The sequence below is a fragment of the Deltaproteobacteria bacterium genome, assembly GCA_029210625.1.
Classification (GTDB): Bacteria; Myxococcota; Myxococcia; order SLRQ01; family SLRQ01; genus JARGFU01.
Genome location: JARGFU010000001.1, coordinates 119,233 through 175,396, shown reverse-complemented (window position 1 = coordinate 175,396; position 56,164 = coordinate 119,233). Strand labels below are relative to the sequence as shown.

Below are 56,164 nucleotides of genomic sequence, written 5' to 3'. Positions count from 1 at the left end.
GCCTACACCTACGGCTACTTCGTCGCGGCGCCGCTCGGGGAGCCCGAGGCTGTTCGGGAGTCCGGATCTCGTTCTAGGCTCGGAGGGTGAGAACCGCCCGGCTCCCCCTGCTGCTCCTGGCCCTGTCCGCCTGCAATCGGGACTTCGCCCTCCCCGGGGGTGGAGAGCCGGCCTGCGGCAACACGACCCTCGATCCGGGGGAGGGCTGCGAGGACGGCAACCTCTCGATCAACGACGCCTGCCCCAGCGGTCCGCAGGGGACCTGCCAGGAGGCCTTCTGCGGGGACGGCTTCGCCTGGGTCGACGGCTTCGGCGCCGCCGAGGAGTGCGACGACGGCAACGATCTTCCGGGTGACGGCTGCTTCCAGTGTCAGGTCGAGCCCGACTGGGTCTGTGGCTACCAGGAGCCGATGAGCGGCTGCTGGTGCCGGGCCGGCTACCAGGACCACGATCGGGACGGCAGCTGCCTGCCCGGCTGCGACAACATCGCCCTGCCGCCCCTCGAGCCCCACGAGGTCTGCGACGACTCGAGCGGGCAGGTGGCGCGGGCCTGCGCTCTCGACGCCGAGGTTGAGCCCCTCGACGGGCTCTGCGAGCTGGTGGCCTGCGACCCTGCCTGCGGAGTTCACCAGGACTGCGACGGGTCGCAGTGCGTCTGCCGGCCGAGCTGGACCGGTACGGACTGCGGCACCTGCCGGGTGATGGTCGATCCGGCGGCGACCTGCACCGGCTGCGACGGCGAGTCCTGGGCCGGCGCGCTGCCCTCGATCGACGCCGGGATCGCGCTCGCGGCGAAGCGGGCCGCGGGCTACGGGCAGCACTGCGAGGTCTGGGTGCGGGCCGGGCACTACTGGGTCTACGACGACCACCCGACCGACACGATCGCGCTCCGGCCCTGGGTGGCCCTCTACGGTGGCTTCGCCGGCACCGAGCAGACCCGCGCCGAGCGTGACTGGCGGACGAACCGCACCATCCTCGACGGCCACGCCGGCCCCGACTCGGCCGAGCAGGTCTGGCACGTGGTCACCGCCACGAGCAACTCGACCCTCGATGGCTTCGTGGTGACCGGTGGGCGGGCCGAGGGCCGCTTCGGAGACTACGAGATCGTCGACGACGACGGCGGTGGCTTCCTCGCCGTCGGCGCACAGAACGTGCGGGTGGCCAACACCGCCTTCGTCAGCAACTCCGCCCGCACGGAAGGGGGCGGCGCCCGGATCCACGAGTCGTCGGTGGTCTTCGAGGACTGCTCCTTCGTCGCCAACGAGACCTGGAACGACGTCCAGTGGAACCGCTGCGCAGCGCTCATGTCGAACTGGAGCGCGACCGAGCTGCGCCGGACGGTCGTCGCCGGGAACGAGGCCGCGGAGCAGACGCTCTGTTTCGCCAACGCGGCCTCCCACGACTCGAACCTCGTGGCGAACAACCTCCCGACGGCCTACGGCGGGATCCTCTGGAACCGGGGCAACCTCTCCCGCGTCTACGGGAGCGTCCTGGCCGATCACGAGCCGGGCTCCGATCTCTGGTGCAACACCGCCGCCGGTGTGATCGAGGTCGAGGCCTCCCTCTTCGAGGGGTTCGGCTGTGGGGGCCAGGGGACCTGCGCGCTCGGGGCCGGGGTCGTCGACGCCGCGCCCGGCTTCGTCACCGTGCCGGGGACCGCCAGCGGCGCCTGGGACGAGGTCAGCTGGGATCCCCAGGTCGTCGAGACCACCCTCACCGACGCCGACGCCGGCTGGACCGCCGGCGAGCACGCCGGGCGCTTCGTGCAGGCGGACACGGCGACGGTGCACCAGTTCCCGATCCTGGCGAACTCCGCCACGACCCTCACCGTGCTGGGCGACCTGCGGCCCTTCGTGCTGGCGGGCGCGAGCTACCAGCTCTTCGACTACCGCCTCGACGCCACCTCCGCGGCCCTCGACATCGGCATGGACCTCACGGCCTACGGGGTGAGCACCGACCTGCTCGGCGCCGCCCGCAACGTCTGCCAGAGCGGCACGGCCCCCGACTGCTGGGACGCCGGCGCCTATGAGCGGCCGTAGGCGGGCCGAGGCCGCCCTGGTGGGCGTGGCCGGGGCCTGGGGGCTGACCTTCCCGCTGATCCGGGAGGCGCTCGCCGACGTGGCGCCCCTGCACTTCCTGCCCCTGCGCTTCACGACGGCGGTGCTGGCCTTCCTGCCGGTGCTCCTCTTCTTCCGGGTCTCGCCCCGCTCCCTGACCCGCGAGGCGCCCGCGGGGCTGCTCCTCGGCGGGGTGGCCTTCCTCTCCTATGTGACCCAGACGATCGGCCTGCGCACGGTGCCGGCCGGCCGCGCCGCCTTCATCACCGGGCTCGCGGTGGTGATCGTGCCGCTGATCGGCCCCCTCTTCCGGACCGGCCGCCCCGGGCCGCGGGCCTTCCTCTCGGCCGGGATCGCCACCGCCGGGCTCTACCTCCTCTCCGAGCCCGAGCGCGGGGGGCTGACCTCCGGCGACGTCTGGGTGCTGGGCTGCGCCCTCTCCTACGCCGTCTACACCCAGCTCCTCCAGCGGATGACCACCCACGCCGACGGCAGCGACTCGGGGCGCGACGCGGCCTCGCTGGCCTTCTTCCAGGTGGTGGGGCTGGCGGCCTGCTCCCTCATCACCCTGCCCCTGGCGCCGGCCGGCTGGCCGGCCATCACCCCTGCGGTGGTGAAGGCGGTCCTCTTCTGCGCGGTGGCGGCGACGGTGCTGACCTTCTTCCTGCAGGCCCGCTACCAGCGCCACACCACCGCGCCGCGCGCCTCGCTGATCTTCGCCAGCGAGCCGGTCTTCGCGGCCCTCTTCGCCTACTGGCTGCTGGGTGAGACCGTCGGCCCCACCGGCCTCGCCGGGGCGGGGCTGGTGCTCCTGGCCATCGCGCTGCCGCAGTCGCCTAGCGGTCCGGCCGGGGACTCCAGGGACGCCCTGCCCCCCACTCCGGAGGTTCCGCGTCCGGGCTCGGTGGCAAGGGACTCGTGAGGAAGCGCAGCTCGCCGCCGGCCGCGAGCTGAGCGTGCGTCAGCCAGGGGTCGGTGAGGGGCTCGTCGTTCCAGGTGACCGAGTGCACCGCCACCCCGCGCTCGCCCTTCTTCTCGAAGGGCTCGGAGACGATCGTCAGATCGCCGCCGGGCAGGTGCACGAGCGCCCGCTCGAAGAGGGGCGTGCCGATCAGGTAGAGGTCGCTGCCCGCCAGGGGGTAGAGGCCGAGCGCCGAGAAGACGTACCAGGCCGAGAGGGTCCCGGCGTCGTCGTTGCCGGCCAGCCCGTCGGGGGTGTCGTCGTAGTGGCGCCGCCGCACCCAGTCGATCCAGCGGGCGCCCCGGCCCGGCTCACCCATCAGGGCGTAGAGCCAGGGGTAGTGCAGGTCGGGCTCGTTGCCGTGCCAGTAGTAGGGGTCGGGCTCGAAGAAGGGCTCGGTCCCCAGGACGATGGGCTCGGTGCCCTCCGAGAGGACGAAGAGCTCGTCGAGGCGCTCGAGGAGCGCCGCGCGGTCGCCGATCATCTCCACCAGCGCCACCGGATCGTAGGGCGCGGAGAAGAGGTACTGCCAGGCGTTGCCCTCGACGAAGGCGTCGTTCCAGGGGGTGGGATCGAAGTCGGCCTCGGTGAGGCTGCCGTCGAGGTTCTTGCCCCGCAGGAAGCCCGAGGCCGGATCGTAGTGGGCGGTGTAGATCAGCGAGCGCGCGTCGAGGGCGGCGGCGAGGGAGGCGTCGCCGCGCTCCTCGGCCAGCCGGGCCACGGCGAAGTCGGCCCAGCCGTACTCGACGGCCTTCGAGACGCCGCCGCCGATCTCGTCGGCCGGGCAGAAGCCCACCTCGGCGCAGCGGGCGTGGGTGGTGTGGTTGGGCCGGGGGCTACCGAGGTCCGCCTCGGCCTCGAGCACCGTCCAGACCCGGTGGGCGTCGAGGGGCAGGTCCTTGAGCACGCTCTCGGCCAGCACGATCGAGGCCGGGGCGCCGATCATGGTGCCGTGCTCGTTCATCGCCAGGGGCCAGCGGGGCAGGTAGCCCAGCCGATCGTTCATCTCCAGCAGGCTCTCCCCGAAGGCCGCCGCGTCCTCGGGCCAGAGGAGGGCGTAGAGGGGGTGCGCCGTGCGGTAGGTGTCCCAGAGGGAGAGGTCCGAGTAGAAGGGCGCGAAGTCACGGACCACCCGATCGACGCCGAGCGAGCGGCCGTCGCCGTCGTCGTAGCGGGTCGGCATGATCAGCGAGCGGTAGAGGGCCGAGTAGAAGGTGCGCTGGTCGGCCTCGCTGCCCCCCCAGATCTCGATGGTCCGCAGCCGGTCACTCCAGCGCTCCTTCGCGCCGAAGCGGACGGTGTCGAAGTCCTGCCGGGCGCCCGAGTCGAGGTTGGCGGCGGCGCCAGCGGCGTCGACCACCGAGACCGTCGCCTTCACCCGCACCTCGGTGGTGCCGGTGGGGTAGGCCGCGTGGGCGCCGATCCGGATGCCGCTGACGGTGGTGCCCGGCTGCAGGTCGGCGTCGTCGAAGACCCCGAGGCCGGCGGGGGGCGGGTCGAGCTCGAGGGCGAAGTGGAGGTCGTAGGCGCCGCCGGTGCCGGTGAAGCGGCCGGTGGAGAGGATGCGGCCGGTGATGCGCCCGGTGGCCGGATCCACGCTGAGCTCTCCGCCGAGGCTGCCGTCCCGCCCGATGCCGTGGCCGGCGTCGATGACGAGGGTGGGCTCGGCCACCGTGGCGGGGAAGGTGTAGCGGTGGAAGGCGACCCGCTCGGTGGCGGTGAGCTCGGCCCGGATGCCGGAGGGGGTGAGGGTCACCGTGTAGTAGCCGGGCTCGGCGTGCTCGCTCTCGGCGTCGAAGAAGGAGCCGTAGCCGTTCTCCCGGCGCTTGGCGGCGCTCATCCCGTCGGTGGCCATCACCAGGATGAGCCCCTGGTCCTCGACGCCGGTGCCGTGGACGTGGGTCTGGGAGAAGCCGTCGATGAAGTCGTCGAAGGCCCAGTAGCCGGCGCAGTGAGCCCAGCCCGCGCGGCCGAGGAGGGGGCCGTTGGTGTCGGGCCCGGGCCGGATCATCCCGAAGGGGAGGGCGGCGCCGGGGAAGGCCTGCCCCTGGGCGAAGCCGCCGCCGCCGGTGCCGATGCGGGGGTCGGCGGACTCGAAGGCGAGGACGGGGTCGCCGAGGGGATCGCGCTTGCATCCCTGGGAGAGGCCGAGCGCGAGGGCGAGCGCGAGCGCGAGCGAGGGGCGAGCCGGATCGAGGAGGACGCTCACCGGGGGTCGTTGACCATGCCGTAGGTCAGGAAGGCGTCGACCAGCCAGCCGATGCCCAGCACGCCGCCGGTGAGGAGCCAGATGATCCCGGAGATCCACCGGCCCGTGTAGAAGCGGTGGATTCCCAGGGGGCCGAGGAAGAACCACAGCAGGTAGCCGACGAGCATCGATTTCGGTGCAGCGCTCATGGCGCGCACCCTAGCAAAGTGCTCCCCGGGTGCGCAGCCGGAGACACGGGAGGTTCAAGCTCCGGCCCGGTTTTGTCAGGATGGCGGGCGACGAGCCCGGGGGACCTCGCCCTCCGGGTCCCATCCCCGAAAGGTCGATCCATGAAGCGCCTGCCCCGCCTCGCCCTCGCCTCTCTCGCCCTCGTCGCCCTCGCGGCCTGCGGGGCGCTCAAGTACCACGGGTCCGGCACCTACCACGCCAGCAAGATCTTCTCCTGCGACGGCGGCGGTGAGGTGTTCATCACGTTGATGGGCGAGAGCGGCTCGCTGACGGTGGATGTCTACGAGGACGGCGGCGCTCGCCCGCACCTCTTCGGGCAGACCTTCGCGCCGAGCGCGGTGGAGCGCACCGAGAGCTACGAGTTCCCGGCCCAGGCCGGCGACGAGGGGAGCGACTGGGAGGTCTTCGTCGAGACCAACCACGACTGGAAGGGCAAGTTCGAGGTCACCTTCGAGTGCCTCTAGCGCTGTAGGTAGATCTCGCCGCCCTCGTCCTCGAAGGCGCGGGCCCGCTCGGTGAGCCCCTCGCTGCGGGCCTCCTCGACGGCCTTCCCCTGGGCCCTCGCCAGCTCGCGCAGGTCCTGGGTGATCTCCATCGAGCAGAACTTCGGCCCGCACATCGAGCAGAAGTGGGCGCTCTTCGCGCCCTCCGCCGGGAGGGTCTCGTCGTGGAAGGCCTTCGCGGTCTCGGGGTCGAGGGCCAGCTTGAACTGATCCTCCCACCGGAACTCGAAGCGGGCCTTGCTCATGGCGTCGTCCCAGGCGCGGGCGCCGGGGAAGCCCTTGGCCAGGTCGGCGGCGTGGGCGGCGACCTTGTAGGCGATCACCCCCTCCTTCACGTCGTCGCGGTCGGGCAGCCCCAGGTGCTCCTTGGGCGTCACGTAGCAGAGCATCGCCGTGCCGTACCAGCCGATCATCGCGGCGCCGATGGCCGAGGAGAGGTGGTCGTAGCCCGGGGAGACGTCGGTGATGAGTGGCCCGAGGGTGTAGAAGGGCGCCTCGCCGCAGACCTCGAGCTGGCGGTCGACGTTCTCCTTCACCAGGTGCATCGGCACGTGGCCGGGGCCCTCGATGATGGTCTGCACGTCGTGCTTCCAGGCGAGCTTGGTCAGCTCGCCCAGGGTGTCGAGCTCGGCGAACTGCGCCTCGTCGTTGGCGTCGGCGAGCGAGCCGGGCCGCAGGCCGTCGCCCAGCGAGAAGGCCACGTCGTACTGCGCCAGCAGCTCGCAGATCTCCTCGAAGCGCTCGTAGAGGAAGCTCTCCTTGTGGTGGGCCAGGCACCACTTGGCCATGATCGAGCCGCCCCGGGAGACGATCCCGGTGACCCGCTTGGTGGTCAGCGGGATGTGCCGCAGGCGCAGGCCCGCGTGGACGGTGAAGTAGTCCACGCCCTGCTCGCACTGCTCGACCAGGGTGTCCATGAAGAGCTCGAAGGTGAGGTCCTCGGCGACGCCGCCGACCTTCTCGAGGGCCTGGTAGAGGGGCACGGTCCCGATGGGCACCGGGGCGTTGCGCAGGATCCACTCGCGGGTGGTGTGGATGTCCCGGCCGGTGGAGAGGTCCATCACCGTGTCGGCGCCCCAGCGGATCGACCAGACCATCTTCTCGACCTCCTCCTCGATGGAGGAGGTGATGGCCGAGTTGCCGAGGTTGGCGTTGATCTTGGTGAGGAAGCGCCGGCCGATGACCATCGGCTCGCTCTCGGGGTGGTTGATGTTCGCCGGCAGGATGGCCCGGCCGCGGGCGAGCTCGTCGCGGACCAGCTCGGGGGTGATCTCCTGGGAGAGGTCGATGCCGAAGGCCTCGCCAGCGAGGCGCGCCTCGCGCTCGGCGTCCGGCAGGACCGAGAGGCCGGCCTTCAGCTGCTGGCGCAGGAGGTTCTCGCGGATCGCCGCGAACTCCATCTCGGGGGTGACGATCCCGCGCCGGGCGTAGGCCAGCTGGGTGACGGGCTTGCCGGTGGAGCGCCGCACCTGCTGGCGGCGCTGCTTCATCTCGGGGGGGCGGGGGGCGTCGTCCGCGTCGCCCTTGCGGCCGTCGTCGACGGGCTTCACCGCGCGGCCGGCGATCAGCTCGGTGTCACCCCGCGCCTCGATCCAGGCCTCCCGCAGCGCCGGCAGGCCGACGTGGACGTCGATGGTGGCGGCCGGGTCGGTGTAGGGGCCGGAGGTGTCGTAGAGGAAGACCGGCGGGTTGGGGACCAGCGTCGTGTCCTCGCCCCTTCCCTCGCGGGTGGGGGAGAGCTCGACCTTGCGGAAGGGCACGCGGACGCCCGCCTGCTCGCCCTCGACATAGACCTTGCTCGAGCCCGGGATGGGGCCGGTGGTCACGCGCTCGGGGGTCGCCTGGAGGGCGCCATTGGCACCCTTGCTGCTGCCCTTCGTTCCGTTGCTGCTCATGCGAGCTCCTCTTTGCTGCGGTCGCTGGAGCGAAGGGGGGACCCTACTCCCGTGGGGGCATCGTGCCCAGCCCGTAGACGGTGCCGCGCTGTGCTATCCTCGGGGCTACCGATGTCCAGATCACTCTTCCTCGCCATCGGCCACCGGGTCGCCGCCGCCCTCTTCGGGCTCCTCTTCGGCATGACCATGGCCGAGGTCTGGAGCGCGCCCGGGCCGCACTGCTGTCCCCGCCAGGGCCACCCCGCGATCGTCACGCCGGTGGTCGCCACGCCCGCCGGTCCGCTGGTGCCGATCGAGGTGGTGGAGGCCCCGGCCCCCGAGGCCGAGGTCGTCCCCTTCGAGGTGGGCCGGGTGATCGACCTCGAGGGCGGCGTGCGGGCCGAGATCTTCGAGATCGCCTCCGAGACCGACGAGCTGCAGGTCGAGCTGGTGGCCGCCGAGCTCTCCCGGGCCCCCGAGTGGCTGACCCCGGGGCGGCGGATTCACCTCGTGCCGGCCTCGGGGCAGGGGGTGCTCCACTACAACCTGCGCCTGGAGACCGGCCCGGAGGGGCTGCCGGCGGCGCCGGGGGTGCGGGTCTGGGCGACCCTCGCCTGGCACGACCTCTTCCGGATCGTCGTCATGAGCCAGATGGAGGGCATCGCCGCGATCCCCTCCCCCGACCCCGAGCCCGCGCCCGGCCTGATCCCGCCCGGCGTGCAGTGGACCGTGGCCGGGCAGGGCGAGTAGGTCAGGCGCCCTCTCCGCCCTCGCCCCCGAGCCGGAGCACCTCGGCGATCCCCGCCGGCGCCGCGCCCGGGCCCAGCGGCAGGGCGTCGAGGAGGCGGGCAGCCACCTCGGCGACGCTCTCCCCGCCCAGGATGGCCAGGGGTGAGAGATTGCGGGAGAGCTCGGCGCTCAGCTGCCGGGCGCCGAGGTTCTCGAGGGTGGCGATGAGCTGGGGGCTCATGGCCTCCATCTGCTCCCGGAAGGCGGCGGTGCGGGACTCGAGGAGGCTGGCCTCCAGGGCACCCTCGCGCTCGGCGGCCTGCAAGCGGGCGGCGCTCATCCGCTCGAGGGCCTCGGCCTCGCGCTCGGCGGCGGCCCGGCTGCGCAGCCCCTCGAGGGCGGCAGCGCTCTCGGCCCTCGCCCGCGCGACCTCGGCGCGGGCGGCCTCCAGCTCGAGGGCGGCGGCGGCGGTCTCCCGCTGCGCGGCCTGGATCTCCCGGCTCACCGCCTCCCGCAGCTTCTCGTCGCCGAGGCGCAGCTCCTCCTTCTTGCGGGCGATCTGGGAGACGATCGTCTCGCGCTGGGCGTCGGCCAGCAGCTCGCGCACCGCCTGATCGAGGATCTCCACCTCCAGGACCTCGACGTCGTAGACCCACATCCCGTTCTCCTCGAAGACCCTCCCCTCCCGCCGCTCCTTCTCGCCCCGCTTTCCCAGGATGGCGCTGCGCAGGATCTCGGCGCCGTGCTCGTGGAAGCTCTCGATGCTGGCGTTGCGGGAGGCGGCGCGGATCAGGGAGCCGAGGTGCTCGCAGAGCAGGCCCACGTAGTTCTTCACGTTGAACCAGCGCTCGGGCTCACCGGTGAAGCTGACCCGGTAGGAGAGGGTGAGGCGCAGCTTCACGTGGTCGGCGGTGGTGACCCGCACGACGTCCGAGACCCGGTTGCCCTCGATCTGCAGGAAGCAGGTGGAGAGGAGCGCCTCGTCCTGCTTGGGGCGGCCGGTGGAGAGGGTGAGGACCTCGAGCTCCTCGTCGTAGGCGAGGATGCGGGTCTGGGGTCCGCTCACCACCTCGCGGCGATCCTTGGTGGTCACCATCACCGCCGTGCTCGGGGGGATGGTGATCGAGGGGGCGTGGGGGTCGCCGCCCCGCGCGAGGCCGTAGAGCCGCGCCTTCTCCTCGGAGAGGTGGCGCACGACCCGCTCCTCCTGGGTGGGGTCGGGCAGGTAGCTCACCGGCCCCTCGACGCAGCGGATCTTCCCGGTGGCACGATCGCGCAGGTAGACCCCCTCCTTCTCGGCCAGCGCGATGCGGCTCACCTCCTCGACCACCTCGAGGCTCTCGCTGGGGAAGAAGTAGCCCTCGCGGTCGCGCAGGAAGAGATCCTGGCCCGCCCGGTACTCGCCCGGCGGCACGGCCTCTCCCTCCGCCGCGACGAAGGGGCGGGTGACCCGCAGGTGCAGGCCCCGGTCCTTCTGCAGCCGCCAGGCCCGGCGCAGGTAGCGGCCCTGGAGGGGCACCACCTCCAGCCCGGTCTCGGGGATGTAGAAGGCCACGTCGGCGCCGCGAACGATGTGCTCGCTGCCGATGGGCTCGCTGCCCTCGCCCTGCTCGTAGACCCGCACCACCAGGTACTCGTCCTCGCGCAGCTCGTGGCCGTCGACGACCTTCGCGCGCTGCCCGGGCCAGAGGGGGAACTCGGCGGGCCCCGGCACGATGACCTTCCGGCCGACGAGGAGCTCGGCGGACGAGTTGGCGCCCTTCACCGGCGCGGCGTCGGACTGCTTCGGCGGGTTCTCCAGGACGATGTACTGGGAGGAGCTCGCCGCGACGAACTCGTGCACGCCCCGGGCAGCGTCGTCACCTCGCACCGGGACGAAGCGACCCTCCTCGAAGACGACCAGCCGCTCGGTGTTCGAGAGGCTGATCTTGGTCGGCCCCACGTAGAGGACGATGTCGCCCTTGGTGAGGTCCTGTACGTAGGCGTACTCGTGGGGGGCCACGAGGATGTCCCGCTCCCGGATCTCGCGCTCGGCCATGGCCGCTGCCTCCTGCTGGTTGGTTGGCGTGCTCACGCCTGCCAGCAAGAGCAACCGGCGTGCCGTCGCGCCAAGCCCCTGCAATCCGGTGGTGGGCAGCCGGCGCCTGTCTCGTCGTGGGCCAGATCGACCCCTCCCTCTTCGAGGCAGTGCCTCGAAACGAGAGAGCCGGAGGATGTGCTCGATCGTGGGCCTGCGAGGCACCTCTCCGTACATGTAAGGAGGGCTGTGATGAGGCTCACATTTCCTCCCCCTTTTCTCCAAGTACGGTCCTGCCCCCCGAGATCGAGCCGCAAGAGCCCCAAAGGAGGCCATCTGGCGATCGGCGCTTTTTCAGGGGGGGCCGGGGCGGGGCCGGGCGAGGCGCGGGAGCGCCGCCGGCGGCGCAGGGATCGGTGGTGCGATCGGGGTCCGGGAGGCTAGGAAGGAGTCCTCGAGAAGCCGGGGGGAACCGGACTTCGTGGCCTACCTGGGAGGACCTGACTTGAATCGCGCACCGCTTCGTCTCGTCTCGCTCACCGCTTCTCTCCTGCTCTCGCTCTCGCTGCTCACCGGCGGCTGCGGTGACGACGAGCTGGTCGGCTTCGAGGCTCCGCCGGAGCCGCCGCTGCTCCCCGACATCGTCTCGCGCCCCGATATTCATGACTTCGGCGTGCTGCGCGTGGGCGAGGGTGGCTCGGTGCAGATCCGGGTCGGCAACCGCGGCGAGGGGCTCCTCGAGGTGAGCAGCGTCACCGTCACCGGTGACGGCGCGGCGGCCTACCTGGTCACCGACGATCCGGTCTCGGCCCACGCCTTCGCGCAGAACGAGCTGGCCGACCTCACCCTCGAGTTCCGGCCCGCCGAGGCGCGCCGCTACCTGGCGGTGCTGGAGATCGCCAGCAACGATCCCGACGAGAACCCCCTGAAGATCCCCCTCGACGGCACCGGCGTGGTCATCGATGACCCCATCGCGGTCTGCAACGTGATCCCGGGGACGGTCCACGTGGGTGAGGGGGCCTCCTTCACCGGCGAGGGCTCCCACGATCCGAACGGCACGGCGATCGTCGGCTACAGCTGGCAGCTCACCGCCCGCCCCCAGGACTCGACCCTGCTGCTGCCGGGCTGCGCCTCCACCATGGAGTGCGGGCCCTTCGTCCCCGACGCGGTGGGCCTCTACGAGGCGACCCTCACGGTCACCTCGGCCTCGGGCCTGACCGGCAGCTGCACCGCCACCCTCGAGGCGATCCCGCCCCCCGAGGGGCCGGTGGCGGTCTGCTCGGTCACGCCGGACACGGTGGCGCCCCCCTTCGCCTCGGCGACCTGGATCGGAAACGCCTCCCACGATCCGGACGGCCGCCCGCTGACCTACAGCTGGCGGATCCAGAGCGCGCCCGCCGGCTCGGCGGTGAACCTCTCTGCCAACTGCGCGGGCGCCCCGGACTGCCCCGGCTTCACCCCGGATCAGGCCGGCCCCTACGTCGGTGAGCTGACCGTCACCAACGACGCGGGGCTCTCCGACACCTGCACCGCCACCCTCCTGGCCGAGCCCGCCGAGGCCCTCTGGGTGGCCATGCACTGGACCTTCCCCGGCGACGACATGGACCTGCACCTGATCGCCCCGGGGGGCACGCCCCGCAGCGAGGGCGACTGCTACTTCGCCAACTGCGAGATCAGCGACGGCCCCGGACCCGACTGGGGCACCCAGAACCTGATCGACGACGATCCCGCCCTCGAGCTCGACGACATCGACGGCACCGGCCCCGAGAACATCAACATCGCCTCCCCGGCGCCGGGCCAGTACAAGGTCATGGTCCACGACTACCCGGGCAGCCTCTACCCCGGCGCGAACAACGTGACGGTGGAGGTGCGCCTCGACGGCCGCCTCGTCTACACCGACACCCGGACCATCTCGAACGAGGACAGCGAGACCGACTTCTGCCTCATCGACTGGCCTTCGGGCGTGGTCACCCGGCTCTAGCTCGTCCGGAAACTGAGGGTCTCGGTCGGCCCTCTGCTAGGTTCGCACCCATGGGGGCTCCCGAGATCATCCCGGCCACCGCGGCCGACCGGGGACGCCTGGGAGGTCTGCTCTCGGACGCCTTCGCCGAGGACCCCCTGGTCCTCTGGACCTGCCGGAAGGACGCGAAGCGGGACGAGGGTCGCCTGGCCCTCTACACCGCCGGCTTCGACGAGTACCTGATCCGGGGGATCGCGCAGACGACTCCCGAGAAGACGGTCTGCGCCCTCTGGGCGCCGCCGGGCGCGGCCCACCTGGGTCTGCGCGGGGTGCTCTCCTATCTGCCGGTGGTCAGCAGGTACGGCGGACCCCTGCGGGTGCCCTACCTCACGGCGGTGCAGCTGCGCCTGGAGCGCCACCACCCCCGTGAGCCCCACTACTACCTCTACGTGCTCGGGGTCGCCCCGGAAGCGCAGGGGCAGGGGCTGGGCAGCGCGATGCTCGAGCACATGCACGCCCGGATCGACGCCGAGGGGATGCCCGCCTACCTCGAGACCTCGACACCCAGGAACCTGCCGCTCTACGAGCGGCACGGCTACCGGGTGCGAGAGGAGGTCGTGCTGGGCCGGGGGGCTCCCCCCACCTGGCTGATGTGGCGGGAGCCGCGGCCCTCTGCGGGCGCCTAGGCGCCGTTGCCCTCGGAGAAGTTCTTGAGGTTCTGGTGGACCTCGTACTTCGCGCCGTCCTCCCGGGTGTTCACCGAGCGGTTCTCGTTGCCGGCGATGCCGTCGCCGGCGGCGGCGAAGAGGGCGCGGACGTTGTCGCCGAAGAGGCTGACGACGCCGATGCTGGCGATGCCGATCAGGGAGACGATGATGATGTACTCGGTCATGCCCTGGCCCGACTCGTCGCGGAGGCTCTTGCGGATCTTCGTGAACATGGGGTGCTCCTTGGTTGGGGTTCGTCAGGGAAGCGCGCCCCCCCGGCGAAAGGTTCACCCCGATCGCATCGGTCGAACGACCGATGCGTGGGCGGACACCCCCTAGTCGCCCGCCGCGAGCGAGGCGAGGAAGGCCCGGTAGTGCCGGGCCGTCTCCTCGGGCCGCTCCATCATCGGGGAGTGGCCGCACTTCTCCATGATCACCACGGTCTCGTTCGGCAGGCCGTCGGCGAAGACCTGCACCGCCGAGGGGTCGGTGATGCGGTCGCCGTCGCCCCAGAGGACGAGGGTGGGGGCGCTGATCTTCGGGAGGTCGGGCTGGAGGTCCACGTAGCTCGCCAGGTAGTCCTCCAGCAGGCGCGCGTTCAGCGCATCCCGGGCTCGCCGCTGCTCGAAGAAGTAGCGCTTCGCCGGGCCGGGCATCATCGGGGGGTCGACGAAGGTCAGGGCCATCAGGCGGTCGACGTCCTCGAGCTCCTGCATCTCGAAGGGGTTCTTCCCCTCCTCGCCCAGGCGCATGGCCTCGCTCTTCACCGGCGAGCGGACGCCGGCGGCGTCGAAGAGGGCCAGGCTCATCACCTGCTCGGGGTGCTCGAGGGCGAAGAGGCCGATGGTGTGGCCGCCCATCGAGTTGCCCACCAGGTGGGCGCGCTCCACGCCCACGGCCGCGAGGAAGCTCGCCAGGGCGGCGGCGTGGGTGCGGATGTCGTAGGGGCGGCCCGGGAGCTCGGGGCTCTCGCCGAAGGGCGGCAGGTCCAGGGCGTAGAGGTGGTGATCCTCGGCGAGGTAGCGGGCGAAGGCGTACCAGTTGCTCTTGTCGCCCGAGAAGCCGTGGACCATCACCACCACCGGTCCCTCGGCGTCGCCGCCCTCGACGTAGGCGATCGGCTGTCCGTCGATCTCGAGGCGCTTCGCCGCGAGCTCGGCCTTCTTCATCTGCCGGGCGAAGTGCCCCTCGACCATGTTGCGGCCGAGGTTGGCGCAGCCCGAGCTGACGAGGAGAGCGAGGAGGAGGGGGCGAAGGAGCAGGGAGACCGGGCGCATGGGCAACCTCAGGCGGCGGAGCTCTCCGCACCGGAGAGGGGCAGGCCCAGCTCCTTCCAGACCGCCACCATGGCGCGCTCGAGGCTGCCCATCATCTGCTCGTCGTGGTTCGGCGAGGGGGTGAAGCGAAGGCGCTCGGTGCCCTTGGGCACCGTCGGGTAGTTGATCGGCTGGACGTAGTGGCCGCGCTCCTCGAGGAGGTCGCTGGCCCGGCGGCAGAGCACCGGATCGCCCACCTTCACCGGGACGATGTGGCTCTGGTTCACCATCACCGGCAGGCCGGCGGAGAGGAGGCGGTCGGAGAGGGCCCGGGCCCGCTCCTGGTGCTTCTCCCGGATCTCCGGGTGCGCCTTCACCCAGGCCACGCTGGCCCGGCAGGCCGCGGCCACCGGCGGGGGCAGGGCGGTGGAGAAGATGAAGCCCGGCCCGAAGGAGCGGACGAAGTCGACCATCTTGCGGCTGCCCGCGACGTAGCCGCCGATGACGCCGAAGCCCTTGGCCATGGTGCCCTGGATGACGTCCACCCGGTCCATCAGGCCCTCGCGCTCGCAGACGCCGCCGCCCCGCTCACCGTAGAGGCCCACCGCGTGGACCTCGTCGATGTAGGAGAGGGCGCCGTGCCGCTCGCAGACCTCGAGGATGTCGGCGATGGGGGCGATGTCGCCGTCCATCGAGTAGACCGACTCGAAGGCGACGATCTTCGGCGTGCCCTCGGGCAGGGCCTTCAAGATCAGCTCCAGGTGGTCGACGTCGTTGTGGCGGAAGACGACCTTGTCGCAGCGGCCCGCCCGGATGCCCTCGATCATCGAGTTGTGGTTCCAGGCGTCCGAGACGATCACCGCTCCGGGGAGCTTGGCGCCGAGGGTGCACAGGGCGGTGAGGTTCGCCACCCAGCCCGAGGTCAGGACCAGGGCGGCCTCCTTCTGATGGAGGTCGGCGAGCTCCTGCTCGAGCAGCACGATCTCGTGGTGGGTGCCCCCGATGTTGCGGGTGCCACCGGCGCCGGCGCCGTAGCGCTCGGTCGCGTCCACCATCGCCGCGAGGACCTCCGGGTGTTGGGCCATGCCCAGGTAGTCGTTGCTGCACCAGACGACGATCTCGTCCACCGAGTCGCCGTGGTGGGCCTTCGCCCGGGGGAACTCCCCGGCCATCCGCTCCAGATCCGCGAAGATCCGGTAGTTGCCCTCGTCCTGGAGCTGCTCGATCTGCTCGCCGAAGAACTTCTCGTAGTCCACCGATGTACCCGCATGTTGTCCGGACCCTCGCGGGGCCGGGGTTGAGATCGTGCGCTGCTGCTCCCGGGCAGCTCGAAGTTACGACTTTTCCGCAATCCTGCCGCACCTTGTCAATGCGCCACGTCGAGGCGGCGGCCGGCCGGGGGTTGAGGCGTGGGGACCCCGCCTTCGGGGGGAGGAGGCCCCGGACCCCCCGGCCCGACCGGGAGGGCCAAGGTCCTGGAATCACGGCCTCGCATGCGAGCAAGGGGAGTGGATCCAACCTTGCAAGCACCTCCGGGGTGGGAACCCAGGAGGCAGAGATGACGACGAAGACTGGCGATCGGTGGCAGCAGGACGTGAGAGCGAACCCCTCCCTCTCTCCGCGCTTCCTCCTGCCCCTCGTCATCTCTCTCCTGGTCCCCTCCTTCCTGCTGACCCCCGGCTGCGGCGGCGGCGAGGTGACGATCGAGAGCGGAGGGCAGCGCCTCTCCAGCGCCGGTGACATCGCGGGGGGCGGCGCCTCCTCCGACGGGGGCGGCGAGCCCGGCGGCGGCAACGACCTCCCGGGGGGCGGGGATCCCGGCGGCGGCGACGACCTCTGTGAGCCCGAGCCGGGCGGTGAGCACTGCAGCAACGGGCTCGACGAGGACTGCGACGGCGCGATCGACTGCGAGGATCCCGACTGCAACGGCGCCGCGGCCTGCGCGGTCTGCCAGGACCTCGGCGCCGAGTACTGCGCCAACGGCAGCGACGACGACTGCGATGGCCTTCTGGACTGTGACGACCCCGACTGCGCCGCGGATCCGAGCTGCGCCGTCTGCGAGGACAAGCTGACCTGCGAGGCGAACGACAGCAAGGGCAACTGCAACGGCCACCTGGGCGACGACTTCCAGGCCTGCCTGGCCGCCGGCAACTCGGGGGGCTGCTCCCAGGCCTGGCTCGAGGCCTGGTGCTCGCGCCGGGTCGATCCCTCGCCCACCCGCTGGGAGACCATGATCCGCGACTGGGTCACCAGCCGCTGCGAGGGGCAGGTGCTCACCCGCCTGCACCAGGACCGCTACACCGAGTACTACTGCGTCGACAGCTCCGGCTGTGAGACCCACGGCTGCACCACCCCCCTGGTCGTCGTCTTCGGGCGCGGCGAGCGGGTGAGCTTCCTCCCCGACGACGGGGAGAGCCGCTTCGACCTGGCGGCGCCCGGCCGGACGCCCGTGCTGCGCACCGACTGGCCCTCGGCGGTCACCCCCTGGCTGGCCCTCGATCGGGATGGCGACGGGGCGATCACCTCCGGGCAGGAGCTCTTCGGCTCGGCGGTGCTGATCGACGGCCGGCCGGCGGCGAACGGCTTCGAGGCCCTCGCGGCCCTCGACGCCAACGGCGACGGGCAGATCGACCGGCGGGATCCGGCCTTCTACCGCCTGCTGCTCTGGGCCGACGCCAACGGCGATCGCCGGAGCCAGCCCGCCGAGCTGCGCAGCCTGCGCTCGGCCGGGCTGCTCTCCCTGGCCCTGAGCCACCAGAGCCAGCCGCGCTGCGACGAGCGGGGCAACTGCGAGGTCGAGCGCGCCAGCCTGCGCTTCCGCGACCTGGCGGGCGTCGAACGCGAGGGCGCGGTGGTGGACGTGCGGCTGAAGGAGCACCGGGTCCTCTTCGAGGAGGCCCTGGCCATGGCGCCCCTCTGCCGCTAGGGGGGGTCCCCGAGGGGGGGGCCGGGATCGGAGCGTCCACGTCCTGATCGATCCAGGCGATCGATCAGAGTATGGACGGCTCCGGTCTCGTATTTTCAGGCACTTGGGATGGCACGAGGGTTGCTCTCTGACGCGCCGAGTCGAAACCCTCGGTCCAGGAGCTCCCCATGCGCCTCGCTCTCTCGTCTCTCGCCCTCGCCCTCTTCCTCACCGCCTGCGGCTCGGCCGGCACCTTCGAGTCCGGCGCCTCGGTCGGCCGCGCCGCCATCCTCGATGGCGACGAGGAGGCCTACATCGCCTCGCTCTCCGAGTACGAGCGCAAGGGCACGGTCTGGCTGGTCAACTCCGCGCTCACCACCGTGCAGGTCCTCGACGTGGACTGCGGCCTGCAGAGCGACGCCGCCAAGCACATCATCCGCGAGAAGCTCCGGCGCAACGGCGTCTTCGACACCCTCGAGCAGATCGCCGACGTGAACAACGTGGGCGTCTACAACCTCTCCCGCCTGACCGACTGCGCCTACGACAAGGGCTGGATCCAGCCCGACACGACCACCCTCTACGAGAGCTACGCCGCCCTGCCGACCTACCTGCAGGAGGCGGTCGACGGCCTCATCGTCCTCGCCGAGGAGTCCAGGGTCTGCGACCCCTCCTCGGGCTGGGGCTGCTACTCCGCGGACTTCCGCTTCTACTGGGCCGAGGTCACCGGGCACGGCACCGTGGTCACCGAGGCCAGCGTGCAGGTGGGCCGGGTCATCGATCCCGAGGGCGGCATCACCGAGACGGTGACCTACACCCTCGACTCCGACCTCGAGGTCGTCGACGCCTGGTGGGACGCTGGCTGATTCCTAGCCGGAGACCCTCAGCACGAGCGCGCCGCGCGTTGGCTTCTCCTTGAGGGCCAGCAGCGCGGCGTTCGCGTCTTCGAGGGCGTAGACCTCGGTCTTGGGCTGGATGCCCGCGGCGGCGGCCACCGAGAGGAAGTCCCGCACGTCGGCGCGGGTGACGTTGGCCACGGTCTTGAGCTCCTTCTCCAGCCAGAGGTGGCGGGGGTAGTCGAGCTCGAGGAGGGCCGCCTTGTCCGCGGCCTCCTTGCGGATGGCGTTCACCACCAGCCGGCCGCCGGGCTGCAGGTGGGCGAGGGCCGCCACCACCGGCGTCCAGGCGGGGGTGGTGTCGATGATGGCCCGCAGCTTCACCGGCGGGGCCTCCTGGGTGTCGCCCGACCAGGTCGCGCCCAGGGAGCGGGCGAAGTCGCGCACCACCGGATCCCGGGCGAAGACGTAGATCTCGGTGGAGGGGTAGAGGTAGCGGGCGAGCTTGAGGACGAGGTGACCGGAGGCGCCGAAGCCCGTCAGCCCCAGCCGGTCTCCGTCGGCGAGATCGCAGAGGGCCAGCGAGCGGTGGCCGATCGCGCCGGCGCAGAGGAGGGGCGCGGCGGCCTCGTCGGAGAGCTGGGAGGGCAGGGCGTGGGTGAAGTCGGCGGGGACGACCAGCTTCTCGGCGTAGCCGCCGGGGGCGTCGCGCCCGGTGGCCTGGAAGGTGGCGCAGAGGTTCTCCTCGCCGCGCCGGCAGTGCTCGCAGGCGCCGCAGGCCGAGTGGATCCAGGCGACCCCGAGGCGCTCCCCCTCGGCGACGCCCCGCACCCCCGCTCCGAGGGCATCGACGGTGCCGACCACCTGGTGGCCGAGGGTCGCCGGGAAGCGGGGGAGCTTCAGGCGCCCCTCGATCTCGTCGAGCTCGGTGTGGCAGACCCCGCAGACCCGGACCCGGAGCCGGACCTCACCGGGGCCCGGCTCGGGCTCGGGCAGCTCCACGAGCCTCAGGGGCTCGCGGTCCTGGCGCAGATCGACCACGCCCTCGAGCACCATCGCCTTCATCGTGCGACCACCTCCTTCTCCTCACCCCCTACGGTAGTCTCTGGGGCGTGAGCGTCGAGAAGATCATCTCCGGCGGGCAGACGGGCGCCGACCGGGGTGGCCTGGACGCCGCCCTCTTCCTCGGTCTCTCCCACGGCGGCGCCTGCCCCGCCGGCCGCCGCGCCGAGGACGGGCGGATCCCCGAGCGGTACCACCTCGAGGAGACCCCGGAGCGCGACTACGCGGTCCGCACCGAGAGGAACGTGCTGGCCGCCGACGCCACCGTGCTCTTCACCTACGGGGAGCCCACCGGCGGCTCGGCCCTGACCGCCTCGCTGACCCGCCGTCACGGCCGGCCGCTCCTCCACGTCGACCTCTCCCGGAACGACGAGCGCTGGGCCGGGCGCTTCATCGACTTCTGCGCCGAGCACGGGGTGCGGGTGCTGAACGTCGCCGGCAGCCGGGAGAGCGGCGCTCCCGGGCTGCAGCGGCGGGTGCAGTTCTTCCTGGTGGCCGCCCTCGGCGGACGCCTGGGCGCATCGGGCTAGAATGGGACCATGCGAAACCTCGTCGTTCCCGCTCTCCTGCTCACGATCTTCTCCCTGCCCGCCTGCGGCGGCTCGCTGCCCTCGGGTTGGGAGGAGGCCACCCGCATCGACGGCCTGGTCCAGGCCGAGTGCGCCGGTGATCCCTACCAGGGCACCCACGACGAGCGCCTGGAGGCGGCGGTGGGCGGCGGCGGCATCCAGGTCGAGTACAAGGAGGCCCACTTCCGCTGCGAGCAGGAGGTGGAGGCCTTCGAGCGGCGCGCGGGTCAGAGTATCGACCTGCTGGTCCAGCCCCGGGATCTGACCCCGAAGGCCGTCGCCGGCTGCGACTGCCTCTACGACATCAGCTTCAGCCTGGTGGACGTCGCGGGGGAGACCACCCTCACCCTCTACCGGCGCTGGGACGATCTCAACGATCCCAACGAGCCGGTCCTCATCGGCTCGGCGACCCTGACCGTGCCCTGAAGCGTGGCCGGGCCCGGCCGGGCTGATAGACTGTCCGGATACTCTCGTGGGCCGGCGGCGCCGGCCAAAGAAGGAGTCCCCATGCGGCTCGCGTCGGTCCTCGCTCTCGCCCTCCTCGCACCCCTCGCCCTCTCCGTGGGCTGCCCGGGGGAGAACCCCGAGGGCCCTCACGCCCTGCCGCCGCTGGGCGACGGGAAGACCGACAACTACGTCTCGGACACCGCCCGCGAGTACGTCCTCTCCGGCGAGGCCCACGCCACCTTGCCGGCGGACTACGCCACCCAGACGCCCGAGGAGCAGACGGCCACCCTCGAGCGCCTGGTCGCCGCGCGCCTGGGTACCGTCGGCCGGGCGGTGAAGAGCCACATCCAGCAGGTGGAGCGCGACGCCAACGCCGAGCTCCCCGAGGGGGCCAACGAGTTCTTCACCTACTTCAAGCGCAACAACGCCAGCGCGGAGGCCGCCACGGTGGTGGACGCCACCCGGGCGGTCTTCCCCTTCGAGATGGAGTTCATCGGGCACAACCTCCTGATGAGCAAGGTCGCCCCCGAGTCCAACGATCCGCGCACCTTCGTGGTCGAGGTGAAGGACTGGGGTGAGGCGACCGGCGAGCAGGTGACCGTCACCATCGCCGGCTCGGAGAGCCGCGACGCCTTCCCCAAGTACGACGAGCTCTTCGCCGACGGGATCTTCGACATCGCGATCCACTTCGGCGGCGACTACAACACCGAGCGCTACGACCTCGAGACCGCGAAGTGGACGGTCGAGTACCTCCTGGAGGGGGGCTGGACCCACCCGAGCGCCACCAGCCTCGAGAGCCTCACCCTCGAGTCCGAGCCCTTCACCCGGACCCTGAAGGTCGAGGGCAAGGAGGTGGCCGTGAACGTCTACGTCTACACCGCCGAGATGGACGGGGGTGGCGATCAGGGCGTCCTCTCCCAGGCCATGGCCGCCTCCTTCGCCGCCCGGGACATCGTCGTCTACTCGGGCCACGCCGGTGAGGGCGCCGGCTTCCTGCTGGACTACCACCCGCGCTACGAGCTGCGGGCCAGCGCCTTCGCCGACCTGCCGCTGGCGAGCAAGTACCAGATCTTCATCTTCGACGGCTGCAACTCCTACCGCTCCTACGTCGACGACATGATGAAGAACCCCGCGAAGACCTTCGACAACGTCGACATGGTCACCACGGTGAACACCACCCCCTTCTCGGCCGGCTACCAGTTGATCCACGAGCTGCTCTTCTGGTTCACCATCACCGAGGAGGACGGCACCCACTACCCCCTCTCCTGGCTGACCCTCCTGCGGGGCGTGAACAAGGACTTCTGGGATGTCCACTACGGGGTCCACGGCATCGATCAGGATCCCCAGCTGAACCCCAACGGCGGGCAGACGATGATGTGCTCGGGCTGCGAGACCGACGCCGACTGCGGCGCCGGCGGCAACTACTGCCTCGCCTACTCGGAGGGGGCGGCCTGCGGGGTGGCCTGCACCACGGACGCCGCCTGTGGTCAGGGCTACCGCTGCGCCCGGCTCTGGGACGATCCGGAGCTCTTCTACCTGCCCAAGCAGTGCATCCGGCGGGATCAGGTCTGCGAGTAGGGGGGAGAATGCGCCGGCGCCTCTTCCTCCTCCCCTCGCTGGTCCTCGCGCTCGCCGCCTGCGGCGCACCGGAGGACGACGACGGGACGGCCTTCACCGTCGCCGATCAGGTCTTGAGCGGGGAGATCGCCGGGCAGCCCTGGACCTTCGTCCAGGGGAGCACCAACGCCTTCCTCTCCGACGCCGAGGGCTGGTTCTCCAAGCTCCACGCCGCCCCCTACACCTCCTGTGACGAGTTCACCGAGCCGGACCCGCCCTACATGCTCGTGAACGTCCCCACGACCCTCGGGGAGCACCTCTACGGGCTGCACCTGAACGCGACCTTCGTGACCGAGCCCGGGGTGAACATGATCGGCACCACCGGCGGGATCATCGTCACCGAGATCACCGAGACCACCGTGACCGCCGGCCTGAAGACCTCCTACGAGGGTCACCACGCCGAGGGCTTCTTCACCGTCGACCTCTGCCCCTGAAGCTGGATCCACGGGAGCGGTTCGGGCCATGATGCCGGCCTCGGAGGTGAGCCGTGGACAATGCACTCGGTGAGGTGGAGGGGGTGGAGCTGCTCCAGAAGCTCCGCATCTTCTCGCAGCTGAACTTCGACGAGACCACCCGCCTGGGGGAGATCGCCGCGCACCGCGACGTGCCCGCCGGGGAGGTCGTGATCGAGCGGGGCGCCCTGGGGGATGCCCTCTACGTGATCATCGAGGGCGAGGTCCTGGTCACCCGCGGCGAGGACACCGACGGGGACGGCGACGACGAGGAGCTCGGCCGCCTCGGCCCCGGGCAGATCTTCGGCGAGATGGCCCTGGTCGACGACATGCTCACCAGCGCCCGGGTGCGGGTGACGAGGGACGCCCGCCTGCTGGTGATGGAGCGGGACGCCTTCGAGAAGGTGCTGGCCGCGGACGACACCCTGGCCCGGAAGATCTACCGGGGCTTCTGCCAGACGCTCGCCGAGCGGCTGCGGAAGACCAACGACGAGCTCACGGCCGCGAAGGCCTTCGAGCTCGGGATGCGCTAGGCGAGAGGAGAGCACGATGGAGCTCGAGAGTTTCAACCGCTTCCTGGGCGCCTCGGTGAACACCGGCGCGTCGGACATCCACTTCAAGGTCGGCGCGTCGCCCGCGCTGCGAGTGAACGGAGAGCTCCTCGCCGTGAAGGTCCCCGCCCTCTCGGCCGAGGACACCCAGCGGGTCGCCGGGCACATCCTGAGCCGCTCCCGCTACAAGGGCAGCCTCGAGGAGCTCACCGAGCACGACGCCTCCTACGCCCTGCCGGGGGTGGCGCGCTTCCGGGCCAGCATCTTCCGGAGCGAGGGCAACCTCGGGATCATCCTGCGGGCCATCCCCTACGACGTCCCGAGCTTCGCCAGCCTCAACCTCCCGGCGGTGCTCGAGAAGGTGGCCCAGACCGAGCGGGGCCTGGTGCTGGTCACCGGCGTCACCGGCTCGGGCAAGTCCAGCACCCTGGCGGCCATCGTGGGCTACATCAACGCCCACGAGCGCAAGCACGTCCTCACCATCGAGGACCCCATCGAGTTCTTCCACGAGGACAAGCTCTCCCGGGTGACCCAGCGGGAGATCGGCCCCGACACGCCCTCCTTCGCGGCGGCGCTCAAGGCCTCGCTGCGCCAGGACCCCGACGTGATCATGCTCGGTGAGATGCGCGACATCGAGACCATCGAGATCGCGCTGAAGGCCGCCGAGACCGGCCACCTGGTCCTCTCCACGGTGCACACCCAGGACGCGGTCCGCACCATCAACCGCCTGCTCGGGGCCTATCCCCCCGAGGCCCATCACGGCGTGCGCGCCCGGCTGGCCGACGCCCTCAAGTCGACCGTCTCCCAGCGCCTGCTACCGCCGGCCCAGGGGTCGGGCCGGGTGGTGGCCTGCGAGGTGATGCTCACCACCCGCTCGATCCAGGAGTTCATCCGGGACGAGGAGCGCACCGGCGAGATCAAGGACTACCTGGAGAAGAACCGGGGCCTGCTCGGCACCCAGTCCTTCGATCAGCACCTGGCGGAGCTGCTCTCCCAGGGGAAGGTCACCCTGGATGTCGCCAAGGAGGCGGCCACCAACCCCAGCGACCTGGAGCGGGCGGTCAACTTCACCACCTGATTCTAGCCAGCGGCCGGCTCGGGCAGCTCGGGCGCGGCCGGCGGCGGTGCGCCCATCAGCGTGCGCAGGGCGAAGGCGAGGATCGCCGCCACGCCCCAGCCGAGGCCCACCACCACCCCGGCGTCGATGATGCCGCGCCAGGGCTGAGGGGTCAGGCGCACCAGCACGATCAGGAGGATCACCCCGGTGGTGATCGACCAGGAGACGATCTTCCGGCGGCGGGGGGCGTGGAAGAGGGCCATGCAGAAGAAGGGGGCCAGCAGCGCGTGGAGGAGGCGAGGGTCGCGGGCGAGGTGAGCCGCCCGGCTCACCACCCGGGGGGCGAAGGCCTTCTGGAAGCCCTTGTAGCCCTCCGAGTAGGCCATCAGGACGACGCTCAGGGCGTAGAGGAGGCCGTGCCACCAGAGAAGCTCCCCCGTCCGGATCGGCTCCCAGGCCAGGGGGGCCAGGCGAACGATCGCGCTGGTGCAGAGCAGCACGACCCCCGCCACGCCCCAGAGGGCGGCGATGCGGCCGGGGAGGGTGGCGCGCTTCATGGTGCTGATCTCGTGGGTGCTCACGGCGCGTGGCACCCTACCCCAAAAGGCCCGGTCCTTGGCGCGGTCTAGCTCAGCTGAGCGACGATCTTGCGGGAGTAGACGTAGGCGCTCCCCTCTTCCGCCTTCACCTGCTGGTAGAAGTCGCAGGCCATGCAGTTGGAGAGCTTGATGGCGTAGGAGCCCTGCACCTGGCCGCCGCAGAGGGTGCCGGTGACCGCCCAGCAGGCCCGCCCACCGTTCTTGCCGCTGTTGATCCCGTCGGTCCGCTTCTCGGTCGCGGCCGGGCAGACGCCCAGCTCCGAGCTCTTCTTGCCTCCCGGCTCCCTGCCACAGGAGGTCGATTCCCAGCAGTTCTTCTTCATCTGTGTTCCCCTGATGTTGACGTCTCTTCCGTCGGCGGCGCCCCGCCGTCGACGATCCCGCTCCTTCCAGCCAGGAGCGGACCCAAATCTATTGTAGTTGTAAAATTCCTGCATGAATGTCAGGTGGTCCTGACGAGTTCCCGGGGCCGCCCCCTGGACCTGGCACCCGTTCTGCGCCGAGAGTGTGCTGCCGTGCCCCGCTTCGACATCGACAGCCTGGACAACCGGGACGAGCGCTGGCTCGAGCGCTTCGTGCGGATCGTGGAGGGGGTGCTCGAGCCCTACTACCGGGCCGAGGTCAGCGGCCTGGAGCGGATCCCCCCGGGGGCGGCCCTCTACGTGGGAAACCACAACGGCGGCCTGATGATCCCCGAGGCCTTCCTCTTCGGGGCGGCCGTCTACCGCGAGCTGGGGCTGGCCGGGATGCCCTACGGCCTCGGCCACGAGTTCGCGATCTCCCTGCCCGTGCTCAACGAGATCACCGCCCCCCTGGGCGCGGTGCGGGCGAGCCACGAGAACGGCCTGCGCCTCTTCGAGGCCGGCCACAAGGTGCTGGTCTACCCGGGCGGCGACTACGAGGCCATGCGCCCCTACCGGGATCGGGATCGGATCGTCTTCGGCGGCCGGCGCGGCTACGTCCGCCTGGCCCTGCGCGGGGGTGTGCCCCTGGTGCCGGTGGTGGCCGCGGGCGCGCACGCCACCTTCCGGGTGCTCACCGACGGCCGCCGGTTGGCGCGCCTGCTGCGGGCCGACCGCCTGCTGCGGGTGAAGGTCTGGCCGATCACCCTCTGCCTGCCCTGGGGCGTGGTCGTGGGGCCGCAGCTCCTCTACCTGCCCTGGCCCTCGAAGATCCTGATCGAGGTCCTCGAGCCCATCCACTTCGATCGGCAGGGGGAGGAGGCCGCCGCGGACGAGGCCTACGTCGAGCGCTGCGCCCGGCAGGTCGAGAGCATCATGCAGGTGGCCCTCACCCGCCTGGCCCACGAGCGAGAGCGGCGAAGGTGAGGCGAGCTCTCCACCTCCTGACCCTGGTCGGCCTGCTCGGCGCCACGCAGGCCCGGGCCGAGGACGGCCTCCTGGGCTGGGGTCTGCGCGTCGAGCTGGGGGTCGGCCCGGTGGAGGCCGTGGGGCCCGGGGGGGCGGCCGTGGGGGTCGTCCAGCACCTGGGCTTCCAGCTCGGCCTCGCTCCGGCCTGGGCGCTGCGCCTCGAGGGGAGCCTCTCCCGCGGCATCGAGGAGGGGAAGGCGAGCTGGGCGCAGGCCGCCGTCGCGGTGGTGGGGATGTATCGCTTCCTCGACGATCGGGCGCCTCTTCGCCCGGCCCTGGGCGCGGGCCTGCGGATCGGCGCGCTGGTGGCGAGCCGGGAGCTCCTGGGCCTGCCGGCCTCCACCGACCCCAACGACCGCTCCTCGGCGGGCTTCCCGGTCTCCCCGCTCCTCGCCGGCTCGCTCGAGTGGCGGATCGGCAAGGCGCTGGGGCTCCTGCTGGTGATCGACGGGGCCTGGGTCTCCTTCCCCGAGGGTGCGGTGTGGCATCTCTCCGAGCGGCTCGTCCTCGCCCTTCGCTTCTGATGGACCTCGATCGGACATGGTAGGATTCCCCGGTCGAGTCCACAGAGAGGCGGAGCGGATGGGCTTTCACGTCGACGAGCTGCCTTCGGGGCTGCAGCTCTGCAAGGACGGCGAGCGCGGCGGCGCGATGCTGCGGCCCCAGGATCTGAAGCGGCGGCTACAGCAGGGCAAGAAGCTGCTGCTGGCCCGGGCCTGCAAGGCGGCGCCCGGCATCACCGTCCTCGACGCCACCGCGGGCTTCGGCCTCGACGGTCTCACCCTCGCGGCGCTGGGCTGCTCGGTGACCCTCTGCGAGCGGCACCCGCTGGTCTTCGAGATCCTCGTGGACGGCCTCCGGCGCCTCGGCCCGGCGCCCGACGCCCCGGGAGAGGTGGAGGCGGTCCGCGCCGAGGCGCGACTGATCCTGGAGCAGGAGGGCCTCTACGACGTCATCTACCTCGACCCGATCTTCCCCGAGCGCAGCAAGAAGGCCCTGCCCAACAAGCGCGCCCGCTACCTGGCCGAGCTGGTGGGGCACGACGAGTCGCCCCACGAGGAGCTCGTCCGGCTGGCACTCGCGCGGGCCCGGGAGCGGGTGGTGGTCAAGCGCCGCCTGCACGACCCCGAGGCGGGCCCCGACGGCCGCAAGCCGGACTTCGTGCTCGCCGGGAAGTCCGTGCGCTTCGACGTCTACCGGCCCTAGAGCGTCGACTCGAAGGCGAGCTTCACGACCACGGCGTTGCGGATGAGGTCGTCGGCCGCGCCCTCGTAGGCGACGCCCCAGTCGAAGCGCTCGAGGGTGAACTCGCTCTTGAAGGTGTAGCCGTCCTCGCGCACCGAGATCTCGGCGGGGAAGGAGAGCTTCTTCGTCACGCCCCGCAGGGTGAGCTCGCCGACGACCGTCGCCTTCCCCTCCGAGGGGAGGATGGGCTCGGTGGTCCGGAAGGTCGCGGTGGGGTGCTCGGAGACCAGGAAGAAGTCGCCGCTCTGCAGGTGGCGGGTGAGGCCTCCCGAGTCGCTCGTCACCGAGGCCATGTCGATGACCACCTCGAAGGCGTAGCTGCCGCTCCCGGGATCGTGCTGGATCCAGCCGTGGAAGCGCTCGAAGCCGCCCAGGTGCGAGCCGGTCACCTTGCTGCCGACCCACTGGATCGTGCCGGCGCGCTGATCGAAGGCGACGGCCCCCTCGGGGATCGCCGCGGCCGCGGCCGCGGGGGCGGGTGCGCCGGTGGTGGCGGGCGCCGCGGGAGGCGTGGCCGAGGCGGCGGCCTCGGTCTTCGCCGCGGGCTTGCCCTCGGCGGGATCGTTGCAGGCGGTGAGGCTCGTGGCGAGCAGCAGGGCGAGGGCGAGGGCGGGTCGGCGCGCGGTCATGGGGTCACCTCCGGATCGAGAGTCGAGAGGTAGAGGGTGTTCCCCGCGGGCCAGGACGCAATCAGCGCGGCTTCTTCCGGCTCTTCGTCGCGGCCATCCCGAGCTTCGCCTCGAGGTTGTCGGGCTCGAGCTCGAGGGCGGCCCGGAAGTGGGCGCGGGCCTCCCGGGGCATCCCCAGCTCGGCGGCCGCCTTGCCCTGCCCCACGTGGAGGAGGGAGAGCTGCTGCCGGAGGCGCCCTCGCAGCGCGCCCCCGGGGGAGATCGTCTCGATGGTCTGCTCGGCCCGGGTGAGGTCCTCGATGGCCTCGTCCGCCTCACCCCGGCGCAGGGCGGTCATCCCGCTCTGGAAGTCGGGCAGGAACTCGGCGACGGCGACGCTCAGGCGGCTGGCCTCCTGCCGGGCGCCCGCGTTCGAGCCGTGGTTGCCGACGTCCCAGAGGAACTTGCGGGCCTCTTCGAAGCGCTCGCCGTCGAAGGCGCGCAGCGCCAGCGCGATGCCCGGCTCGGTGCGGGCCGCCGAGCTCCCCGGCGGGGGCGCCGCCGGCGCCGGGGGCAGCGCCTCGAACCGATCGACGATCGCCTGCAGGTCGACGAGGACGAGGGAGCTCTTCTCGCCGAAGGCCGGGGCGAAGCTCAGGCCCCGCCGGGCGAGCTCCTCCGCGCTCTCGGGGTCACGCTCGAAGCTGCGGTGGGCGGCGTCCCGGAGCTGGCGCAGCTCCGCCTCCAGCCTCGGGTGGAGCGCCTCGACGAGCTGTGAGGCGCGGGGGTGCTCGTCGGCGAGCGCCCGGACGTGCCGGAGGACCTCCAGCCGGGAGGGCTCCTCCATCTTCCCGAGCCCCTCCGCCAGGGAGGAGAGGGCGGCGAGGTCGCGCTGGCTCTCCTCGTGGAGCTTGCTCGCCTCCGGCACCTCGGCGAGCAGGTGGCGCGCCCGCGCAAGGTCGCCCTCGCGCAGGGCCTCGGGGACCGACTCGAGGAGGCCGAGGGTGAGGAGCTCGCGTTCGCAGGTGAGCAGGCCCTCTCTCGCCTCCTCCGCCAGGGTGGCCTCGGGGCTGGCCGCCGCCCGCAGGAGGGGGGGCTGAGCCGCGTCGTAGTCGCCCGCCTCGAGGAGCCGCAGGCCCGCCTGGAGGTCCTCGAGGCCGGCGGGCGGCGGCGGCTCCGCGGCCGCCACCTCGGGCGGGGACGCCTCGCGGCGCTCCACCAGTGAGCCGGCGGCCATGAAGAACAGGACCACGGTGAGGATGGCGAGGGTCCACTTCATCTGCGCAAACCAGGGTAGCACGGGCCTCCGCCCCCTAGATTTTCCCGAGGGCCACCCGGGAAAATGCCGGCTGGTGAATCCTCGGGGGCCGGCGCAGGCTCTTGTCTGTTGAGAATCAATCTCCATTTGGAGCCTTGGAGGAGAGAGCCGGATGCTCTTCGATTTCCAGAGACGGATGGGTGGAGCCAGCGACCTCGACGGAGTGCCCCGGGTGATGGGAGGGATCTCCCAGACCGGCCCTGGATGGCTGGCCGGGCAGCTCGAGAAGCCCGACCACGGCCTGCGGGTCATCGACGTGCGGGAGCCCTACGAGTACGAGGCCGGGCACATCGAAGGCGCCGAGCTGGTGCCCCTGGGGAGCCTGATCCAGGCCGCCTCCACCTGGGACCGCGACCCGCCCCTGGTGATGGTCTGCCGCTCCGGCGCCCGCTCGGCCCGGGCGACGATGGCCCTCATGCAGATGGGCTTCGCGACCGTCCACAACCTCCAGGGCGGGATGATCGGCTGGAGCCGGATCGCCCCCTGATCTTCGAAGGCAGGAGCCGCTCCCATGCAGATCGAGACCTTCCACGACGAGGCCACCTCCACCTTCACCTACGTGGTGTTCGAGCCCGAGAGCGGTGACGCCGTGGTGATCGATCCGGTCCTCGCGCTCGACACGGTCGAGTCGCGGGTCAGCGCCGGGCCGGTGGAGAAGGTGGCGGCCTTCCTCGAGGCCGAGGGGCTGAAGCTCCACCTGATCCTCGAGACCCACGCCCACGCCGATCACCTCTCCGGGGCGCAGGAGCTCAAGGCCCGCTTCCCCGGGGCCCGCCTGGCCATCGGCCGCCGGATCACCGAGGTGCAGCAGGTCTTCCAGAAGGTCTTCGAGCTGCCCGCGGACTTCGCCACCGACGGCAGCCAGTTCGATCTCCTCCTCGAGGACGGTGAGGTGGTCGAGGCCGGGAAGCTCGCCTTCGAGGTCATCTCGACGCCGGGCCACACCCCGGCCTGCGTCACCTACCTCTTCGAGGACGCGATCTTCACCGGCGACGCCCTCTTCATGCCCGACATGGGGACCGGCCGCTGCGACTTCCCCGGGGGGAGCGCCGAGGACCTCTACGACTCGATCACCGGGCGCCTCTACGCGCTGCCGGACGAGACTCGGGTCTTCGTCGGGCACGACTACCAGCCCGGCGGCCGGGAGCTCGCCTGGGAGACGACCCTCGCCGCTCAGAAGGCCTCGAACGTCCAGCTGCCGGCCTCCCGCTCGCGAGCGGACTTCGTCGCCTTCCGCAGCCAGCGGGACGCGGGCCTCTCCTCGCCCCGGCTGCTCTTCCAGAGCGTGCAGGTGAACGTCGGCGGCGGCCGGCTGCTGCGCTACTTCAAGATCCCGGTCAACGTCTTCCGGCCGGAGCCCGCCCCGAAGGGCGCCGAGGCCACCTCGCTGCGCGAGGAGCCGATCTCCGAGGCGCGCCCCTAGGGGCAGCGATCCCTAGTGCTCGTCCCCCCTTGGCTGAAGGGCTATCGCCGCGAGGACCTGCCCGGGGACCTCAGCGCCGGGCTCACCACGGCGGTGCTGCTCATCCCCCAGGGGATGGCCTACGCCATGCTGGCGGGGCTGCCCCCGGTGGTCGGGCTCTACGCCTCCACCGCGCCGCTCTTCCTCTACGCCCTGGTCGGCAGCTCCCGGCAGCTGGCCGTCGGGCCGGCGGCGATGATCGCCCTGATGGTGGGGACGGCGGTGGGCGGCCTCTCCCCCGAGCCCGCGGGCCGTGTCCCCGCCGCGGTGCTCCTCGCCGCGCTGGTGGGGATCGTGATGCTGGGGATGGCGGCCCTGCGCCTGGATCGCCTCACCCGGGTCCTCACCCACCCGGTGCTGGTGGGCTTCACCGGAGCGGCGGCCCTGATCATCGGCGCCAGCCAGCTCCGGCACCTCCTCGGCGTGGAGCTGCCCCGCACCCACGCCCTCCACCAGGTCCTCGGGGCGGTGATCGCCCGCCTCGACCAGGTCCACGGCCTCACGGCGGTCCTGGGCGCCGGCAGCGTGGCCCTCCTGCTCGTCCTGGAGCGGACCTTCCGGCGGCTGCCCCGCGCCCTCCTCGTGATGGCGCTGGCCACCCTCGGGGTCCTCCTCCTCGGGCCCGCCGCCGAGGGGATCGCCGTGGTGGGGGAGGTGCCCGCGGGCCTCCCCGCCGTGGCGCTGCCCACCCTCACCGGGCTCCCCCTGGGCTCGCTGGGCGGCGCGGCCCTGGCCATCGCCCTGGTGGCCTACGTCGAGTCGATCTCGGTGGCGCGGGCCTTCGCCCGACGCAGCGGCCACGAGATCGATCCGCGCCGGGAGCTCCTCGGGCTCTCCCTGGCGAACCTCGGCGGCTCCCTGGTCGGCGCCTTCCCCGTGACCGGAGGCTTCGGCCGCACGGCGGTGAACGCCCAGGCTGGCGCGAAGAGCCCGGTGGCCTCCCTGGTCAGCGGCGTCGTGCTGCTCGCGACCCTCCTCTTCCTGACCCCGCTCTTCGAGCACCTGCCGAGGGCCGTCCTCGCGGCGATCATCGTGGTGGCGGTGAGCAAGCTCTTCGATCACGCCGAGCTGCGCCGCCTCTACCGGGAGGCGAGGGGCGAGTTCGCGGAGGCGGCCCTCACCTTCGCCGGCACCCTCGCCCTCGGCATCGAGGCCGGCCTGGCGGTGGGGGTGATCTTCGCCCTGGGCCGGCGCGCCTGGCTGGCGCAGCGCCGCGCGCCCCTGGGGGAGGCCGTGGCGCTCCGCCGGAGGTAGAGTCGAGGGAGACCCTCTCCCCTCAAGGAGGATCCCTTGAACCTCCTCGCCCTCCTGGCCGGCCTGATCCTGCCCCTCGCCGCCGCGGCGAGCCTGGCCTGGCTCGCGAGCACCTCGGTCCTCGCCCTGGTCGCCCAGCTCACCCTCGCGGCGGCCCTGGCCGCTCTCCGCCCGCCGGGCGGTGGCATGGTGATGGAGGGCACCACCCGGGTGCGCTTCCTCGCCTGGAGCTGGACCTTCGATCGCCAGCGCTCGGCCCGGGAGGGGTGGTGGGGGACCCTCTGGCTCACCGCCGCGGTGATCGGTGGCTTCTGCCTGCCCCTCCTGGGGGTCGCGCCGCTCTGGTGGCTCCTCGGCCCGCACCTGCCGGTGAGCGAGGAGACGGCGGTGATCCTGGCGGTCGCGCTCCTCCTGGGCCTCTCCCTGCCCCAACACCGGCGGGAGCTGCCCCTGTGGCGCTGGCGGGAGGCCCTGGAGCACCCTGGCCGCGTGGCCGACGAGGAGGTCGCCCACTGGGTCGCCCTGCTGCGGACCCGCCGCCAGGCGGACGGCGCCATCGGCCACGTCGGTGGGATCGGCACCGCCGAGGTCGGGCTCCACGAGCTCCTCGACGCCGAGGCCATCCTCCGGGAGGCGCAAGGTCGGGGCGTGCCCGGCGCCGCCGAGCTGCGCGCGCCCCTCCTCGCCCACCTGGCCGCCCGGGAGGAGGGCGGGGGCTTCCCCGTCTACCCCGGCGGCCTGCCCCGGGAGGCCCTCGGCGCCCGGGCGCGGGAGGCGCTCGCGGCCGTCAGATGAGCGGCGGCCGGCCCCCTATCGCTCGTGTACGCCACATGTCAGGTAGAGGATCCGATGAGTGCCCATGACGAGCCGGATCGGCGCGACTCCATCACCGAGGCCGAGCTGGAGAAGGTCATCCGCCGGGCGACCGAGCTGCAGTTCCGCCGCCGGGAGTACGCCGCCGAGCTCACCCGGGCCGAGGTCCTGCAGATCGGCGAGGAGGTCGGCCTCGATCCGGCCCACGTGCAGCAGGCCCTCTCGGAGGTGAAGGCCCTCTCCCTGGTGCCCGACCTGCCGCCGGAGGCGGAGCTGCCCACCTTCCTCTTCGGCTCGGCCATCGTGCAGGTCAGCCGGGTGGTGCCCGGCACCCTCGCGGAGGTCAGCGGGCGGCTCGAGGGCTTCCTCACCACCCAGGAGTGCCTGCGGAAGGTCCGCAACCAGCCCGGGCGTACCCTCTGGGAGCCCTCCGACGGCTTCGTCAGCAAGCTGCAGCGGGGCATGAACTTCGCCGGCCGCCCCTACCGGCTCGCCGAGGCCAGGAGCCTGGCGGTGAGCATCGAGTCCCTGGACGAGGAGCGCTCGATGGTCACCCTCACCGTCGACCTCTCGAACCTGCGGGTGTCGGCGGCGGCCGGCAGCTACAGCGGCTTCACCGCCGGCACGGTCGGGCTCTCGGTCGCGGCGGTCCTGGCCGGGGGGCTCCCCCTCCTCCTGGTGGCCCCGCTCGCGCTGGCCACCACCCTCGGCCTGGGGACGCTGGCCGCCGAGCGCGCCGTGCGCCAGCACCGCAAGAAGCTGGTCCTCTCCCTCCAGGGTCTCCTCGACAGCGTGGAGCACGGGGAGAAGCCGGTGAGCCAGGGCGCGGTCCTCCTGGAGAAGATCAGCACCTGGCTGGAGTGAGCCAGCCCCCCCGGGGGCGACTAGATTGGATCCCATGCGGGGCGTGTTCAGCCGGGCGCTCGTGATCGTGGCGCTGCTCTCTTCTCCTGCCGCCTCAGGTGAGCCGGCCGGGAAGAAGGACGCCTCCGCCGCGGCGAGGTCGAGCATGGTCCGAAGCCAGATCGAGGAGCGGGGCATCGACGATCCGAGGGTGCTGGTGGCGATGCGGGAGGTCCCCCGGCACCGCTTCGTCCCGCCGGCCTACCGGGCCGAGGCCCACGCGGACCACCCCCTGCCCATCGGCCACGGCCAGACGATCAGCCAGCCCTACATCGTCGCCCTGATGAGCCAGGCGGCCGGGATCGAGCCAGGCGACCGGGTCCTGGAGGTGGGCACCGGCTCGGGCTACCAGGCGGCGGTCCTCGCCCGGATGGGGGCCGAGGTCTACAGCATCGAGATCCTCGAGGCCCTGGCGAAGGAGGCCGACGCCCGGCTGAAGGCCCTGGGCTACCCGGTCACCGTCCGCCACGGCGACGGCTACGCCGGCTGGCCCGAGAAGGCCCCCTTCGACGCCATCGTCGTCACCGCCGCGCCCCCGCAGGTGCCCGAGCCCCTGAAGGCCCAGCTGAAGGTGGGCGGGCGCCTGGTCATCCCGGTGGGGGAGCACTTCCAGTCCCTGCGGGTGATCACCCGCACCCCCGAGGGCTTCACCTCCCGGAGCATCGCCCCGGTGCGCTTCGTGCCCATGACCGGCGAGGCCCAGCGCCGGCGCTGATCGGCCACCCGGGTGCGCCGGGCCTAGATTGGGATCGAGCCCACTCGAACACCCTTGGCCGGGAGGTGTGAGATGTCGAAGCTCGAGGACGCGGTCCGGATCGAGGCGCCGCCCGAGGTGGTCTACGCCCAGCTCGAGATCTTCCTCTCCGACACCCGCAACTACCGGCAGTGGCACCGCGCCCACGAGCACCTGGAGTGGACGCGGGGCGCGCCCTTCCAGACCGGCTCGATCTGCTACGCCGAGGCCTTCGTCCTCGGGAGGCTCTGGCGCTCCCGGCTGATCTTCGTCGAGGTGATCGAGAACCGGCACGTGGAGTTCCGCCCCGTCTGGCCGATGTCCCTGCTCATCCCGGGCTGCGCCTTCGACCTCCAGCCCCTCGACGAGGGACGGGCGACCCTCCTGCGCTCGAGCAGCCGCCTCGGCCTGCGGGGCCGCAGCTCGAACACCCTCCACTCGGCGCACCGCCACCTGCAGGAGGAGGCGGTGGCCCTCAAGCGGGCCGCCGAGGCCGCGCTCTCCTGACGAGCGGTCCGGACTCTGGTTCAGGGGCAGTAGGTGCTCGCGCTGACCTGGCGGGTGACGCTGACCTCCTGGGCGGTGAAGGTCATGCCCGCCGAGTAGCCGTCGTCCATCCGGGGATCGAGGAGACACTCACCGTCGGAGACGACGCCATCGCCGTTCAGGTCGCTGTCCGGGATGACCGTGCCGGCCTCGTCCACGCAGTCGCCCAGGGACCAGATCGCCCCACCGCAGGGCACCAGGCAGGCCAGCCAGCCGCCGGCGCAGCTCACCGAGATCGTCATGGACCCGTCGCCGTCGATGTCGATGTCCGGGACGCCGGCGACCGCCCGGACCGCGTGGAGGGCGGTCTCGCAGCTGCCGCCGGGGCCGTCGAGGGGGATGCCCCAGAGGCTCCTGGCTGCCACGGCTCCGCCGAGGACGCCGTTGGTGAGCGCGGAGATGCCCGCCGTGTCGTCCACCACCGTGGCCTCGATGGTGGCGTCGTGCAGGACGGTCTGGACGCCGACCAGCGCCAGGGAGAGCTGGCTGGCGTGGGCCCGGAGGTAGGGGGCCGGCGGGGCCGGGTTCGCGAGCTGGCCTCCCCCGGTGGGGTAGATGCCGTTGGCCGGGTCGTCGGCGTCGGTGATCTGGGCGCCCCCGACGCAGGTCGCGGTGTCCCAGGCGTCGGCGTCGCTGTAGAGCTCCACCGGCCAGGGGCCCGCGATCCAGGGCGGCGGGTTGGCGGCGCCGTAGACCGGGCCGGTGGTGCAGGCGGGATCGACGGTCGGGTAGAGGGAGACCACCACGTCGGGATCGTCCTGGTAGCCCGGCGTGCCGGTGCCGCTGTAGGGCACGTTGTCGAGGGCGGCGATGGTGAAGACCTGCATCAGGCTGCCGTCGTCGAGGGTGCCCGCGAGGATGTTGTTGAACTCGCCCCGCAGGGTCCCGTTGGAGCCCAGCCGGTTGTCGATGGTGCCGTCGCCGTCGAGGTCGAAACCGGTGGTGCCGGTGCCGAGGGCCAGGGTGGTGAGGACGACGGTCTCCTCGCCCTGGCACTGGTTCACCGCGCCGGCCGGATCGCCGGAGCAGCCGTCGTAGGCGCAGAGGTTGCCGTCGTCGCAGACCTCGCCGCTCTCGAGGGAGCCGTTGCCGCAGGCGCAGACCGCGTCGCCGCCGACGCAGTCGTTGTCGATGGTGTCCTCGCAGATCTCGACGGCGCCGGGGTTCACCGTCGGGTCGCCGTCGGCGCAGTCGTTGCCGTTCGGCGCCGTGCCTGCGGGGGGCGCGCAGGCGCTCACCGGCGCCGCGAGCGCGTCGCCGAAGCCGTCGCCGTCGATGTCCGGCCAGTAGTCGCTGAAGGTCAGGCCGTCGTCGGCCCCGCCGGCGCAGTCGTTGTCCGCGCCGTCGCAGACCTCGGTGTTGCCGGGGAAGTTGGCGCCGTCCCCGTCGTCGCAGTCCTCGAGGATCGTCTGGTAGGCGTCACAGCCGGCGTAGGTGCCGTCGCCGTCCCCGTCGACGCAGGCGCTGCAGGAGGCCCAGTTGTTGGGGTCCCCGTCGTCGCAGTCGGTGGCGTCCGGCACGCGCCCGGCCGGGGGCGTGCAGTCGTTCACCGGGGCCGCGCCGCCGTCCCCGTAGCCGTCGCCGTCGCCATCCAGGTAGTAGTCGAGGTAGGCGACGTTGTCGTCGACGCCGCCGACGCAGTCGTTGTCGATGTTGTCGCAGATCTCGGTGGCGCCCGGGTGGATGGCGGGGTCGAGGGGCTCGCAGTCCTCGCCGGCCCGCATCACGTAGGCGTCGCAGCCCGCGTAGGCGCCGTCCCCGTCCTCGTCCACGCAGGTCGCGCAGGAGTCCCAGTTGTCGGGATCGGTGTCGCTGCAGTCGCTGCACACACCGACTCCGTCCTGATCGAGGTCGAGGTCGTCCGGCGTCAGGGGGTCGCAGTCGTTGTCGAAGCCATCGCACTCGAGCTCGGTGGCGTCGGGGCTGATGGTTTACTGCGTGTCGTCGCAGTCGTCGCCGTTGGTCACCGAACCGGCGATCGGCGCGCAGGCGCTCACCGGCGTGGCGCTCGCGTCGCCGTGGTCGTCCTGGTCGAGGTCGGGCCAGTAGTCGAGGAAGGTCAGGCCGTCGTCGGCGCCCCCCTGGCAGTCGTTGTCGAGGCCGTCGCAGACCTCGGGGTTTCCGGGGAAGTTCGCCGGGTCGCCGTCGTCGCAGTCGTCGCCCCCGCAGGTGGCGTCCTCGTGGCCGTCGCCGTCCGCGTCGGTGCAGGGCTCCCACTGGCAGGTCGCGTCGCAGCCGTCCCCGGCGGTGGTGTTGCCGTCGTCGCAGGCCTCGCCCACCTCGACCACGGCGTTGCCGCAGACCGCGTTCCCGGCGCTCTCGCTCGGGCAGCCGAGGCCCCCGCCGATCAGCGCCGCCGCCAGTACGATGTCCCAGTGCTTCAGCTTCATGCGCTGGCCCTCCCGGACACCAATCTACCCGAGCGAGCCGGATTTCCCCACCGGCCCGCGGCGCGGCGCGCTGCGTCATGGGTGCCGGCGCGGCGCCTTGTCAGAGGGGAGGATCCTGACCATGGTGCGGGCCCGGATCGGCGGTGAAAAGGAGCGATCGAGATGGCAGGATTCGAAGGAACCGTTTGGGCCCCCGGGCAGCTCTCCTACACGCTGGAGGACAAGCGCCGGGAGATGCTCGCGGTCTCGGCGGGCACCCCCGCGGTCTCCCGCTCGGTGCACTACGGCCTCTGCCTGACCTTCGAGGGCATCCGCTTCTTCGTGCGTGAGGAGGGGGGGCGCTACCACGCCTCCTTCCTGAACCTCGATCACAACCTCGGCCGCTTCCAGCGGGGCATCGGCTTCAACCTCTCGGATCCCCAGCAGGCCTGGGTCCCCTCGGTCGACGAGCTGCGCAGCCTGATCCTCCACTTCCTGCGGGATCCCATCCACCGCCCCTTCATCGAGGAGATGGCGGCCCTGGGCTCGCAGGGCTACCTGCGTCCCTTCACCATCGACGCCGACCAGTCCATCGGCGTGACCTTCCCGGGCCGGCCCACCATCCGGATCGTGGGCAACCACTACGAGTCCTACCTCGGCGAGCCCTTCAACGGCGTGGCGATCCCCTTCCTGGTGCGCGCCACCCGGGCGAACGGCACCGGCTGCCTCAAGCTCGGCGGCAACTACCTGATGAGCGTGAAGGCGGTGCAGGCGGCCCGCAAGATCCACGTCGAGGCGGCCTCGGCCCTCTTCCTCGACGACCGCACGGACCTGCCCCTGGCCGAGCGCACCATCAGCGAGTGGGACAGCTCCTGCGCGCTGATCGCCCTGACCAACGGGCACGTGATCCGCATCCCCGACAGCCCGCTCATCCTGCCCTCGGTCACCGTCCGGGGGATCACCTCGATCCTCCAGGACGAGGGCGTCGAGGTCGAGGAGCGGGACATGACCTACGGCGAGCTGATCCGCCGGGCGAAGTTCGGCGAGGTCGCCACGATCTGCAGCATCGGCACGGCGGGGATCCTCAACCGCTGCACCAAGCTCTGGCTGGCCGACATGGAGGGCGTGGTCATCGGCGAGGTGAGCTCCCAGCTCGATCACCCCATCGCCCAGGCCCTCGGCGCCGCCCGCAAGCGCTACTGGGACATCTACCGGGGCGAGTCCGAGCCGGCGCCCGGCCTCAAGCTCGAGAGCTTCGAGCTCGGCGCCGCCGCCTGATCAGGCCGGTCGGTCGGGCTGCTGCAGCGCCTCGGGGTGCGGGGCGCGCAGGCGGCCCAGGAGGCGGAAGAGCTTCGTCGCGGACCAGTGCCAGGCGAAGCCGAAGACCATCCGGGGGTCGTAGTAGGGGTTCTTCGTCTTCCCGAGGGCCGAGAGGTAGAGGACGTTCTCCGCGACGCTCACCGTGCAGCCCGGCACCCGGATCACCCGCTTGCCCAGCGCCTGCAGCCGCTCGCCGAGGACCTTGGTGATCTTGCCCGGCAGGTCGGTGGCCTTCACCGACTCCGGCCGGATGAGGTGCCGCTCGCGGTAGCGGCTCTCGATCTCCACCGGCTCACCGGCGATCTCGCCCTTCCAGCAGGCGCAGTCCCCGATGAAGAGGACCTTCTCGTCCCCCTCCACCTCGATGGGCCCCTGGTAGGCGCCGAAGACGATGTGGATCGGCTCGATCTCCTTCTTCACCTCCGGCTGGAGGCGCTCGATCACCGCCAGGCCCTCCTGGAGGGCCCCGGGGCAGCCGCCCCAGCAGTAGTCGTAGGTGTCCGGGGGCGGGCCGGCGTACACCTTCAGGTTCGAGTCCCGGTTGAGGTTCTCGTCGACGCGCTCGAGGGCGAGCCCGAAGCCGCTGGCCCGGGCGCGGGCCTCGTCGAGGGTGCAGTCGCCGTCGATCTCGATCTGCTCGAGGTCGATGGGGCCCCAGCCGCGCTCGGCCACGATCCGGATGTGGTCCACCTCCCGGGGATCGAGGCCGACGATGTGGGTGGAGACCGCGTCGGCGGCCACGGCGTCGTCGCTGACGATGATCAGGCCCAGGGGGTAGGGCTCGGGGACGAGCATGCTCTTGGCGCCGGCGGTGATGGCGTCCATGGCGCAGAGCTTGGGCTGGATGACCTCGTAGAGGTCGGCGATCTTCGTGTGCAGGCGGTGGTCGTGGTCGATGAGCCGGTGCTCGTCGTCCTGGATGCCGATGTAGAGCTTCAGGTTGAAGGTGACCTTGGTCCAGGGGTGGGCCTTGAACTTCGGCGCCGAGACGTACCACTCGGTCTCGGCCACGGCCTCGGGGATGTAGAGGTAGTCGCGCAGCCTCCCCTCCGCGAAGAGGTTCCGGCGGACCTGGGGCATCTCGTCGAAGTAGCGGGGCCTCGCCCGGTGGCGGCGCAGCACCTTCGGGTAGTGGGCCTGGGCGAAGGCGAAGCGGGTGGGGATGGTGATCCCGCAGCGCTCGCCCACCGAGAGCTCGGTGACCTCGTCGTCCCGCTCGCGCAGCGCGCCGAGGAGGCCGTCGAGGAACTCGCTGCGGGTGTAGGAGTGCGGGAAGAAGTGGTCGTGGGCGATGACGGTGTTGGGCTTCACCATCGTGCGGCCGGCGGGCTTGAGGCCCAGCTCGTCCATGCACTCACCGATGATCGCCCGGATGCGATCCGGGTCGTAGTCGTCGCAGCGACGCAGCAGCACTCTGGCCATGACTCGATTCTACCTCTCGTCCACGAGGACCGGGTCGGCGCCGGTCAGATCGATCTCCTTCCAGGCCCCCGAGCGGAAGCGGAAGACGAGGACGACGGCGAGGAGGGCGATGTAGCCCGCCACGCAGAGCATGGCGGCGATGTGCCCTCCCTCCATCATCCGGACGGCGAAGTAGGCCGAGGGGGTGAAGATCACCCAGGCGATCACCACCCGCGCCCAGAGCACCCAGGCGGTGTCCCCGGCGGAGCGCAGCGCCTCGCCCAGGGTCAGGGCGGCGGCGTCGAAGAGCTGCCAGAGCGCGCTGATCGCCAGGAGGGTCGCGCCGATGGCGACCAGCTCGGCGCTGTTCTCGGTCGGGGTCTGGAAGAGGCGCATCAGGGGCGCGGGGAGGAGGAGGTAGGCGAGCCCCACCGAGCCCTGCCAGCAGAGGGTGACCGCCAGGGTCCGCCGGACGATCCGGCCCACCTCGTCGAGCTTGCCCTCGCCGATCGCCTGGCCGGTGAGGATCGCGCCGGCGCTCGTCAAGCCGAAGGCGGGCATGAAGGAGACCGAGTTGAGCTGGATGACCACCATCATCGCGGCGAGCACCACCGTCCCGAGGCCCGCCACCACGATGTTGATGAAGAAGGCGAAGGCCGTGAACTCGAGGAACCAGTTCACGCCGTGGGGCAGGCCGAAGCGCAGGAAGCGACGCAGCTCGGCCAGGGAGAGGCCCGCGGGCCGCACCGAGTCGGTGGGCACGGCGATCTTCAGCCCGAAGGCGGCGAGGAGCACCAGGAAGCCGATCCCGGTGGCGATCACGCTGGCCCAGGCGGCGCCCTCCACGCCGAGGGCCGGGAAGCCGAGGTGCCCGAAGATCAGCACCCAGTTGAGGAAGACGTTGATGAGCATCGCGATCACGCCGGCGACCATGTGGAGGCGGGTGTTGCCCAGCCCCCCGTACCAGTTCCCCAGGGCCTCGGTGGCCACCGCCGCGCCGATCGAGAGCAGGCGGATCTGCAGGTAGAGGGTCATCAGCCGGTGCACGTCGGGCTGGTAGCCGAGCAGGCCCAGGATCGAGCTCACCGCAGGGATCGCGGCGAGCGACGCCAGCGCCGCGACGCCGGCCACGATGAGGGCGTACCAGGCGTAGCGGACGGTCGTCCTCGGCCGGCCCCGGGCCGAGAGCTGGGCGGCGAAGCTCTGGCCGATGAAGACCACCCCCATCGGGAGGATGGTGATCATGAAGGTGTTCATCGCCCCGGTGGTGACCGCGGCCAGGCCCACCTCACCCAGGGGGGCGGTCATCAGGGCGTCCGAGAAGCCGATGACCGCCTGGGAGGAGCGGGCCACCACCACCGGCCAGGCCAGGTGGAGCAGGGCCTGCAGGCCGAAGGGGTTCCGGGAGGAGGTCATGGTGGGCCGTCGAGGGGGGATAGGTTAGGCCGCCGGGCGGGGCGCGAACAGCGCGCCCTCGCGGCAGCGGTCGGGCGCATGCACCCTTTTCCGGGAGCGGCGGCTCTCACGTCTTGAGAAAGATTTTCAACCACCGCCACCGAGAAGGGGGCCCCCATGATCGCCAAGCTCTTCCCCAACAACGAGCACGTCGTCGAGCGCGCCCTGCGCGTCCTCATCGGCCTGGGCGCCCTCGCCCTGGTCTTCGTCGGTCCCCAGACCCCCTGGGGTTGGATCGGCCTGCTGCCGCTGGTCACCGGCGCGCTCGGGACCTGTCCCGCCTACACCCTCCTGGGCTTCAGCACCCGCGGCGCCGCGAAGGCGCCGGAGGCGCTGACCAGCGAGAGCTGATCCGGCCGCGCGCGAGGGCGGCGTACGGGAGCGCGCCGCCCTCACCCGGCCCTCGTCAGCCGCCCCGGATCTTCCGCACCGTCTCCTCGTCCAGCCGCTTCGTGACGGCGGTGAGCAGCGCCAGCGCCGAATCGTAGTCGTCGCGGTGGATCAACGAGGAGTGGGAGTGGATGTAGCGGGAGGGGACGCAGATCGCCACGCTGGGTACGCCGGCGCCGGCGACCTGGAAGCGGTTGGCGTCCGTGCTGCCTCCACCCAACGACGTGGCGTGGTAGGGGATCTTCTCCTCCTCGGCCACGTCCATCACGAAGCGGGCGAGGCGGGGGTGGGCCACGGCCCGGCCCTCGAGGAGCAGGATGCTCACGCCGCTGCCGAGGCGCTCGGGGTTCTTCTCGCTCTTCTTGGAGCCCGGGGTGTCGAGGGCGAGGCCCACGTCGACGGCGAAGGCGATGTCGGGCTTCACCGAGTAGGCGCTGGTGTCGGCGCCCCGCAGGCCGATCTCCTCCTGCACGGTGGCGACGCCGAAGACCGTGTTGGGGTGATCCTGGTCCTTCAGCTCCCGGAGCAGATCGGTGGCCAGGGCGCAGCCCACCCGGTTGTCCCAGGCCTTCACCACCGAGAGCTTCTCGTTGACGAGGGTCTCGTAGGGCGCGTGGGGCACCACGAAGTCGCCGCGGCGGACGCCGGTGGCCTCGAGGACGTCGAAGTTCTCGGCCGCGCCGAGGTCGACGAAGATGTCGTCCCAGTCGAGGACCTTCTTGCGCTCGTCCTCCTTGAGCTCGTGGGGCGGCTTGGAGCCGATGATCCCCAGGAAGGAGCCCTTGGCCGTGCGGACGATCACCCGCTGGCCGAGCATGACGTGGGGCCACCAGCCGCCCAGAGGGCGGATGCGCAGGTAGCCGCCGCTCTCGAGGTCGGTGACCATCCAGGCCACCTCGTCCATGTGACCGGCGACCATGATCCGGGGGCCCTCGGCGCTGCCCTTCTTCTCCGCGATGAAGGAGCCGATGTTGTCCCGGCTCACCTCGCAGAAGTGCGCGACCCGCTCGCGCAGGATGGCGGCGACCTCGTCCTCCATCCCCGGGGGTCCGAAGGCCTCGGTGATCTGCTTCAGGAATACGCTGCGTGCGTCCATGGCGCGGGAGTCTACTCCTCGCCCGGGCCGCCGCGAAGCGCCGCGGGTGACCTCGCCGACCCTTGACGCTGGCAAACCGAGGCGCGATTCCTGTCGGGGTGAGCCTGCGGATCGAGCGAGCTGCGGCAGCCGGCGCGCCCCGCCTCCACTGGGAGGGGAGGCCGGAGGGGCCGCTCGAGGTGGAGCCGGCCCTGCTCGAGAACAACGAGCGCTGGGCCGACCGCGCGGCCAACCTCTCCGGCCGGCTGATCCTCGGGGACAACCTCCCGGCGATGGCGGCCCTGGAGCCCGGCTCGGTCCGCCTCTGCTACCTCGATCCCCCCTTCTTCAGCGGGGCCCGCTACCGGCACCGGATCAAGCTGCGGGACCTCTCCTGGGAGGTCGACGCCTTCGACGACGTCTGGTCGGGAGGCCTGGGGGAGTACCTCTCCTTCCTCGAGCCGCGCCTGCGCCTGATCGCGCACCTGCTGGCCGAGGACGGCTCGGTCTACCTGCACCTCGACGCCTCGGCGGCCCACTACGTGAAGGTGCTCATGGACGAGATCTTCGGGGCCGAGCACTTCTCCCGGCAGATCATCTGGCGCATCGGCTGGGTCTCGGGCTTCAAGACCCGGGCCCAGAACTGGGTGCGCAACCACGACGTCATCCTCTACTACGCCCGGCCCGGCGCGCCCTTCCACAAGAAGCTCCTGCCCCACCCGGATGGATACGAGCGGCGCGGCGGGGGCGAGGGCGAGGGCCGCCCCATCGAGGACGTCTGGACCGACCTCGACTCGATCCAGGTGAAGAGCTTCAGCGCCGAGAAGACCGGCTACGCCACCCAGAAGAACGTGGCGCTGCTCGAGCGGATCGTCGAGGCGTCGAGCGATCCCGGGGACCTCGTCCTCGATCCCTTCGGCGGCGCCGGCACCACCGCGGTGGCCGCCGCGCGCCTCGGCCGGGAGTTCGTCTCGATCGACGCCTTGCCCCTGGCGATCCACCAGAGCCGTCGCCGCCTGATCGACGAGGGCGTCCCCTTCGCCGTCGCCGGAGAGATCCCCGAGCGCGCCGGCGGCCTCGAGGCCGAGGCCGAGTGGAGCCTCGCCGGCCCGGTCGTTCGCCTCCTGGAGGTCCCCGGCGCCGACGGCCCGAGGGAGGTCTCCAGCCTCGAGCGCCTGGACGCCTGGTGGATCTGCGAGCGCAGCTCCAAGACCCCGATCTGGTTCACCCACCGCCCCACCGGCGGGCGGCACCCCGATCCGGTCACCGTCGAGAGCGAGCCCCTCACCGTCCGGGGCGGCACGCCCCTGCGGCTGACCGCCGTCGATCTCGCCGGCGGTCACCACCTCGGCAAGCTCGAGGTGTGAACCAAGAGAACGGCCCCCGACCCCGGGAGGGGAGGGGGGCCGCTCGTTCACGCCCTCGGCGGCCTAGTTGCAGGTGCCCTTCCGGGGGTTGCAGTTGCCGGAGCAGCAGTCCGCGCCGGTGGAGCAGGCAGCCTTGCGGGGAGCGCACTCGGGTGCGGGCGGCGCGGCCTCGCAGGCGCCGGTGGAGGCGTTGCAGGTCTCGCCCGCGCCGCAGCTCACCGCCGTGCCGGCCTGGCAGGCGCCGCCGGAGCAGGTCTCGAGGCCGTTGCAGGCGTCGCCGTCGTCGCAGTCGGCGTCGGCGCTGCACTCGGGGACCGCCGCGCCGCGGTAGGCGCCCCAGGCGTCGACGATGCGCGCGGCCTGGCCGTTCGTGAACTCGAACATGCAGTAGTCGTCGCTGTAGTCCATGAAGTTCACGACCGGATCGTCACCGGTGTCGCGGCGGCAGCTGTCGCGGCCGACCGGGCAGCCGTAGGCCGGGCTGGACTCGGCCGGGGTGTCGTCGACGTAGTCACCCGCGCCACGGCAGCCGCCCTGGAAGGTGTGGTAGAGGCCGAGCCAGTGGCCGACCTCGTGGGTGAGGGTGTCGCCCTCGTTGTAGGGGGCCGCGTTGCCGCCGGGGACCGAGCCGTCGAGGAGGACCACGCCGTCGTCCGAGGGGTTGCCGCCGTACCAGCTCGGGAAGGTCGCCCAGCCCAGGAGGCCGCTGCCGGTCATGCCGCAGGAGTAGACGTTGAGGGTCTCGGGGCCGCCGGTGCGCAGCGTGCTCTTCATCGCCGCCTCGACCGTGCTGCTGTCGCAGTTGTCGTACCAGTTGGCGTCGTCGGTGTAGGTGACGCTGGCCAGGGAGAAGGTGAAGCCGGTGTCCACGCCGCCGGTGTTGCCGCCGTAGGACTGGTTGAGCACGTTGATCGAGCCGCTGATGGCGCCGTTGGAGAGCTTGCCGGTGTTGCCCTTGTGGATGACGTGCCAGGCCACCGGGATGGTGACCGCGGTGGAGGCGGCCAGGCGCATGGCGGCCCGGTGGGCGTCGAGGACCACCGCGACCTGCTCGACCTCGGTGGCGGTCGGGTTGGGGGTACCGCAGCTGCGCCGGGGGGCCACGCTCATGTTCGGGGTGGTGAGATCCCCCCTCAGATCGGGGTCTGCGCTCGCGTTCGGGTCGAAGCGCTGCTCGACCACGCAGGCCGAGAGGAGGGCCGAGACGGCCAGGAAGGAGGCGATACGGAGGATCTGGGTCTTCATGCGGTGCTCCCTTGCGATGAGGCGATTCGAATGCCGGGAAACCATACTCAGGATGTGTGCCACGGTGACGCTCCTGGGCGCCTGTGTAAGGAGGGGACATACCAGGGCGGCATCTGTAGCGACAGAAAACAGCTTGGAAGCCATCTCCCGGGCGATTCGAGGGACAATTTTCGATAACCACAAAGAAATCAATTGTTTACGAAACCGAAGACTGTCCTGAATCAGGACACCCATTGGCCCCTTCCGGGGCGCTCGATTGGGGGCCGTCCCGCTCGCGCCAGAATGGTAGGCTCTCCCCTCGCTCACCCGCTCCCCGCTCCCTCGAAAGGACGCCCATGGGTCACCTCGGTCACCTCAAGCAGGAGTACGCCGATCTCGTCGAGCGCCTGGACGCCGGCCCCGTGGGCTACCCGAAGCCGGCCTCGGAGAAGGCGGCCTTCGGCTGGCGGGAGATCCTGGAGATCCTCTACACCCCAGAGGAGGCGGCCCTCGCGGCCCGCCTGCCGCTGAAGCCCTCGGGCCTGGGGAAGATCGCGGCGAAGCTGAAGCTTGCCCCCGAGGAGCTGAAGCCCCGCCTCGACCGGATGGCCGACAAGGGGCTGGTGATGGACGTGGTCGACCCGAAGACCGGCAAGACCCGCTACCTCCTCTCCCCGCCGGTGGTGGGCTTCTTCGAGTTCTCCCTGATGCGGGCCCACGACGAGATCCCCCGCAAGAAGATGGCCGAGGCCCTGCGGGCCTACACCCACGGCGACGAGACCTTCGCCCGGGAGGCCTTCGGCCACGAGACGATGATCGGCCGGGCCATGGTGCACGAGACGGCGATCGGGGCCGCCGCGCTGCCCGACGTCCTGCCCTGGGAGCGGGCCACCGAGCTGATCGAGGGCGCCCGCAGCCTCGCGGTGGCCCTCTGCTACTGCCGCCACAAGGCCGAGCACCTCGGGGAGCAGTGCGACAGCGAGATGGACAACTGCCTCTCCCTGGACGCCGGCGCCGAGTTCATCGCCCGGCGGGGCTTCGGGTGGTCGATCGAGAGGAGCGAGGCCCTCGAGATCCTCCACCGCTCCCGCGAGGCGGGCCTGGTGCAGATCGCCGACAACGTCCAGCGCCGGCCGAGCTACCTCTGCAACTGCTGTGGCTGCTGCTGTGGTCAGCTCCAGGCGATCAACGAGTACGACCTGCCGGCCGTGAACCCCAGCCGCTTCCTGGCCGAGGCCGACGACGAGACCTGCGTGGGCTGCCAGCGCTGCTCCCGCGCCTGCCCCATCGCGGCCATCTCGATGGTGCCCCGGAGGGAGCGGACGGTCCGGAAGAACCAGATGCGGCCGGTGGTCGAAGAGGAGCGCTGCATCGGCTGCGGGGTCTGCGCCACCGCCTGCGGCAAGGAGGCCATGCGGATGAGGCAGCGCGCCGAGGACCCCGATGTCCCCCTGAACTCGGTGGATCGCGTGATCCGCCAGAGTCTGGAGCGGGGGCGCCTCGGGCAGCTGATCTTCGACGGAGGCGAGAGCCTCGGCGCGAGCTTCCTCGGCCAGGCCGTGGACGCCCTCTGCCGCCTGCCGGGGGCGGAGCGGGCGCTGGCCAGCCGGCAGGTGCGCTCGCGCTTCCTCGGCTTCGCCCTGGGGCGAACCCCGGGCCGCCGCTGACCGCCGGTACCCCCGGAGAATGCGAAAAGATCGCCGGATCCGTTGGCTCCAGGGATTCATCGGCCTACCTTCTTGCCATCTTCGCTTCGGGGGCATCAGGTAGAGAGGGCCATGACGAGCACAGAGCAGGTGGCTGGCGGCGAGCGGATTCACACGCGGGAGACCATGGACGAGGTGGTCATCCGCTTCGCGGGTGACTCGGGAGACGGGATGCAGCTGACCGGAGGTCAGTTCACCTCGACCTCCGCGCTCCTCGGAAACGACCTCGCGACCTTCCCGGACTATCCGGCGGAGATCCGGGCCCCGGCGGGGACGATCCCCGGGGTCTCGGCCTTCCAGGTCCGCATCGCGAACTACGACATCCACACGCCCGGTGACGCGCCGGACGTGCTGGTCGCGATGAACCCGGCGGCGCTGAAGAAGTCCCTGGCCGATCTGAGGCCGAACGGCATCATCATCGCCAACACCGACGAGTTCAACGCGCGCAACCTCCAGAAGGCCGGCTACGAGGCGAACCCCCTCGAGGACGGCAGCCTCGAGGGCTACCGGGTGCACACCGCCGACATCACCACGATGACCCGGCGCGCCCTCGAGGGCAGCGGCCTCGACACCAAGTCGATGGACCGCTGCAAGAACTTCTTCGCCCTCGGGATGGTGTACTGGATCTTCAGCCGACCGCTGGAGACCTCGGTGGACTGGCTCCGGGAGAAGTTCGCGTCGAAGCCGACCCTCGCCGAGGCCAACGAGAAGGTCCTCCACGCGGGCTACAACTTCTGCGACATCACCCAGGCGTTCCAGGTGCGCTACGAGATCGCCCCGGCGGCGCTCGGGGAGGGCACCTACCGGAACATCATGGGGAACAGCGCCCTGGCCATCGGCCTGGTGGCGGCCAGCCACCAGATCGGGCGGCCACTCTACCTGGGCTCCTACCCCATCACCCCCGCCAGCGACATCCTCCACGAGCTCTCGGGCTACAAGCGCCACGGGGTCATCACCTTCCAGGCCGAGGACGAGATCGCCGCCATCGCGGCCACCATCGGAGCGGCCTACGCCGGCCACCTGGCGGTGACCACCACCAGCGGTCCGGGCCTGGCCCTGAAGTCCGAGGCCCTGAACCTCGCGGTGATGGTCGAGCTGCCCCTGGTCGTGGTGAACGTGCAGCGCGGCGGCCCCTCCACCGGCCTGCCCACCAAGACCGAGCAGTCGGACCTGCTGCAGGCCCTCTTCGGCCGCAACGGCGACTCCCCGGTCCCGGTGATCGCCGCCTCCTCGCCGGCCGACGCCTTCGACACGGCGATGGAGGCCTGCCGGATCGCGGTCGAGTCGATGGCGCCGGTGCTGCTGCTCTCCGATGGCTACATCGCCAACGGCTCCGAGCCCTGGCGGCTGCCCGACCTGAAGAGCCTGCCCCGGCCGAGGGTCGAGTCGCCCACCGAGCCGGAGGGCTTCCAGCCCTACGCGCGCAACGAGGAGCACCTGGCCCGGCCCTGGGCGATCCCCGGGGTCCCGGGGCTCGAGCACCGGGTCGGCGGCCTGGAGAAGGACAAGCTCACGGGCAACGTCTCCTACGACCCGAAGAACCACGACGAGATGACGCGCCTGCGGGCGGCGAAGGTCGCGAAGATCGCCGACCACATCCCCGAGCTCGAGGTCGTGGGTGAGCCCTCCGGCGACCTGCTGGTGCTCGGCTGGGGCAGCACCCTCGGCGCCATCACCGGCGCCGTTCGCAAGGCCCAGGAGAAGGGCCTGAAGGTCAGCCGGGCACACCTGCGCTACCTCAACCCCTTCCCCAAGAACCTGGGTGAGGTGCTCGGTCGCTTCGACAAGATCCTCATCCCCGAGATGAACGACGGCCAGCTCGCCTTCGTGATCCAGGCGAAGTTCCGCCGGGAGGTGGTGAGCTTCTCGAAGGTGGAGGGGATGCCCTTCTACCGGGACGAGCTGTTGCAGCGGATCGAGGCGGCGCTGGAGGCGAAGAGCAATGACTGAGGTCGTGAAGCTGACGAAGAAGGACTTCCAGTCGGACCAGGAGGTCCGCTGGTGCCCGGGCTGTGGCGACTACGCCATCCTCTCGGCGATCCAGACGGTCCTGCCCACCCTGGGCGTCCCCAAGGAGAAGTTCGTGGTGGTCTCGGGGATCGGCTGCTCGAGCCGCTTCCCCTACTACATGGACACCTACGGCTTCCACGGCATCCATGGCCGGGCGCCGGGGATCGCCACCGGCGTCAAGATGGCGAGGCCCGACCTCCAGGTCTGGGTCGCCACTGGTGACGGCGACGCCATGAGCATCGGCGGCAACCACCTCATCCACCTCCTGCGGCGCAACGTGGGGGTGAAGGTGGTGATGTTCAACAACCGGATCTACGGCCTGACCAAGGGGCAGTACTCCCCCACCAGCCCGGTGGGGAAGAAGACCAAGTCGACCCCCTTCGGCTCGGTGGACACCCCCTTCAACCCCCTGGCCCTGGTGCTGGGGGCCGGCGCCTCCTTCGTGGCCCGGAGCGTGGACGTCTTCCAGCCCCACCTGCGCGAGGTGGTCGCCGCGGCGGCGGCGCACGAGGGCTCGGCCTTCATCGAGGTCTACCAGAACTGCAACATCTTCAACGACGGCGCCTACACCTTCATGACCGACAAGCCGGTCCGGGACGAGCAGGGCCTGACCCTGGAGGCGGGCAAGCCGCTGGTCTTCGGTAAGGGCCGGGACAAGGGCATCCGGATGAACGGGACCCGCCTCGAGGTCGTCGCCCTCGGCGACGGCGTCACCGAGGACGACTGCATCGTCTGGGATCCCACCGAGGAGAACCCCACCCTCGCCTTCATGTTGGCCCAGATGCTGCCCCCCGACTTCCCGACCCCGATCGGCATCTTCCGCTCGGTGGAGCAGCCGGCCTACGAGCAGGTCGTGGCCGCGCAGATCGAGGAGCAGATCGAGAAGACCGGCAAGGGCACCCTCGAGGAGCTGATCTACTCGGGCGAGCTCTGGTCGGTCGCCGGCGACGGCAGCATCAAGCGCGGCTGAGCCCCCGGTCGGCCCGCCCTCGCGGGTCTTGCCCGGAGGTCCCCCTTCGTGGTCTCTCCTTCCCCCCATGGGGAAGCGGAAGGTCAAGGGGATCCTCTTCGTCGACTACGTGCGGATGCTCCGGGCGCGCAAGGACATCGACTGGTCCGAGCGCCTCGCCCCCGAGGACCACGAGTACCTCGGCCTCACCATCGACCCGGACGAGTGGTACCGCCTCGACGTGATGGAGCAGCTGGGGCTGGCCCTCCTGGAGACGATCCCGGGCGACGCCCTGGAGCAGGTGCGCCTCTGGGGCCGGGTGACCGCCGACAGTCTCGTGGAGAAGACGCCGGCCCTGCTGGTGCGCGGCGATCCCCGGGAGTCGCTCATGAGGCTGCTGGTCCATCAGGCCAGCTACTTCGACTTCACGGTCTTCCGGACGACGAAGCTGGTCGACACGGAGATCCGCCTCGCCATCGGCTACGGGATGGAGCCCAAGGCCGAGGAGGCCGCGGCGACCCAGGCGATGGGCTTCTTCACCCGCCTGCTGGAGCTGGCCGGCGCCGGGCGGGTGGAGGCGCGCTTCTTCGCCGAGAGCTGGCGGGGAGACACGACCACCCTGCTGGTCCTCGACTGGCGCTAGCGCGCTATCCCTTCCGGTGGCCGGCGACGATGGCGTCGACCACCGAGGGGTCGGCCAGGGTGCTGGTGTCGCCGAGCTGGTCGTACTCGGCCGAGGCGATCTTGCGCAGGATGCGACGCATGATCTTGCCCGAGCGGGTCTTGGGGAGGCCCGGGACCAGCTGGATGCGATCGGGCTGAGCGATGGGGGAGATGGCCTGGCGGACCTGCTCCTTGAGCGCGCCCTGCAGCTCCTCGGGATCCCAGTCGGCGAACTCGGGGGTGATGATCACGTAGGCGTAGATGCCCGTGCCCTTCAGGTCGTGGGGGAAGCCCACCACCGCGGCCTCGGCCACGCCGTCGTGCGCCACCAGGGCGCTCTCGACCTCGGCGGTGCCCAGGCGGTGGCCCGAGACGTTGAGCACGTCGTCGACCCGGCCGGTGATCCAGTAGTAGCCATCCTCGTCCCGCCGGCAGCCATCTCCCGTGAAGTAGAGGCCGGGGTAGGTCGAGAAGTAGGTCTCCTTGTAGCGGGCGTGGTCGCCCCAGATGGTGCGCGCCTGTCCCGGCCAGCTGCCCTCGAGGCAGAGGTTGCCCGAGACCCCGTTGCCCTCGATCACCGCGCCCTCGGCGTCGACCAGGACCGGCCGCACCCCGAAGAAGGGGAGGGTGGCCGAGCCGGGCTTCAGCGGGGTCGCGCCGGGCAGGGGCGCGATGAGGATCCCGCCGGTCTCGGTCTGCCACCAGGTGTCGACGATGGCGCAGCGCTTGCCGCCCACCACGTCGTGGTACCACTGCCAGACCTCGGGGTTGATGGGCTCTCCCACCGTGCCCAGGACGCGCAGGCTCTTGCGGGAGTGCCGGGTGACGGGCTCGTCGCCCTCCCGGGCGATCGCCCGGATGGCCGTGGGGGCCGTGTAGAAGATGGTGACCTGCAGGTCGTCCACCACCTGCCAGTAGCGGGAGGCGTCCGGGTAGAGTGGGGTGGACTCGAACATCACCGTCGTGGCGCCGTTCGCCAGCGGTCCGTAGACGATGTAGCTGTGCCCGGTGATCCAGCCCACGTCCGCCGCGCAGAAGTAGATGTCGTCCTCCTTGAGGTCGAAGACCCACTCGTGGGTGAGGGAGGCGTAGACCAGGTAGCCGGCGGTGGTGTGGAGCACGCCCTTGGGCTTCCCGGTCGAGCCGGAGGTGTAGAGGATGAAGAGGGGATCCTCCGAGGACATCCACTCCACCGGACAGGTGGAGCGCTGGCGCAGCGTCTCCTCGTGCAGCCAGAGGTCCCTCCCCGGCCGCATCGACACCTCGGCGTCCGTGCGCTTCACGACGAGGACCTTCTCGACCACCGAGAGGCCCTCGATGGCCTGGTCGGCGATCTCCTTGAGGGGGAGGGTCTTGCCGCCCCGGAGGCCCTCGTTGGCGGTGATCAGCACCTTGGCCCGGGCGTCGAGGATGCGGTCTCGCAGGGCGTCAGCCGAGAAGCCGGCGAAGACCACCGAGTGCACCGCGCCGATCCGGGCGCAGGCCAGCATCGCGAAGGCCAGCTCCGGCACCATCGGCAGGTAGAGGCAGACCCGGTCGCCCTTCCGGACTCCGTGGTGCAGGAGCACGTTCGCGACCCGGGCGACCTCGTGCTTGAGCTCCCGGTAGGTGATGTGCCGGTACTCGCCGGCCTCGTCGGCCGCCCAGAGGATGGCGGTCTTGTCGGCGCGGGTCTCGAGGTGACGGTCGATGCAGTTGTGGGCGACGTTCAGCTTGCCGCCGCCGTACCACGAGAAGTCGATCTCCCGGGTGTCCTGGTCGAGGATGTTCCGGGGCGGGTGGAACCACTCCAGGCGGGCGGCCTGCTCGAACCAGAAGGCCTCCGGGTCCCGGATGGAGCTCTCGTAGAGCTGTCGGTAGTCCTCGAGAGATCGGATCTGTGCTTCGGCCTGGATGAGCTTCTTGGGTTCGATCATCCTCGTCAGTGTGGCGCCTGGGCCCGGCGAGGTCTAGCCTCCCCTTCCATGCACGATCACAAGCACGACCACGCTCACGGTGAGCACCGCTTCAGGTTCTCCCAGGTCGCGAAGCTCGACGGCCCGGAGCGGATGGAGTTCCAGAACCCCGCGGTGCTGATCGAGCACCTCGCCGCCGGTGGCACCCCTGCCCGGATCCTCGACGTCGGCGCCGGCACCGGCACCTTCGCCCTGCCGCTCCTCGAGCGCTTCGGTGAGGCCCGGCTGGCCGCCCTGGACGTCGAGCCCCGGATGCTGGGCGTGCTCTACGGGCGGGCCATGGAGCGGGGGCTGGCCGGGCGGCTCGAGCTGCTGGAGGTCCCCTCGGAGGACCCGGCCGCCTTCCCCGAGGTCGAGGCGCCCTTCGCGCTGGTCCTGATGATGAACCTCCACCACGAGATCGACGACCGGCCGCGCTTCCTGGCCTCGGTGAAGGCGGTCTGCGCGCCCGGCGCCCGGATCGTGATCTGCGACTGGTCCCCCGATGCCGTGATCGAGCGCGGCCCCCCTCGGGAGATCCGCGCGACGGCCGGGACCCTCCTGGCCGAGCTGGAGGCCGCCGGCTTCACCGGGGGCGAGACCCTCGATCTCTACCCGGACTTCAACACCGTGGTGGCGCGAGCGCCCTAGGGGCCGATGTAGAAGTACTCGGCCGGGTAGCTGTCGGTGGCGTTCCCCACGAAGATGATGTGGGGGTAGCCGTCGGGATCCAGCTCGAGCTCGATGGTCGGATCCGGCGGGATCTCGAAGACCCCGAGGACGTAGTACTGGAAGTTGGTGGTGTCGGGCTGCAGCTGCCGGGCGTAGACCACCCCGTTCCAGGCGGTGTCGCGGTAGGCGAGGTGGAGGGAGCCGTTGGCCGAGACCTCGATGTCCACTCCGAGGCCGGGCTCGGTTCCACCGAGGACCGGATCGACGGAGCCGAAGATCCGGGTGTCGCTCCAGCTCGTGTCGGCGGGGTGAGCGTGGGCGATCTTCAGGTCGATCTGGTTCGGAATCGTCCCGTTGTCGATCCGGTAGGCGACGAAGACCTCCCCGTTGCCGTCGACGGCCACCGGGGTGTGCGGCGCGAGGGGGAGGTCCGCGGGGATGTCCATCGCGGGGATGTTGCCCGACTGGGAGGCCGGCGCGGGGTCGGCGTCGGTGTGGTAGTAGAGCCCGCCTGCCCCCCCGAGGTCCATGAGGTGGGTCAGGTGGTGGGCGCCGGTGGTCGGGTTCACGGTGAGGTAGGTGCGGGGCGGCGTGCCCGGCGTGTTCACGAGACCGGTGTAGATCGGCGACCAGGTCTCGGCGGCGTCGCAGAAGCCGGCGTAGACCGTGTTGTTCGGGTTCCCGGCGAAGGAGGCCAGGGTGTTTCCGCCGACCGGGTCGTGGGCGATCCGGGGGCCCCGGGCGACCTCTCCGATGGGCGTGGAGGGGCAGAAGCGCGTCGGGATCCAGATGTTGTCGAAGGTCTGGAGGGCGAGGAAGGGGTCGCTGGTGCCCCCGACGAGGTAGCCCACCTGCAGGTTGTCGCCGCCGTCCCGGGTGAGGGTGGGGAAGGCACCGTCGGCGTGGAGCTCGGTCGCATCGGCGAGGAGGTAGGGCGTGGACCACTGCTCCTCGGCGAGCCAGGCGTCGACCCTGCGGTTGTTCTGGTCGTACTCGTAGACGATGTCCGCCGCCCAGTGGCCGCTGATCGTGGCGGAGGTGTCCGGATCCACGCTCAGGGTGGCCCGCAGGACCGAGCCCCCGAAGGGGACCCGCCGGATGCTCCGGCAGACCGGCCGGGCGCAGTCGTCTCCGTCGCAGAGGCAGAAGGAACCCTCGCTGCACCCGGTGCTCAGGTCGCAGGGCGAGCCGGCGCAGGGCAGGCAGACGCCACCGCAGTCGACGTCGGTCTCGTCCTGGTTCCGGACGCCGTCGTCGCAGGTCTCCGTGCCGCAGGGTGGGCAGACCCCGCCGCAGTCGACGCCGGTCTCGTCCTGATTCTGGATGCCGTCGCCGCAGGTCTCCGGGGGGCCGCCATCGGAGCCGCCGCCGTCGGTTTCTCCTCCATCGGTATCACCGCCGTCGGGGGCACCGCCGTCGGGGGCACCGCCGTCGGGGGCACCGCCGTCGGGGGCACCGCCGTCGGGGGCGCCGCCGTCGTCACTGCCCCCGTCACCCGTGGCGAGGATGCAGTAGCCCTCGGGCCCGCAGACCTCGTTGCTGCCCACACTGGCGCCGCAGTCGCCGGCGCCCTCCGGGTGCTCGGGTCCGCAGACGTAGGCGCAGATGCCCCGGGGGGTGCAGACCTGGAAGGCCTCACAGGGAGCGTACTCGCCGGCGTCGGTGGGGTCGCAGCGGTAGTGGTCGTCGACCCAGCAGCTGGTGGCCATCAGGGCGATGGCCCCGAGGGCGAGCGCGCCCAGGAGCGGGGCGAAGGGGGTCTCGCGGTGAGCGCTCATGGCAGCCTCCAGCGCAGGGTGGCATAGGCTCCGCCCTCGAGGGGCACGATCGCGGCCTGGGTCGTCTTGCCGCCGCCCAGGGCGCCCAGGGTGACGTCCGCGGCGATCAGGGCGGCCCCGAGCCCGGTGAGGAGGACACCGACGTTGCGGCCGGCCTTCACGCTGCGGGCCTCCTCCGAGTCCAGCAGGTAGTCCGAGGGCTGGGTCACGGTCCCCGACTGCAGGGCGAGGGAGGCGTCGTTGTGGCGGGCGATGGTGCTCTCGTTGACCGCCCAGATGCCGCCGCCCGCGGCGACCATCGCCACGCCCGTGCCCAGGCCGATCCAGAAGAGAGTCCTCGAGCCCTTGTTCGGGGCCGCGACCACGTGGGAGGGGGTGGTCGCCGCCGAGCCCGCCCGCGGACCGGCGGCGTTCTGCAGCTCGGGGAGCTTCGGCAGGATTTCGGCCACGGCCGACTTGATCGCCTTGACCAGCGGGTCGATGCCGTCGGTCTCGCGGGTCGCCCGGTGGACGGTCTCGCTGGCGGCGGCGTCCAGTATGGAGAGCTGCAGGAGCCAGGTGCTGCCCACCCGGGAGACCTGCGACGAGAGGACGTAGGGGGCGCCCAGCGCGCCGCCGATCTCGGCCAGACAGGAGGAGTCGGACTCGCAGCCCATGAGCTGCTTCTGGGCCTCGAGGCCCAGGAGGGTCTGGATCTCGGAGGGCATGATGGCCCTGACCCGGGGCTCGTTCTGGAGCGCGGCGGCCAGGACCAGCTCGAGGCCCTCGACCTCCGTGTGTTCGATCGGGCCGCGCGTCACCATCGGTGTCACGGCGATGGCGATGCGCTCCTCCTTCTCCTCGGCGTCGGCCGCGCGGGGCAGGCCGAGCCCGCAGAGGACGAGCGAGAGCAATAGCGTGTGAGACACCCTCGGCATGAATCCCTCCTTCGACGGATCGACCGCCGAACCCTCGAAGTCTAGCGGTCCCGGGTGGGCGAGAGCAAAGAGGCTCGCGCCTCTCCCCC

At 71.4% G+C, this 56,164-nt stretch carries 52 protein-coding genes and 2 pseudogenes (1 of these 54 cut by a window edge); 33 read left to right on the top strand and 21 right to left on the bottom strand.

Annotated elements, in window-relative coordinates:
- The 3 genes in view from P1V51_00810 to P1V51_00800 are tightly spaced (each overlapping or abutting the next) and all read left to right on the top strand, a layout consistent with a single transcriptional unit that may run on beyond the window.
- Positions 1-90: the 3' end of a class I SAM-dependent methyltransferase gene (locus P1V51_00810; GenBank protein MDF1561546.1), read on the top strand. The gene continues 699 nt to the left of window position 1, outside the view; the window shows 90 of its 789 coding nt (coding positions 700-789); its start codon lies beyond the left edge, outside the window; it ends in the stop codon at positions 88-90.
- Entirely contained in the window at positions 87-2,039 is a 1,953-nt protein-coding gene (locus P1V51_00805; GenBank protein MDF1561545.1) for a DUF4215 domain-containing protein, read from the top strand. The genes P1V51_00810 and P1V51_00805 overlap by 4 nt, the downstream gene beginning before the upstream one ends.
- Positions 2,026-2,979: a DMT family transporter gene (locus P1V51_00800; protein ID MDF1561544.1), complete on the top strand. Its 954-nt coding sequence runs from the start codon at positions 2,026-2,028 to the stop codon at positions 2,977-2,979. The genes P1V51_00805 and P1V51_00800 overlap by 14 nt, the downstream gene beginning before the upstream one ends.
- Here P1V51_00800 and P1V51_00795 read toward each other — a convergent pair.
- Positions 2,894-5,227: a GH92 family glycosyl hydrolase gene (locus tag P1V51_00795; protein ID MDF1561543.1), complete on the bottom strand. Its 2,334-nt coding sequence runs from the start codon at positions 5,225-5,227 to the stop codon at positions 2,894-2,896. The two genes, P1V51_00800 and P1V51_00795, sit on opposite strands and share 86 nt — an antisense overlap.
- 26 nt (positions 5,228-5,253) lie before the next feature.
- Positions 5,254-5,415: pseudogene (locus P1V51_00790) on the bottom strand (NINE protein).
- A 141-nt stretch (positions 5,416-5,556) separates the two neighbouring features.
- On the opposite strand from P1V51_00790, the gene P1V51_00785 reads away from it, so the two are divergent.
- Positions 5,557-5,919, top strand: a complete 363-nt coding sequence (locus P1V51_00785) for a hypothetical protein (GenBank protein ID MDF1561542.1) — start codon at positions 5,557-5,559, stop codon at positions 5,917-5,919.
- Here the strand turns inward: P1V51_00785 and thiC are convergent.
- Entirely contained in the window at positions 5,916-7,853 is a 1,938-nt protein-coding gene (gene thiC, locus P1V51_00780; protein MDF1561541.1) for a phosphomethylpyrimidine synthase ThiC, read from the bottom strand. The two genes, P1V51_00785 and thiC, sit on opposite strands and share 4 nt — an antisense overlap.
- Positions 7,854-7,964: 111 nt before the next feature.
- Between thiC and P1V51_00775 the strand changes: the two genes are divergently transcribed.
- On the top strand, positions 7,965-8,582 hold the full coding sequence (locus P1V51_00775) for a hypothetical protein (GenBank protein ID MDF1561540.1): 618 nt from the start codon (positions 7,965-7,967) through the stop codon (positions 8,580-8,582).
- A gap of 1 nt (position 8,583) precedes the next feature.
- On the opposite strand, the gene P1V51_00770 is transcribed toward P1V51_00775, so the two are convergent.
- Positions 8,584-10,635, bottom strand: a complete 2,052-nt coding sequence (locus P1V51_00770; GenBank protein ID MDF1561539.1) for a hypothetical protein — start codon at positions 10,633-10,635, stop codon at positions 8,584-8,586.
- A 448-nt stretch (positions 10,636-11,083) separates the two neighbouring features.
- On the opposite strand from P1V51_00770, the gene P1V51_00765 reads away from it, so the two are divergent.
- Together P1V51_00765 and P1V51_00760 are read left to right on the top strand one after the other, a co-directional pair.
- Positions 11,084-12,559: a choice-of-anchor D domain-containing protein gene (locus P1V51_00765; protein MDF1561538.1), complete on the top strand. Its 1,476-nt coding sequence runs from the start codon at positions 11,084-11,086 to the stop codon at positions 12,557-12,559.
- A 50-nt stretch (positions 12,560-12,609) separates the two neighbouring features.
- A complete protein-coding gene (locus P1V51_00760; GenBank protein MDF1561537.1) occupies positions 12,610-13,224 on the top strand; it encodes a GNAT family N-acetyltransferase in 615 nt (204 codons plus the stop codon).
- Here the strand turns inward: P1V51_00760 and P1V51_00755 are convergent.
- The 3 genes from P1V51_00755 to hemA form a co-directional block, all read right to left on the bottom strand.
- Complete coding sequence (locus P1V51_00755; protein ID MDF1561536.1) at positions 13,221-13,478, bottom strand: Flp family type IVb pilin; 258 nt, start codon at positions 13,476-13,478, stop codon at positions 13,221-13,223. The two genes, P1V51_00760 and P1V51_00755, sit on opposite strands and share 4 nt — an antisense overlap.
- 102 nt (positions 13,479-13,580) lie before the next feature.
- A complete protein-coding gene (locus P1V51_00750; protein ID MDF1561535.1) occupies positions 13,581-14,522 on the bottom strand; it encodes an alpha/beta fold hydrolase in 942 nt (313 codons plus the stop codon).
- A gap of 8 nt (positions 14,523-14,530) precedes the next feature.
- Positions 14,531-15,757 (bottom strand): 5-aminolevulinate synthase, encoded by a 1,227-nt coding sequence (gene hemA / locus P1V51_00745; GenBank protein MDF1561534.1) that lies wholly within the window; start codon positions 15,755-15,757, stop codon positions 14,531-14,533.
- 302 nt (positions 15,758-16,059) lie between these two features.
- On the opposite strand from hemA, the gene P1V51_00740 reads away from it, so the two are divergent.
- Together P1V51_00740 and P1V51_00735 are read left to right on the top strand one after the other, a co-directional pair.
- Positions 16,060-17,427 carry a hypothetical protein gene (locus tag P1V51_00740; GenBank protein MDF1561533.1) on the top strand — a complete coding sequence of 456 codons (1,368 nt, stop codon included), beginning with the start codon at positions 16,060-16,062 and terminating at the stop codon, positions 17,425-17,427.
- Positions 17,428-17,594: 167 nt separating this feature from the next.
- Positions 17,595-18,269 (top strand): hypothetical protein, encoded by a 675-nt coding sequence (locus P1V51_00735; GenBank protein ID MDF1561532.1) that lies wholly within the window; start codon positions 17,595-17,597, stop codon positions 18,267-18,269.
- 3 nt (positions 18,270-18,272) lie between these two features.
- Here P1V51_00735 and P1V51_00730 read toward each other — a convergent pair whose 3' ends face one another.
- Positions 18,273-19,304, bottom strand: a complete 1,032-nt coding sequence (locus P1V51_00730) for an alcohol dehydrogenase catalytic domain-containing protein (GenBank protein ID MDF1561531.1) — start codon at positions 19,302-19,304, stop codon at positions 18,273-18,275.
- 47 nt (positions 19,305-19,351) lie between these two features.
- On the opposite strand from P1V51_00730, the gene P1V51_00725 reads away from it, so the two are divergent.
- The 6 genes from P1V51_00725 (at position 19,352) to P1V51_00700 (ending at position 24,015) form a co-directional block, all read left to right on the top strand.
- Complete coding sequence (locus P1V51_00725; protein ID MDF1561530.1) at positions 19,352-19,831, top strand: putative molybdenum carrier protein; 480 nt, start codon at positions 19,352-19,354, stop codon at positions 19,829-19,831.
- Positions 19,832-19,840: 9 nt separating this feature from the next.
- On the top strand, positions 19,841-20,296 hold the full coding sequence (locus P1V51_00720) for a hypothetical protein (protein ID MDF1561529.1): 456 nt from the start codon (positions 19,841-19,843) through the stop codon (positions 20,294-20,296).
- A gap of 81 nt (positions 20,297-20,377) precedes the next feature.
- Positions 20,378-21,895: a hypothetical protein gene (locus tag P1V51_00715; protein ID MDF1561528.1), complete on the top strand. Its 1,518-nt coding sequence runs from the start codon at positions 20,378-20,380 to the stop codon at positions 21,893-21,895.
- An 8-nt stretch (positions 21,896-21,903) separates the two neighbouring features.
- Positions 21,904-22,368, top strand: coding sequence for a hypothetical protein (locus P1V51_00710; protein MDF1561527.1), 465 nt, complete (start codon positions 21,904-21,906; stop codon positions 22,366-22,368).
- Positions 22,369-22,421: 53 nt separating this feature from the next.
- Complete coding sequence (locus P1V51_00705) at positions 22,422-22,919, top strand: cyclic nucleotide-binding domain-containing protein (protein MDF1561526.1); 498 nt, start codon at positions 22,422-22,424, stop codon at positions 22,917-22,919.
- Between the two features lie 16 nt (positions 22,920-22,935).
- Positions 22,936-24,015 carry a PilT/PilU family type 4a pilus ATPase gene (locus tag P1V51_00700; GenBank protein MDF1561525.1) on the top strand — a complete coding sequence of 360 codons (1,080 nt, stop codon included), beginning with the start codon at positions 22,936-22,938 and terminating at the stop codon, positions 24,013-24,015.
- 2 nt (positions 24,016-24,017) lie between these two features.
- On the opposite strand, the gene P1V51_00695 is transcribed toward P1V51_00700, so the two are convergent.
- Both P1V51_00695 and P1V51_00690 read right to left on the bottom strand, forming a co-directional pair.
- On the bottom strand, positions 24,018-24,575 hold the full coding sequence (locus P1V51_00695; GenBank protein ID MDF1561524.1) for a hypothetical protein: 558 nt from the start codon (positions 24,573-24,575) through the stop codon (positions 24,018-24,020).
- A gap of 44 nt (positions 24,576-24,619) precedes the next feature.
- Positions 24,620-24,916, bottom strand: a complete 297-nt coding sequence (locus P1V51_00690) for a hypothetical protein (GenBank protein ID MDF1561523.1) — start codon at positions 24,914-24,916, stop codon at positions 24,620-24,622.
- 192 nt (positions 24,917-25,108) lie between these two features.
- Between P1V51_00690 and P1V51_00685 the strand changes: the two genes are divergently transcribed.
- From P1V51_00685 to P1V51_00675, 3 genes are read left to right on the top strand one after another with little or no spacing between them, the layout of a single operon-like run.
- The gene (locus P1V51_00685; GenBank protein MDF1561522.1) at positions 25,109-25,921 is read left to right on the top strand and encodes a lysophospholipid acyltransferase family protein; all 813 of its coding nucleotides are present in this window, start codon (positions 25,109-25,111) and stop codon (positions 25,919-25,921) included.
- Entirely contained in the window at positions 25,918-26,487 is a 570-nt protein-coding gene (locus P1V51_00680) for a hypothetical protein (protein ID MDF1561521.1), read from the top strand. Before P1V51_00685 ends, P1V51_00680 begins: the two co-directional genes overlap by 4 nt.
- A 58-nt stretch (positions 26,488-26,545) precedes the next feature.
- Positions 26,546-27,169: a class I SAM-dependent methyltransferase gene (locus P1V51_00675; GenBank protein MDF1561520.1), complete on the top strand. Its 624-nt coding sequence runs from the start codon at positions 26,546-26,548 to the stop codon at positions 27,167-27,169.
- On the opposite strand, the gene P1V51_00670 is transcribed toward P1V51_00675, so the two are convergent.
- Together P1V51_00670 and P1V51_00665 are read right to left on the bottom strand one after the other, a co-directional pair.
- Entirely contained in the window at positions 27,166-27,837 is a 672-nt protein-coding gene (locus P1V51_00670) for a YceI family protein (GenBank protein ID MDF1561519.1), read from the bottom strand. The genes P1V51_00675 and P1V51_00670 overlap by 4 nt on opposite strands.
- Before the next feature lie 61 nt (positions 27,838-27,898).
- Positions 27,899-29,095 (bottom strand): tetratricopeptide repeat protein, encoded by a 1,197-nt coding sequence (locus P1V51_00665; GenBank protein MDF1561518.1) that lies wholly within the window; start codon positions 29,093-29,095, stop codon positions 27,899-27,901.
- A 151-nt stretch (positions 29,096-29,246) separates the two neighbouring features.
- Between P1V51_00665 and P1V51_00660 the strand changes: the two genes are divergently transcribed.
- The 7 genes from P1V51_00660 to P1V51_00630 all read left to right on the top strand — a co-directional run bounded on the left by P1V51_00660 (position 29,247) and on the right by P1V51_00630 (position 34,806).
- Positions 29,247-29,621, top strand: coding sequence for a rhodanese-like domain-containing protein (locus P1V51_00660; GenBank protein MDF1561517.1), 375 nt, complete (start codon positions 29,247-29,249; stop codon positions 29,619-29,621).
- Positions 29,622-29,645: 24 nt separating this feature from the next.
- Positions 29,646-30,557: an MBL fold metallo-hydrolase gene (locus tag P1V51_00655; protein ID MDF1561516.1), complete on the top strand. Its 912-nt coding sequence runs from the start codon at positions 29,646-29,648 to the stop codon at positions 30,555-30,557.
- Between the two features lie 15 nt (positions 30,558-30,572).
- Entirely contained in the window at positions 30,573-31,850 is a 1,278-nt protein-coding gene (locus P1V51_00650) for a SulP family inorganic anion transporter (GenBank protein MDF1561515.1), read from the top strand.
- Between the two features lie 36 nt (positions 31,851-31,886).
- On the top strand, positions 31,887-32,645 hold the full coding sequence (locus P1V51_00645) for a hypothetical protein (protein ID MDF1561514.1): 759 nt from the start codon (positions 31,887-31,889) through the stop codon (positions 32,643-32,645).
- Between the two features lie 54 nt (positions 32,646-32,699).
- Positions 32,700-33,527 carry a hypothetical protein gene (locus P1V51_00640; protein MDF1561513.1) on the top strand — a complete coding sequence of 276 codons (828 nt, stop codon included), beginning with the start codon at positions 32,700-32,702 and terminating at the stop codon, positions 33,525-33,527.
- 34 nt (positions 33,528-33,561) lie between these two features.
- On the top strand, positions 33,562-34,281 hold the full coding sequence (locus tag P1V51_00635; protein MDF1561512.1) for a protein-L-isoaspartate(D-aspartate) O-methyltransferase: 720 nt from the start codon (positions 33,562-33,564) through the stop codon (positions 34,279-34,281).
- A gap of 72 nt (positions 34,282-34,353) precedes the next feature.
- On the top strand, positions 34,354-34,806 hold the full coding sequence (locus P1V51_00630) for an SRPBCC family protein (GenBank protein MDF1561511.1): 453 nt from the start codon (positions 34,354-34,356) through the stop codon (positions 34,804-34,806).
- Between the two features lie 20 nt (positions 34,807-34,826).
- Here the strand turns inward: P1V51_00630 and P1V51_00625 are convergent, their stop codons facing one another.
- On the bottom strand, positions 34,827-36,674 hold the full coding sequence (locus P1V51_00625) for a MopE-related protein (GenBank protein MDF1561510.1): 1,848 nt from the start codon (positions 36,672-36,674) through the stop codon (positions 34,827-34,829).
- Positions 36,675-36,776: 102 nt separating this feature from the next.
- Entirely contained in the window at positions 36,777-37,235 is a 459-nt protein-coding gene (locus P1V51_00620) for a MopE-related protein (GenBank protein MDF1561509.1), read from the bottom strand.
- 162 nt (positions 37,236-37,397) lie between these two features.
- On the opposite strand from P1V51_00620, the gene P1V51_00615 reads away from it, so the two are divergent.
- Positions 37,398-38,492 carry a hypothetical protein gene (locus tag P1V51_00615; GenBank protein ID MDF1561508.1) on the top strand — a complete coding sequence of 365 codons (1,095 nt, stop codon included), beginning with the start codon at positions 37,398-37,400 and terminating at the stop codon, positions 38,490-38,492.
- On the opposite strand, the gene P1V51_00610 is transcribed toward P1V51_00615, so the two are convergent.
- Complete coding sequence (locus tag P1V51_00610; protein MDF1561507.1) at positions 38,493-39,956, bottom strand: DUF362 domain-containing protein; 1,464 nt, start codon at positions 39,954-39,956, stop codon at positions 38,493-38,495. It lies immediately after the preceding gene.
- Positions 39,957-39,965: 9 nt separating this feature from the next.
- A complete protein-coding gene (locus P1V51_00605; GenBank protein ID MDF1561506.1) occupies positions 39,966-41,351 on the bottom strand; it encodes an MATE family efflux transporter in 1,386 nt (461 codons plus the stop codon).
- A gap of 156 nt (positions 41,352-41,507) precedes the next feature.
- On the opposite strand from P1V51_00605, the gene P1V51_00600 reads away from it, so the two are divergent.
- Positions 41,508-41,741 (top strand): DUF2892 domain-containing protein, encoded by a 234-nt coding sequence (locus tag P1V51_00600; GenBank protein ID MDF1561505.1) that lies wholly within the window; start codon positions 41,508-41,510, stop codon positions 41,739-41,741.
- 55 nt (positions 41,742-41,796) lie between these two features.
- Here P1V51_00600 and P1V51_00595 read toward each other — a convergent pair whose 3' ends face one another.
- Positions 41,797-42,876, bottom strand: coding sequence for a M42 family metallopeptidase (locus P1V51_00595; GenBank protein MDF1561504.1), 1,080 nt, complete (start codon positions 42,874-42,876; stop codon positions 41,797-41,799).
- Positions 42,877-42,974: 98 nt separating this feature from the next.
- Here P1V51_00595 and P1V51_00590 point away from each other — a divergent pair, with 98 nt between their 5' ends.
- Positions 42,975-44,222 (top strand): site-specific DNA-methyltransferase, encoded by a 1,248-nt coding sequence (locus P1V51_00590; GenBank protein ID MDF1561503.1) that lies wholly within the window; start codon positions 42,975-42,977, stop codon positions 44,220-44,222.
- Between the two features lie 324 nt (positions 44,223-44,546).
- On the opposite strand, the pseudogene P1V51_00585 reads toward P1V51_00590, so the two are convergent.
- Positions 44,547-45,467: pseudogene (locus P1V51_00585) on the bottom strand (zinc metalloprotease).
- 335 nt (positions 45,468-45,802) lie between these two features.
- Between P1V51_00585 and P1V51_00580 the strand changes: the two are divergent.
- The 4 genes from P1V51_00580 (at position 45,803) to P1V51_00565 (ending at position 50,754) form a co-directional block, all read left to right on the top strand.
- Positions 45,803-47,113, top strand: a complete 1,311-nt coding sequence (locus tag P1V51_00580) for a 4Fe-4S dicluster domain-containing protein (protein MDF1561502.1) — start codon at positions 45,803-45,805, stop codon at positions 47,111-47,113.
- A 111-nt stretch (positions 47,114-47,224) separates the two neighbouring features.
- Entirely contained in the window at positions 47,225-49,102 is a 1,878-nt protein-coding gene (locus tag P1V51_00575; GenBank protein ID MDF1561501.1) for a 2-oxoacid:acceptor oxidoreductase subunit alpha, read from the top strand.
- Positions 49,095-50,132, top strand: coding sequence for a 2-oxoacid:ferredoxin oxidoreductase subunit beta (locus P1V51_00570; protein ID MDF1561500.1), 1,038 nt, complete (start codon positions 49,095-49,097; stop codon positions 50,130-50,132). The genes P1V51_00575 and P1V51_00570 overlap by 8 nt, the downstream gene beginning before the upstream one ends.
- A 67-nt stretch (positions 50,133-50,199) precedes the next feature.
- Entirely contained in the window at positions 50,200-50,754 is a 555-nt protein-coding gene (locus P1V51_00565) for a hypothetical protein (GenBank protein ID MDF1561499.1), read from the top strand.
- A gap of 4 nt (positions 50,755-50,758) precedes the next feature.
- Here P1V51_00565 and acs read toward each other — a convergent pair whose 3' ends face one another.
- Positions 50,759-52,690, bottom strand: coding sequence for an acetate--CoA ligase (gene acs, locus P1V51_00560; GenBank protein MDF1561498.1), 1,932 nt, complete (start codon positions 52,688-52,690; stop codon positions 50,759-50,761).
- 48 nt (positions 52,691-52,738) lie between these two features.
- Between acs and P1V51_00555 the strand changes: the two genes are divergently transcribed.
- The gene (locus tag P1V51_00555) at positions 52,739-53,359 is read left to right on the top strand and encodes a methyltransferase domain-containing protein (GenBank protein MDF1561497.1); all 621 of its coding nucleotides are present in this window, start codon (positions 52,739-52,741) and stop codon (positions 53,357-53,359) included.
- Here P1V51_00555 and P1V51_00550 read toward each other — a convergent pair.
- Positions 53,356-55,158 carry a hypothetical protein gene (locus P1V51_00550; GenBank protein MDF1561496.1) on the bottom strand — a complete coding sequence of 601 codons (1,803 nt, stop codon included), beginning with the start codon at positions 55,156-55,158 and terminating at the stop codon, positions 53,356-53,358. The genes P1V51_00555 and P1V51_00550 overlap by 4 nt on opposite strands.
- On the bottom strand, positions 55,155-56,075 hold the full coding sequence (locus P1V51_00545) for a hypothetical protein (protein MDF1561495.1): 921 nt from the start codon (positions 56,073-56,075) through the stop codon (positions 55,155-55,157). Before P1V51_00545 ends, P1V51_00550 begins: the two co-directional genes overlap by 4 nt.
- Positions 56,076-56,164 lie beyond the last annotated feature (89 nt).

Bases quoted from the DNA above. Each gene is read 5' to 3' on its own strand.
- P1V51_00605 (MDF1561506.1), bottom strand. From the start codon at position 41,351: ATGACCTCCTCCCGGAACCCCTTCGGCCTGCAGGCCCTGCTCCACCTG.
- P1V51_00665 (MDF1561518.1), bottom strand. From the start codon at position 29,095: ATGAAGTGGACCCTCGCCATCCTCACCGTGGTCCTGTTCTTCATGGCC.
- P1V51_00750 (MDF1561535.1), bottom strand. From the start codon at position 14,522: ATGCGCCCGGTCTCCCTGCTCCTTCGCCCCCTCCTCCTCGCTCTCCTC.
- P1V51_00760 (MDF1561537.1), top strand. From the start codon at position 12,610: ATGGGGGCTCCCGAGATCATCCCGGCCACCGCGGCCGACCGGGGACGC.
- P1V51_00715 (MDF1561528.1), top strand. From the start codon at position 20,378: ATGCGGCTCGCGTCGGTCCTCGCTCTCGCCCTCCTCGCACCCCTCGCC.
- P1V51_00690 (MDF1561523.1), bottom strand. From the start codon at position 24,916: ATGAAGAAGAACTGCTGGGAATCGACCTCCTGTGGCAGGGAGCCGGGA.
- P1V51_00730 (MDF1561531.1), bottom strand. From the start codon at position 19,304: ATGAAGGCGATGGTGCTCGAGGGCGTGGTCGATCTGCGCCAGGACCGC.
- P1V51_00575 (MDF1561501.1), top strand. From the start codon at position 47,225: ATGACGAGCACAGAGCAGGTGGCTGGCGGCGAGCGGATTCACACGCGG.
- P1V51_00710 (MDF1561527.1), top strand. From the start codon at position 21,904: ATGCGCCGGCGCCTCTTCCTCCTCCCCTCGCTGGTCCTCGCGCTCGCC.
- P1V51_00545 (MDF1561495.1), bottom strand. From the start codon at position 56,075: ATGCCGAGGGTGTCTCACACGCTATTGCTCTCGCTCGTCCTCTGCGGG.
- P1V51_00660 (MDF1561517.1), top strand. From the start codon at position 29,247: ATGCTCTTCGATTTCCAGAGACGGATGGGTGGAGCCAGCGACCTCGAC.
- P1V51_00740 (MDF1561533.1), top strand. From the start codon at position 16,060: ATGACGACGAAGACTGGCGATCGGTGGCAGCAGGACGTGAGAGCGAAC.
- P1V51_00755 (MDF1561536.1), bottom strand. From the start codon at position 13,478: ATGTTCACGAAGATCCGCAAGAGCCTCCGCGACGAGTCGGGCCAGGGC.
- P1V51_00775 (MDF1561540.1), top strand. From the start codon at position 7,965: ATGTCCAGATCACTCTTCCTCGCCATCGGCCACCGGGTCGCCGCCGCC.
- P1V51_00595 (MDF1561504.1), bottom strand. From the start codon at position 42,876: ATGGACGCACGCAGCGTATTCCTGAAGCAGATCACCGAGGCCTTCGGA.
- P1V51_00550 (MDF1561496.1), bottom strand. From the start codon at position 55,158: ATGAGCGCTCACCGCGAGACCCCCTTCGCCCCGCTCCTGGGCGCGCTC.
- P1V51_00565 (MDF1561499.1), top strand. From the start codon at position 50,200: ATGGGGAAGCGGAAGGTCAAGGGGATCCTCTTCGTCGACTACGTGCGG.
- P1V51_00580 (MDF1561502.1), top strand. From the start codon at position 45,803: ATGGGTCACCTCGGTCACCTCAAGCAGGAGTACGCCGATCTCGTCGAG.
- P1V51_00610 (MDF1561507.1), bottom strand. From the start codon at position 39,956: ATGGCCAGAGTGCTGCTGCGTCGCTGCGACGACTACGACCCGGATCGC.
- P1V51_00720 (MDF1561529.1), top strand. From the start codon at position 19,841: ATGCGAAACCTCGTCGTTCCCGCTCTCCTGCTCACGATCTTCTCCCTG.
- P1V51_00800 (MDF1561544.1), top strand. From the start codon at position 2,026: ATGAGCGGCCGTAGGCGGGCCGAGGCCGCCCTGGTGGGCGTGGCCGGG.
- P1V51_00635 (MDF1561512.1), top strand. From the start codon at position 33,562: ATGCGGGGCGTGTTCAGCCGGGCGCTCGTGATCGTGGCGCTGCTCTCT.
- P1V51_00600 (MDF1561505.1), top strand. From the start codon at position 41,508: ATGATCGCCAAGCTCTTCCCCAACAACGAGCACGTCGTCGAGCGCGCC.
- P1V51_00555 (MDF1561497.1), top strand. From the start codon at position 52,739: ATGCACGATCACAAGCACGACCACGCTCACGGTGAGCACCGCTTCAGG.
- P1V51_00640 (MDF1561513.1), top strand. From the start codon at position 32,700: ATGAGTGCCCATGACGAGCCGGATCGGCGCGACTCCATCACCGAGGCC.
- thiC (MDF1561541.1), bottom strand. From the start codon at position 7,853: ATGAGCAGCAACGGAACGAAGGGCAGCAGCAAGGGTGCCAATGGCGCC.
- P1V51_00785 (MDF1561542.1), top strand. From the start codon at position 5,557: ATGAAGCGCCTGCCCCGCCTCGCCCTCGCCTCTCTCGCCCTCGTCGCC.
- acs (MDF1561498.1), bottom strand. From the start codon at position 52,690: ATGATCGAACCCAAGAAGCTCATCCAGGCCGAAGCACAGATCCGATCT.
- P1V51_00570 (MDF1561500.1), top strand. From the start codon at position 49,095: ATGACTGAGGTCGTGAAGCTGACGAAGAAGGACTTCCAGTCGGACCAG.
- P1V51_00735 (MDF1561532.1), top strand. From the start codon at position 17,595: ATGCGCCTCGCTCTCTCGTCTCTCGCCCTCGCCCTCTTCCTCACCGCC.
- P1V51_00615 (MDF1561508.1), top strand. From the start codon at position 37,398: ATGGCAGGATTCGAAGGAACCGTTTGGGCCCCCGGGCAGCTCTCCTAC.
- P1V51_00700 (MDF1561525.1), top strand. From the start codon at position 22,936: ATGGAGCTCGAGAGTTTCAACCGCTTCCTGGGCGCCTCGGTGAACACC.
- P1V51_00620 (MDF1561509.1), bottom strand. From the start codon at position 37,235: ATGAAGCTGAAGCACTGGGACATCGTACTGGCGGCGGCGCTGATCGGC.
- P1V51_00630 (MDF1561511.1), top strand. From the start codon at position 34,354: ATGTCGAAGCTCGAGGACGCGGTCCGGATCGAGGCGCCGCCCGAGGTG.
- P1V51_00675 (MDF1561520.1), top strand. From the start codon at position 26,546: ATGGGCTTTCACGTCGACGAGCTGCCTTCGGGGCTGCAGCTCTGCAAG.
- P1V51_00655 (MDF1561516.1), top strand. From the start codon at position 29,646: ATGCAGATCGAGACCTTCCACGACGAGGCCACCTCCACCTTCACCTAC.
- P1V51_00670 (MDF1561519.1), bottom strand. From the start codon at position 27,837: ATGACCGCGCGCCGACCCGCCCTCGCCCTCGCCCTGCTGCTCGCCACG.